At 46.6% G+C, this 57671-nt stretch carries 48 protein-coding genes (1 of these 48 running past the window's edge); 30 read left to right on the top strand and 18 right to left on the bottom strand.

Features of this window, described 5'->3' with window-relative positions; translation table 11 throughout:
• Positions 1-238: 238 nt before the first annotated feature.
• From H3H32_RS19110 to H3H32_RS19100, 3 genes are all read left to right on the top strand, one after another.
• Positions 239-1774 (top strand): sensor histidine kinase, encoded by a 1536-nt coding sequence (locus tag H3H32_RS19110; RefSeq protein ID WP_182457180.1) that lies wholly within the window; start codon positions 239-241, stop codon positions 1772-1774.
• 96 nt (positions 1775-1870) lie between these two features.
• The gene (locus tag H3H32_RS19105) at positions 1871-2740 is read left to right on the top strand and encodes a PE-PGRS family protein (RefSeq protein WP_182457178.1); all 870 of its coding nucleotides are present in this window, start codon (positions 1871-1873) and stop codon (positions 2738-2740) included.
• 101 nt (positions 2741-2841) lie between these two features.
• Positions 2842-4023 carry a sodium:proton exchanger gene (locus H3H32_RS19100; RefSeq protein WP_182457177.1) on the top strand — a complete coding sequence of 394 codons (1182 nt, stop codon included), beginning with the start codon at positions 2842-2844 and terminating at the stop codon, positions 4021-4023.
• A 113-nt stretch (positions 4024-4136) separates the two neighbouring features.
• Here H3H32_RS19100 and H3H32_RS19095 read toward each other — a convergent pair whose 3' ends face one another.
• Positions 4137-4469 carry a hypothetical protein gene (locus H3H32_RS19095; protein WP_182457176.1) on the bottom strand — a complete coding sequence of 111 codons (333 nt, stop codon included), beginning with the start codon at positions 4467-4469 and terminating at the stop codon, positions 4137-4139.
• A gap of 92 nt (positions 4470-4561) precedes the next feature.
• Between H3H32_RS19095 and nhaD the strand changes: the two genes are divergently transcribed.
• Positions 4562-5848, top strand: a complete 1287-nt coding sequence (nhaD, locus tag H3H32_RS19090; RefSeq protein WP_182457175.1) for a sodium:proton antiporter NhaD — start codon at positions 4562-4564, stop codon at positions 5846-5848.
• Between the two features lie 79 nt (positions 5849-5927).
• Positions 5928-6638, top strand: a complete 711-nt coding sequence (locus tag H3H32_RS19085; protein WP_182457174.1) for a hypothetical protein — start codon at positions 5928-5930, stop codon at positions 6636-6638.
• Positions 6639-6895: 257 nt separating this feature from the next.
• Here H3H32_RS19085 and xrtN read toward each other — a convergent pair whose 3' ends face one another.
• From xrtN to H3H32_RS19050, 7 genes are all read right to left on the bottom strand, one after another.
• The gene (xrtN, locus tag H3H32_RS19080) at positions 6896-8011 is read right to left on the bottom strand and encodes an exosortase N (RefSeq protein ID WP_182457173.1); all 1116 of its coding nucleotides are present in this window, start codon (positions 8009-8011) and stop codon (positions 6896-6898) included.
• On the bottom strand, positions 7998-10673 hold the full coding sequence (locus H3H32_RS19075) for an XrtN-dependent VIT domain-containing protein (protein WP_182457172.1): 2676 nt from the start codon (positions 10671-10673) through the stop codon (positions 7998-8000). Before H3H32_RS19075 ends, xrtN begins: the two co-directional genes overlap by 14 nt.
• Before the next feature lie 112 nt (positions 10674-10785).
• The gene (locus tag H3H32_RS19070; protein ID WP_182457170.1) at positions 10786-11085 is read right to left on the bottom strand and encodes a winged helix-turn-helix domain-containing protein; all 300 of its coding nucleotides are present in this window, start codon (positions 11083-11085) and stop codon (positions 10786-10788) included.
• Positions 11082-11732, bottom strand: coding sequence for a hypothetical protein (locus H3H32_RS19065; protein WP_182457168.1), 651 nt, complete (start codon positions 11730-11732; stop codon positions 11082-11084). The genes H3H32_RS19070 and H3H32_RS19065 overlap by 4 nt, the downstream gene beginning before the upstream one ends.
• A 57-nt stretch (positions 11733-11789) precedes the next feature.
• Positions 11790-12158, bottom strand: coding sequence for a diacylglycerol kinase family protein (locus tag H3H32_RS19060; RefSeq protein ID WP_182457166.1), 369 nt, complete (start codon positions 12156-12158; stop codon positions 11790-11792).
• A gap of 41 nt (positions 12159-12199) precedes the next feature.
• Entirely contained in the window at positions 12200-12919 is a 720-nt protein-coding gene (locus tag H3H32_RS19055; protein ID WP_182457165.1) for a DUF1361 domain-containing protein, read from the bottom strand.
• Positions 12920-12991: 72 nt separating this feature from the next.
• The gene (locus H3H32_RS19050) at positions 12992-14650 is read right to left on the bottom strand and encodes an AAA family ATPase (RefSeq protein ID WP_182457164.1); all 1659 of its coding nucleotides are present in this window, start codon (positions 14648-14650) and stop codon (positions 12992-12994) included.
• Between the two features lie 59 nt (positions 14651-14709).
• Here H3H32_RS19050 and mazG point away from each other — a divergent pair, with 59 nt between their 5' ends.
• The 4 genes from mazG (at position 14710) to H3H32_RS19035 (ending at position 19846) form a co-directional block, all read left to right on the top strand.
• On the top strand, positions 14710-15534 hold the full coding sequence (gene mazG, locus H3H32_RS19045; RefSeq protein WP_182457163.1) for a nucleoside triphosphate pyrophosphohydrolase: 825 nt from the start codon (positions 14710-14712) through the stop codon (positions 15532-15534).
• Between the two features lie 61 nt (positions 15535-15595).
• A complete protein-coding gene (locus H3H32_RS38040; RefSeq protein WP_309547095.1) occupies positions 15596-15745 on the top strand; it encodes a hypothetical protein in 150 nt (49 codons plus the stop codon).
• The gene (locus tag H3H32_RS19040; RefSeq protein ID WP_309547094.1) at positions 15738-16328 is read left to right on the top strand and encodes a metallophosphoesterase; all 591 of its coding nucleotides are present in this window, start codon (positions 15738-15740) and stop codon (positions 16326-16328) included. Before H3H32_RS38040 ends, H3H32_RS19040 begins: the two co-directional genes overlap by 8 nt.
• A 53-nt stretch (positions 16329-16381) precedes the next feature.
• On the top strand, positions 16382-19846 hold the full coding sequence (locus tag H3H32_RS19035; RefSeq protein WP_240543409.1) for a M36 family metallopeptidase: 3465 nt from the start codon (positions 16382-16384) through the stop codon (positions 19844-19846).
• A 37-nt stretch (positions 19847-19883) separates the two neighbouring features.
• On the opposite strand, the gene guaB is transcribed toward H3H32_RS19035, so the two are convergent.
• Both guaB and H3H32_RS19025 read right to left on the bottom strand, forming a co-directional pair.
• Positions 19884-21356, bottom strand: coding sequence for an IMP dehydrogenase (guaB, locus tag H3H32_RS19030; RefSeq protein ID WP_182457162.1), 1473 nt, complete (start codon positions 21354-21356; stop codon positions 19884-19886).
• 216 nt (positions 21357-21572) lie between these two features.
• Positions 21573-22001, bottom strand: coding sequence for a DUF2141 domain-containing protein (locus H3H32_RS19025; RefSeq protein ID WP_182457161.1), 429 nt, complete (start codon positions 21999-22001; stop codon positions 21573-21575).
• A gap of 40 nt (positions 22002-22041) precedes the next feature.
• On the opposite strand from H3H32_RS19025, the gene recJ reads away from it, so the two are divergent.
• Entirely contained in the window at positions 22042-23781 is a 1740-nt protein-coding gene (gene recJ / locus H3H32_RS19020) for a single-stranded-DNA-specific exonuclease RecJ (protein WP_182457160.1), read from the top strand.
• Between the two features lie 93 nt (positions 23782-23874).
• Entirely contained in the window at positions 23875-24606 is a 732-nt protein-coding gene (lptB, locus tag H3H32_RS19015; RefSeq protein ID WP_182457159.1) for an LPS export ABC transporter ATP-binding protein, read from the top strand.
• A gap of 69 nt (positions 24607-24675) precedes the next feature.
• On the opposite strand, the gene recO is transcribed toward lptB, so the two are convergent.
• A complete protein-coding gene (gene recO / locus H3H32_RS19010) occupies positions 24676-25368 on the bottom strand; it encodes a DNA repair protein RecO (protein WP_182457158.1) in 693 nt (230 codons plus the stop codon).
• Positions 25369-25458: 90 nt separating this feature from the next.
• Here recO and H3H32_RS19005 point away from each other — a divergent pair, with 90 nt between their 5' ends.
• The 12 genes from H3H32_RS19005 to H3H32_RS18950 all read left to right on the top strand — a co-directional run bounded on the left by H3H32_RS19005 (position 25459) and on the right by H3H32_RS18950 (position 43132).
• Complete coding sequence (locus tag H3H32_RS19005; RefSeq protein WP_182457157.1) at positions 25459-26295, top strand: fumarylacetoacetate hydrolase family protein; 837 nt, start codon at positions 25459-25461, stop codon at positions 26293-26295.
• A 317-nt stretch (positions 26296-26612) separates the two neighbouring features.
• The gene (locus H3H32_RS19000) at positions 26613-27653 is read left to right on the top strand and encodes a LacI family DNA-binding transcriptional regulator (RefSeq protein WP_182457156.1); all 1041 of its coding nucleotides are present in this window, start codon (positions 26613-26615) and stop codon (positions 27651-27653) included.
• Between the two features lie 66 nt (positions 27654-27719).
• On the top strand, positions 27720-28961 hold the full coding sequence (locus tag H3H32_RS18995) for a mandelate racemase/muconate lactonizing enzyme family protein (protein ID WP_182457155.1): 1242 nt from the start codon (positions 27720-27722) through the stop codon (positions 28959-28961).
• Between the two features lie 237 nt (positions 28962-29198).
• Positions 29199-30554, top strand: a complete 1356-nt coding sequence (locus H3H32_RS18990; RefSeq protein WP_182457154.1) for an enolase C-terminal domain-like protein — start codon at positions 29199-29201, stop codon at positions 30552-30554.
• A 145-nt stretch (positions 30555-30699) separates the two neighbouring features.
• Complete coding sequence (gene dgoD / locus H3H32_RS18985; RefSeq protein WP_182457153.1) at positions 30700-31935, top strand: galactonate dehydratase; 1236 nt, start codon at positions 30700-30702, stop codon at positions 31933-31935.
• Positions 31936-32061: 126 nt separating this feature from the next.
• On the top strand, positions 32062-35052 hold the full coding sequence (locus H3H32_RS18980) for a SusC/RagA family TonB-linked outer membrane protein (RefSeq protein WP_182457152.1): 2991 nt from the start codon (positions 32062-32064) through the stop codon (positions 35050-35052).
• Positions 35053-35151: 99 nt separating this feature from the next.
• Entirely contained in the window at positions 35152-36624 is a 1473-nt protein-coding gene (locus H3H32_RS18975) for a RagB/SusD family nutrient uptake outer membrane protein (RefSeq protein ID WP_182457151.1), read from the top strand.
• A gap of 114 nt (positions 36625-36738) precedes the next feature.
• Positions 36739-37716 carry a hypothetical protein gene (locus H3H32_RS18970; protein WP_220472545.1) on the top strand — a complete coding sequence of 326 codons (978 nt, stop codon included), beginning with the start codon at positions 36739-36741 and terminating at the stop codon, positions 37714-37716.
• 41 nt (positions 37717-37757) lie between these two features.
• Entirely contained in the window at positions 37758-39992 is a 2235-nt protein-coding gene (locus H3H32_RS18965) for an outer membrane protein assembly factor BamB family protein (protein ID WP_182457150.1), read from the top strand.
• Positions 39993-40017: 25 nt separating this feature from the next.
• Positions 40018-41025: a 2-dehydro-3-deoxygalactonokinase gene (locus tag H3H32_RS18960; protein ID WP_182457149.1), complete on the top strand. Its 1008-nt coding sequence runs from the start codon at positions 40018-40020 to the stop codon at positions 41023-41025.
• A 5-nt stretch (positions 41026-41030) separates the two neighbouring features.
• Complete coding sequence (locus tag H3H32_RS18955; RefSeq protein WP_182457148.1) at positions 41031-41666, top strand: bifunctional 4-hydroxy-2-oxoglutarate aldolase/2-dehydro-3-deoxy-phosphogluconate aldolase; 636 nt, start codon at positions 41031-41033, stop codon at positions 41664-41666.
• 161 nt (positions 41667-41827) lie between these two features.
• Entirely contained in the window at positions 41828-43132 is a 1305-nt protein-coding gene (locus tag H3H32_RS18950; RefSeq protein ID WP_182457147.1) for an MFS transporter, read from the top strand.
• A gap of 11 nt (positions 43133-43143) precedes the next feature.
• Here the strand turns inward: H3H32_RS18950 and H3H32_RS18945 are convergent, their stop codons facing one another.
• Together H3H32_RS18945 and H3H32_RS18940 are read right to left on the bottom strand one after the other, a co-directional pair.
• The gene (locus H3H32_RS18945) at positions 43144-44283 is read right to left on the bottom strand and encodes a 5-(carboxyamino)imidazole ribonucleotide synthase (protein ID WP_182464399.1); all 1140 of its coding nucleotides are present in this window, start codon (positions 44281-44283) and stop codon (positions 43144-43146) included.
• A gap of 87 nt (positions 44284-44370) precedes the next feature.
• Positions 44371-45075 carry a head GIN domain-containing protein gene (locus tag H3H32_RS18940; RefSeq protein WP_182457146.1) on the bottom strand — a complete coding sequence of 235 codons (705 nt, stop codon included), beginning with the start codon at positions 45073-45075 and terminating at the stop codon, positions 44371-44373.
• 340 nt (positions 45076-45415) lie between these two features.
• Between H3H32_RS18940 and H3H32_RS18935 the strand changes: the two genes are divergently transcribed.
• The gene (locus tag H3H32_RS18935; protein ID WP_182457145.1) at positions 45416-46114 is read left to right on the top strand and encodes an ABC transporter ATP-binding protein; all 699 of its coding nucleotides are present in this window, start codon (positions 45416-45418) and stop codon (positions 46112-46114) included.
• Here the strand turns inward: H3H32_RS18935 and H3H32_RS37895 are convergent.
• The gene (locus H3H32_RS37895) at positions 46079-46459 is read right to left on the bottom strand and encodes an aminotransferase class IV (protein WP_256432898.1); all 381 of its coding nucleotides are present in this window, start codon (positions 46457-46459) and stop codon (positions 46079-46081) included. The two genes, H3H32_RS18935 and H3H32_RS37895, sit on opposite strands and share 36 nt — an antisense overlap.
• Positions 46422-46922 (bottom strand): aminotransferase class IV, encoded by a 501-nt coding sequence (locus H3H32_RS37890; RefSeq protein WP_256432897.1) that lies wholly within the window; start codon positions 46920-46922, stop codon positions 46422-46424. Before H3H32_RS37890 ends, H3H32_RS37895 begins: the two co-directional genes overlap by 38 nt.
• Before the next feature lie 80 nt (positions 46923-47002).
• On the opposite strand from H3H32_RS37890, the gene H3H32_RS18925 reads away from it, so the two are divergent.
• Both H3H32_RS18925 and H3H32_RS18920 read left to right on the top strand, forming a co-directional pair.
• A complete protein-coding gene (locus H3H32_RS18925) occupies positions 47003-48511 on the top strand; it encodes a TolC family protein (RefSeq protein ID WP_240543408.1) in 1509 nt (502 codons plus the stop codon).
• A gap of 86 nt (positions 48512-48597) precedes the next feature.
• Positions 48598-50010, top strand: a complete 1413-nt coding sequence (locus H3H32_RS18920; RefSeq protein WP_182457143.1) for an efflux RND transporter periplasmic adaptor subunit — start codon at positions 48598-48600, stop codon at positions 50008-50010.
• Between the two features lie 138 nt (positions 50011-50148).
• Here the strand turns inward: H3H32_RS18920 and H3H32_RS18915 are convergent, their stop codons facing one another.
• Genes H3H32_RS18915 through H3H32_RS18905 form a run of 3 tightly spaced genes read right to left on the bottom strand, consistent with a single transcriptional unit; the run spans position 50149 to position 55098 of the window.
• The gene (locus H3H32_RS18915; RefSeq protein WP_182457142.1) at positions 50149-51321 is read right to left on the bottom strand and encodes an ATP-binding protein; all 1173 of its coding nucleotides are present in this window, start codon (positions 51319-51321) and stop codon (positions 50149-50151) included.
• Between the two features lie 58 nt (positions 51322-51379).
• Entirely contained in the window at positions 51380-52618 is a 1239-nt protein-coding gene (locus H3H32_RS18910; protein ID WP_182457141.1) for a hypothetical protein, read from the bottom strand.
• A complete protein-coding gene (locus H3H32_RS18905) occupies positions 52615-55098 on the bottom strand; it encodes a DUF2339 domain-containing protein (RefSeq protein WP_182457140.1) in 2484 nt (827 codons plus the stop codon). Before H3H32_RS18905 ends, H3H32_RS18910 begins: the two co-directional genes overlap by 4 nt.
• 234 nt (positions 55099-55332) lie before the next feature.
• Between H3H32_RS18905 and H3H32_RS18900 the strand changes: the two genes are divergently transcribed.
• From H3H32_RS18900 to H3H32_RS18885, 4 genes are all read left to right on the top strand, one after another.
• Positions 55333-56337: an NAD(P)H-dependent glycerol-3-phosphate dehydrogenase gene (locus H3H32_RS18900; protein ID WP_182457139.1), complete on the top strand. Its 1005-nt coding sequence runs from the start codon at positions 55333-55335 to the stop codon at positions 56335-56337.
• 107 nt (positions 56338-56444) lie between these two features.
• Positions 56445-56705 carry a hypothetical protein gene (locus tag H3H32_RS18895; RefSeq protein WP_240543407.1) on the top strand — a complete coding sequence of 87 codons (261 nt, stop codon included), beginning with the start codon at positions 56445-56447 and terminating at the stop codon, positions 56703-56705.
• A 114-nt stretch (positions 56706-56819) separates the two neighbouring features.
• On the top strand, positions 56820-57407 hold the full coding sequence (locus H3H32_RS18890) for an RNA polymerase sigma factor (protein WP_182457138.1): 588 nt from the start codon (positions 56820-56822) through the stop codon (positions 57405-57407).
• 98 nt (positions 57408-57505) lie between these two features.
• A protein-coding gene (locus H3H32_RS18885; protein ID WP_182457137.1) for a S1C family serine protease crosses the window boundary here: on the top strand, positions 57506-57671 show its beginning. The gene runs 848 nt beyond the window's last position; only the first 166 of its 1014 coding nucleotides appear in the window; the start codon lies at positions 57506-57508; its stop codon lies beyond the right edge, outside the window.

Here is a 57671-nt window from a genome sequence, read left to right as displayed (position 1 = left end):
CCATTACCCAAAGCAAAAATGGTTTAGAAACTAACCTATGTATACGGGGATTGTCTTGGATTTAAGTATTTGGGCCATAGGCAGGCGGTATTTACTCTAGAAGAATGACTTCAGTTATGGGTTGATCCAGGCAGATTGGCATCGGGAAAATTCGGATTCAAATGACTTATTTGTGGCTACATAAAACAGCGAGATTATTGTAACTTGCTTCCAGTATCGCCCCAACCTGTACCGATCAATGTTACTCGAACAGCCCACCGATGTCGAATTTGCCCAACTTCTGGATGCGTTGCCGGATGCCGTTGTCTGGATGCGGGCTATGCGTAATGAGGCTAAAGAGATTTTGAACTTTAGGATAGACTACGCCAATAAGAAGTCGCAGGAAATGGTGGAGGGTATCTATAAGGCATCCGTCGGAACCCTGTTGTTAGGTGATAATGAGCAACTCCGGCGATCCACCGAGAAAAGCTTTCAAGTAATGTGTGGCGTTATGAAAACCAATCAGCCACACGAATATGATTTCTTTAATTCGCACCTGAATGCCTGGTTTCTGATGAGTCGTTCCAAACTGGGCGACGGAATACTCTGTGTTACGCGCGATATTTCTTCCCTTAAACGCGCCGAGCAAGCCAATCGGCAGCAAACGAATTTGCTGAATAGCGTACTGGATAGCTCACCGAATGGTATTATGTCGTTGGCGTCGGTTCGGGATGACGCCGGGAAACTGATTGACTTTACCTTCTTGTCGGCCAACGAGGCATCCTGCCGAATGGTCGCTAAACCGGTTAATAACTTGGTTGGGCAACGTCTTTTGGCTGTCTTCCCCGAAAATGTCAAGTCAGGCTTGTTCGCTCATTATGTGCATACGGTTGAAACGGGGGAGTCGGTTCGAATCGAAATGCACTATAACTACGACGGGCTGAACTTCTGGGTTGATGTATCGACGAATAAACTTGGTGATGGGCTGGTTATTACCTTCACCGACATATCGGTTCAAAAGCAACTGCATCAACGATTAGAAAACTCGGTTGTTGATCTACAACGATCCAACAAAAACCTGGAGCAGTTTGCCTACGTCGCCAGTCACGATTTGCAGGAGCCTTTGCGGAAAATTCAGGCCTTTGGCGATATTATTCAATCGCAGTACGCGTCGGTTATCGACGATGGAGGGGCCGACATGATTCAGCGGATGCAATCGGCAGCGGCTCGTATGCAGGTCTTAATAAAAGATGTACTGGCCTATTCCAGGGTTACTACAATACGCGAAACATTAAGTGCCGTACAACTGGACCAACTCGTCAACGATGTGTTGGCCGATCTTGAAACGATCATTACAGATAAACGTGCACACATAACGGTAGAGCCTTTGCCTGTGGTACAGGGTGACTCTGCCCAATTGCGTCAACTTTTTCAAAATCTGATTAGTAATGCACTAAAGTTTTCGAAATCAGGCCCAACGTCTCCTGCACCCACTATTGCGATTACAACCCGGAGCCTGTACGGACGAGAAATGAGCGAAATGAATATTTCGGCCAGTGATACTGATCGCTTGTTTCATCTGATTACCGTGGCCGATAATGGGATTGGTTTCGAACCGCACCAGGCCGAACGAATATTTCAGGTATTCCAGCGCCTACACAATCGGACTGAGTACCAGGGGACGGGCATAGGGCTGGCCATTGTTCGTAAAGTGGTTGATAATCACCAGGGCTATATTCGTGCCGATTCGGTACTGAACCAGGGGGCTACTTTCAAAATACTATTACCAGCCTAATTCCCGAAACGAGCGCTTAAATAGCTTTATTAAGCCATGTTTATAACTTTTGCCTATCTGTTCGTTACTTTGACAGTTGAATCAACCGGAATTTTCATGCGTTATTTCATTTTGTTGGTTTTTTGGTTGGCGCTAGCCTCCTGCAAGCTTGCTATACCTGGAGTGTACGAAGCTCAATTTTCTTCAGAGCCAACAGTTACACCCGTAACGGCTGGTCAGATAGACGAAGCATCGGGTATGGCCGACAGTCGGAGCCAGCCTGGTAACCTTTGGATTGAGCAGGACAGCGGTAGCCCGGCCGAACTTGCCCTGTTAGGTTACGATGGGAAAGTAAAGGGCAAAATCAATATTCCGAACAGTACGAATCGTGATTGGGAAGAGATGACGATTGGACCAGGGCCAACAGATGGTACCAATTACCTCTACATTGGCGATATTGGCGATAACAATGCCCAATACTCGACTTGCCAAATCTATCGATTACCGGAGCCTACTTCCTTGCAGGCAACTATCGGGCAGGTTGAACGGATTAACTTCCGCTATCCCGATGGCCCCCGAGATGCCGAGGCCATGTTTGTCGATCCAGCTACGAAAGACATTTACATTATCTCGAAACGAGAAGAAAAGGTCCATTTATACAGTTTGCCTTATCCACAAAATGTTAATGAGATAACTGTAGCTAAAGCCTATGGTGAACTGCCAATAACGTTTGTAACAGGCGCGTCGATCTCGCCCGATGGTTCCGAAATCCTGGTACGGACCTACACCCAGCTTTACTACTGGAAGCGCGATTCTGGACAATCCATTGCCGATGCATTGCAGTATGGAAACACCCGTCAATTAGTAGTACGAGCAGAGCCGCAGGGTGAAGCGGTTTGTTTTGATAAGGACAATAAAGGGTTCTTTACCATCAGTGAACGCGCCAATGCGTCATCCATAAATCTATATTACTACGCCCGGAAATAGTCGCTAGTCAGGTGTCATTAGCCAATAGTAGATACTACAGAACAAGTAGATCGAATCGACTAATGACGCCTGACTAGCGACTTTCGACTATATTTTGACCTATGGATTCATCTATACTGATTATAGTTCTGAGTTTATCGGTATTGATTTCGTACGCCTTTGATTTGTTCAGCAGTCGGTTCAAAACGCCATCTGTTTTGCTGCTGTTGTTATTAGGCATGCTTACAAGGCAGGCAACCGAGTATTTCAAGGTTCAGGTACCTTATGTCAATACGATTTTGCCCACACTGGGTACGTTGGGCCTGATTCTGATTGTGCTGGAAGGCGGACTTGATCTGGAACTCCATACCGACCGTTTAAGCAGCATCCGCCGGACGCTACTGTCGTCACTGATGGCTATTATTGGCGGAACCCTCATTATGGCCGGTATGCTTTACCTGCTTCTCAACGATTCATTTTACCATTGTCTGATTGCCGCCCTGCCATTCTCTATTGTCAGTAGCTCGGTTACCGTTCAGTCCGTAACGAACCTAACAGGCGGGCAGCGTGAATTCGCCGTATATGAGTCAGCGTATGCCAGCATATTAGGCATTATGGCGTATAATTTTCTGCTATTAAGCCGAGGATCGGTGCTAGGAGCCATCTGGTCGTTCACGCGCGATACGCTCGCAATGGCCATTATATCTTTAGGCTGCTGCTTTTTGCTGCTCTATCTAATTGGACGGATCAATCATCGGATCAAATTCCTGCCCATTATTTCGGTACTGTTTCTGGTTTATGCGCTGGCCGAAATAAATCACATGTCGTCACTGCTGTTGATTTTGATTTTCGGCCTGTTTCTGAATAATACAGATTTGTTTATTCGTGGTCGGTTGAGTCAGATTCTGAAAAACGATTTGTTTGAAAAAGAATTGGATCAACTAAAAAACCTGACAGCCGAAGGAGCCTTCGTTGTTCGAACCTTTTTCTATTTAATTCTGGGGTATGCCGCTGTTCCGCACGATCTGGTAGAAATGGACGCCCTGATTGTTAGCGTGTTATTTGTTGTCGTGATTTTTTTCTGGCGCTGGGTAACACTCCGACTAACCTATTCGGGGCCGCTAATTCCACTACTCTGGATTGCACCCCGTGGCCTCATCACTATTTTGCTTTACCTGAATATCCCGGAAGACTTACGGTTAGTAGGCTTTCGCGAAGGCATCCCTACCCTGGTTGTGGTACTATCCTCGGTAGCTACAATGGTTGGGCTGCTCAGAAATCAATCAGTAAGAAATGTAGAGTGATATATTTATTGGTAGATTCTTTGGATTTTACGGATTCTGTGGATTCTATTTTATGGATAACTAGCAATAATAGAATCCACAGAATCCGTAAAATCCAAAGAATCTAAATTATCTCAATATTCCCCATTACTATTCGCGATATAGCGCCAAAATCCCCAGAACGACCGCGTTTTAAGATAGCTCAAATCCTGATCATTGGAAAAAGCTTCACGTTCGAAACTTATATTTCGGTAAGCACTATAATGATCGCGGTAGTGGAATCGCCGGACAAGATACTCCAGCCCGTACCAAATATAAAAAGGGAGAATCCCAAGCTCTGCTTGCTGTCGCAGGTGAATCCGTTCGTGATTGAGTAGGGCTGGCCCAGGGTTTGGTCGCTTTACTAAAATGAACGGAAATAAGGCCATTCCGTCTGGGCCTAACGAAGGCAAATGAATAACAAACATAGTTATACGCGTATAAGCAACAAACAACGACCAGCGCAAAAATATTCACTAATTAGGCCTTCCTAAAGGCGCTAAGTTGTTAGTTTGCATCTATGATTTTATTATTAATTACGGCCTTTGTTATTGGCTATATCCTCATTACACTCGAACACTCGATCAACATTAACAAAACGGCAACGGCACTCATTACGGGCGTCGTTTGCTGGGCTATTTACGCTTTAATGGCTACCCAGCCCGAAACGGTTGGACATCACCTGGCCGAAAGCTTGACCAACACAGCCGAAATACTATTTTTTCTGCTGGGAGCTATGACGGTAGTGGAGCTAATTGATGTTCATGACGGATTTACTCTAATTACGGATCGGATTGCCAGTCGTAATATCCGTACCCTGCTCTGGATCATTAGCCTACTCACATTTTTTTTATCCGCCCTGCTGGATAACCTGACTACGGCGATTGTGATGGTAGCCGTTACCCGGAAGTTGGTGCGAGACCCTGACCAGCGGCATATGATGGCTGGTATGATCATTATTGCTGCCAATGCGGGCGGAGCCTGGTCGCCTATTGGCGATGTGACTACAACAATGCTGTGGATTGGTGGACAAATCACTACGCTTCACATCATGCAATCGCTGCTTTTGCCTAGCCTGGTATCGATGCTGCTGCCACTGGCTATCCTCAGCCGTTCGCAACCGAATGTTCAGGTCAAAATAGCCTCACAAGGGGTTAGCCGACCTTACGTGACCCCAGCGGCACGACGCGACCGTCGGATGATGTTGGCTACCGGATTAGGGGGCATGCTTTTCGTGCCAATTTTCAAGACAGTTACCCACTTGCCTCCCTACATGGGTATGATGCTGGTGCTAGGCGTAATTTGGGTAGTCTCTGAATTGATTCACAGCGATAAAGATGAAGCCGAGCGACAAAAATTTACGGCGGCCTATGCCCTCAGTCGAATTGATGCGCCAAGTATCCTGTTTTTCCTGGGAATTCTTTTGGCCGTAGGCGTGCTGGAGGCAACGGGCATTTTACATAATCTGGCCGGATCGTTAAACCAGGCAATCGGTAATCTGGATGCAATTGTATTCCTGATTGGTATTGTATCCGCCATAGTCGATAATGTTCCTATTGTGGCGGCCACTATGGGAATGTACGACTTGCAAACTTATCCGGTCGATGACAAACTTTGGGCATTTCTGGCCTATTGTGCGGGTACGGGTGGTAGTTTACTGATTATAGGATCGGCAGCAGGGGTAGCCATTATGGGTATGGAGAAACTGACTTTCGGGTGGTATTTGCGAAAAATTAGCGGGCTTGCGTTGGTGGGTTATGTGGCTGGCGCACTAGTCTATCTAATCGAATTTGCCCTGATAAATTAATCCGAAAATCGCCTAAGTGAAGGGTATTGCCGTTTACTAAACGATGCTTTACCTTTGAAAAAGACATAACCTAAACATCATGAAAAAGATAAAAATACTGACCGGCACCCTGCTTGTTTTGGGGCAATTAGCTATAGCGCAGACGGCACCGACTGCTGATGAAGTGATCAACAAATATATTGCAGCTATTGGGGGTAAAGAGGCCTTGATGAACGTGACAGACATGACGACCAATATGTCGTCGGATATGAATGGTAATTCCATTATCATCACCCGCAAACAGAAATTGCCCAATAAATTTTCGATGGTGATTAATGCCAACGGAATGGAAATAATGCGACAGGTTGGCGATGGTGAGAAGGTTTTACGAGGGGGTATGCAGGGCACCAATACCATAGAAGGGACAGAAGCAAAACAGATGACGGCGATCAATACTCTTTTTCCTGAATTACACTATGCCGAAAATGGAGTGACAAGCACGCTCGTTGGTACTGAAAAAATAGAGGGCAAGGATACCTATAAACTGAGCCATGCACTGGCCGATGGGAGAGGCACCTGGACGGATAATTTTGATGTAACAACAGGCCTGAAGGTACAGTCGATTGCCACGAACAAGTCGCCTAGGGGCGAAATGACCACCACCAGTGTTTACTCCGATTATAAAGATACCAACGGCATTAAGTTTCCCATGACCATTACACAGACATCACCACGCGGCCCCATGACGATGTCGGTCGATAATGTGAAGATTAACAAGGGAATAAAAGACTCAGAATTTTCTACGAAGTAGTTTAACGTGAATAATGGATATAATCTGAAGTTATTAATTGATTGTCAGTTATTTATAATATTGTTTTTTGTCATCCCGACGTCAGGAGGGATCTTCGGCAACTGGTTATTTACCGAAGATCCCTCCTGACGTCGGGATGACAAAAAACTAGTATAATTCTATTCGTAAATCCTCCATAATTCACGTTAGTTTAGGAAAGAGCTATGCGTGTTGTCAAGTTCATGAACCTGACAACACGCATAGCTACTATACATGGCCTAAGATTGCCGGAATGGCTTCTCGACGGTCAGATTGACAAGCACAAACCCCGTTTCGCCCCGAAGCATCCGCCCGCGCATCGTCAGTTGGCTTATTGTGGTTAACGTTCCATTGCTGAACCACCAGGCGGTATATAGAGTCTGGCCTCTTTTTCGCAACTCCCCAACATAAGCCGGGTGCCCATCGACTACCGTTTCCCGAACCCGGCGAAGTTCATAACCGCTGCCCTGCCAACAAGCCATCGGGCTATGATCAGCACTGAACCAGTCGGACTGTGGTTTTAGATAGAGTAATAAGCCTGGTTTTGAAAGTTGAATAAATCCGTTGGCAAGGACTTTTCGCTGGCAGCCAGACTCATAACTAGAGCCAATGCCTAGCGTCGATTTAGAATTTGTACCGATTTTGATCGGCTTATTGTTTGGTAGAGCCGCTAAAGCTCTGATGCTAAGGCCAGCCACCACTAACCCGAAGCTCCAGCGTGCTGGTTTTAACAGGTTAGTGGCTAACTCCAGGGATGAGTTGTAGGACTCTACCTGGCCCATTCGCTGTACGAATAGACGCGCCAGCCACCAGGTCGGGAGCCATGTATAAACCAGCACACAGGCCAAGCCGATGCCTTCATGTTCCCAGGTGCCGGGCATTGCCCCTAAAGCGACCAATAGCACGATTCGAAACAAATTGCAGAAAATAGTTAGTCCAAAAACGACTGACTGATAAGGGATTATCCAACCCAGTGAGACCTTTTTTTGCTGTTCACGCTCTTGCCAAATTAGCGCGAACAGCCCAGCCAAAAGCGACACACCAGTGAGTTGTAGCCCCATACAGGCAGGGTCAACAGCCATTTCAACAGAACCAAATTCTCGGGTGGTTTTAATAAGTACATTGCCTTCTACCTGCACATTCAGGCCAACTAATCGAAGCAAACTACCCGCCCAGGTGCTGAGCTGCAAACGAATTGGGAACGAGAAGAGGGCAGAAAGATAACGGAGAACGGGTGAGAGTAGGCATAAGGTCACTAACCGGCCCGTCCAGCGGTTCCTGCCTGCGTTGCCTGGCCACCAGGCGTAAACGAGTAGTGAAATTGCCAGTAATGTGGTCAGATCAATTGAGAGCATATCTCTTTCGCCAAATCAGCCATCCAATTAAACTCGCCAGCATAATCAACAAGGCCCATTCGTGGGGTTCGGGTACAGCTCCTTCTTGTTTCAGAGTAGCGTTGTCAAGGCCTGAATTGTCTTTTTTAATGCCAAATCGATCGTAATCAGCAGCCGTTTCGAGAACAACTAAACTCGATATTGGCGATACAATATGAGCCTGTTGGGCTTCCTGAATGAGTGCCTCTGTCTGGTAGTTCTTGACAAAATACTGTCGCCCAATCTGGTGTAATAATCGATTGTACGTAAATAAGCGGGCAAGATGGTCTGGGGCTACCGACGCCTGGTCTGGTTGGCTGGATGTTTCGCGAATGGCAATCCCGGCTTCGGGCAACTCGATAAGTGCTGGTTCATTGGTTTGGCAAGGGAACTCGTGACTGTTGACATACTGAGTCAGATTGAAACTATAGCCTGTTGTCACGTTTAGCACGCTGAGTTCTGCCAACGTTTTTAGGTAAGGCGTGAGGTTGTTTGGCTGATCATCTGATCGATAACAAAATGTACGAATAGGTACTTGCTGTTTCGCTAATTGCCCCAGATTTTCGGCAAACGGGCTATTCTTTAAGTCGCTCAACGTGGGCGATATATCTGTGCTTTTCGTAATGAGCAGAGCCGTTGCCGGATTCTGAATCCGATAAATTGGGAAGAGGCTAAATTCTTGTTTATGGAGTCGTTTATAAGTTGGTTCCAGTTCTGTTTCGTCAAGCTCTTTTAATCCATCATCGAATACCCAAGCCCGGCAGTTTGGCTGGCGTTGAATCATCTGAAAGGCCTCTTTAAACTCACTTTGACTCCACGATTTGTTTACGTCCAGATACACATCAGTAGGCGTAAATGACTCATTTTCTGGTATTAGTGATTCTGTTTTATAAGCCTGATTGTTGAGTATAAAGGCATCGGTAGATAAATTCGGTGCGTCGAATACGAGTTGCCAATCAGGATTGTAACGGCCCTGATGCGTAAGCGTTTTACTGTTGAGCGCTTGCCATAACCAGGGCTTTGTGATATTGATCGGGGTTGAATCAAAATCGACATGAATAAGCTCTTTTGCCGAACTCGCATCCGGGCCTTCGACATACGGAACCTGATAAGTTAGCCGATTTGCCATTGGACTGCTCTTAAATGTCAAGGGAGAAGTAATGCCTAATTTTACGCGCCGATCTTCACCGGCCAGGCATGGAAATACGCGCACAGTTACCCGATTCCCCTCCTGCCAATACACGACTGATGGATCTCGAGCGATGATTTTTGACTCTACGTTTACAATTCTACGATAGGCTGAATCGGCTTTGGCAACGGTTGTCAGTCGAGCAGGCTCCTCGCGGCCGTTAACCCAGAGTGACATGGACGAAACGACCGAACCCGGTGGCATATGAAACGTAAGCAGGGCTTCTTCGGTGGTGTTACGTGCCTGATTCCGAATCCGAAATGTTTGCTCGGTATAACTCACCCGAAATTGCGGCCAGATACGCACCTGCGATACAATATCCTGTATTGCCAAGTGCCGACCCGTCCAGAACTTCTCTTCCGAGCCATGTCGGTTGCCCATAAGCACCTTTAACAAGGCTAGTTGGTCGGCATTGCTCAGTACATCGATAGGAAACAATTGCGAAGCAATAACGATCAGCGGATCATGTTCGCGCACATCGTCGGAAGCCGTTAGCCCACCAAAACCCCAACTACTGTCATCGAAAAAATGGCCCTGTGCATATACTCGATTACTCAACAAAAGCCGATTGGTAATCCAGCTAGATACAGCGCCGTTTTGTTTAAGTTGTTGAGCGATAAGAACCCAGTCGGGGAGATCGCTGGTTTTTCGGATGGTAGCTTCCAGCCGCGTTTGCTCCATAGAGTTAAGGTCGCGAATCCAGCCGCTTAGAAATAAACCGATGGCCAGAAGCGGTACAGATAGCCCAACGCTAATACCAAGTCGCAAATGTTCTTCGCGTTTTGCATCCTCCCACAGTCGTTTCCCAAGTGTGATCGCGAAAAGAAGTGGCACGAACGTATGAACGGATAAGCCTAACCCAAGTAGTAATGGTATGCTAATGATATACAGTTGACACACGTAAATAGCCATATAGGCAAACAACCACCAGCCAACCGCCAGCACAGCATAAAGTAACTGCTGCATCCGAACGGTTAGCGATTCTTTCCAACTGTACAGGACCATAGCTACTCCAACCAAGACGAGTGCCCAACACAGCCACGAAGTCGATTTTTGAAAGACAGACATATTGCGGTTCAAGGCGTAGGCACTGATGAGCCATAGCAACAAACCCAGCCATCTTGAGTGACGACCTTCAGGATACTGTTTCCAGTGGAAATGAAGAATATTGCCCGTTAATAACATCAACGAGAAGAATAAGGCCAGGGCGTAATGAAGCATAAAGAATACATTGTTCATCGCACTTTCCTTACGCGTCTCAGAGAAGTCATACACCAAATACGCTCCCCCCGAAATCAATAGCAGTACAAGTCCTAAACCAAATGTTGAATCTCGGAACGGTTCCAGTAGACGAGAACGGGGAGATGCAGACAGACCATATTCGATGTTATCTGTCTGTGCGATTGGTAGTTCAGAATCAGCTTTCAGTTGATTCTCTTTCGATTCTATCTTCATGAAAGTACTTTGTTTTACAAAGTTAAAAGGGTAAAAAATAGCGACATAGGGTCTTACAAACACTGGTTAAGGTTTGTGTTATAGGCAAGTAAGGATACTGTGCAGGATGGATTTACATATTCTTAATAAACGCTTCTAAGGCATTCAGGTGATCCGTAAATGCCTGTTGGCCAAGTGGTGTTGCCGAGTAAGTGGTATTCGGTTTTCGCCCAATAAACTGCTTCTGTACAGCTACATAGCCCGCTTCTTCCAGCGCACGAAGGTGCGTGGCCAGATTGCCGTCTGTGAGGCCAAGCAGTTCTTTCAGTGCATTAAAACTCAGGGAGTCATTAACCATCAGAACCGACATGATGCTTAGCCGCGCTTTGCTTTCAAAGGCTTTGTTAAACTGAGCGAGCAGGTCGTTATTCATGCAGTAGTACGTTCATATTTGTAGTACATGGCCAGGCCGTACACAATGTGCAGAACCCCAAAGCCAAGTGACCACGTCAACAGGTTATAGCCCGGCCAAAACACCGACAGCAGGCCCAATATAATTTCGCAATAGGCCAAAGATTCCACATCGCGAAAGGTGTATTTGCTGCCATTGTACAACGCCAGTCCATAAAAAATAAGCGTTGCCGGAAAGGCCAGCCAAATCAGATTATAGAAAAGGAGGGCAAGGCAAAATATTCCACCAGTTGCCAGCGGAACAGCCATTGCCCAAAGTAACCGCTGAGACGATTGATTCCAAACGCTCTGACCCTGTCGTCGCGCTTTTCGAAGGGTAAAATACGTACCCGCTAGCAGAGCTGCTACAAGCACACCAGCTGCTACACTGACTAAAAACTGCCGTTGATCGTGATAGTTTAGTTGAGTAGCTCCTGTCGAGTGGCCACTGTCAGTAAGCCGGGTTAAGAAGCTTGTCTGCAAACGCATGGAGACAAGAAAGGCTCCGATCAGGGCAATTACTCCCGCCGATACGCCCGATAAGCCACTCAATGACAGGAATTTAGAAGAGCGCTCCATCAGGCTACGGATTTCCGTCAGCGTTTGCAGGTGTTCGCGGGATTCGTGCATAGTCTAAAGAACGAAAGTGTAGAAAGAGTAAACGTAACTGAATAATGAATGACTAATTTATTGAAAGGATTCCAGGAGCCGCCCGCCAAGGATGATTAGACCTACAATCACGGCTACAATAGCTAAAATTAACACAGCCCCTGATGCCATATCTTTAATCGCTTTGATTTGTGGATGTAGTCCTGGCGATACAAAATCACATAATTTTTCAATGGCGGTATTGAAGGCTTCGGCAGTCCAAACCAATCCGATTTGCGTTAAAATAATAGCCCATTCAGTACGGTTTAGGTGCAAATATAAACCAGCCGCAACAACCAGACCGGCAATCAGTAGATGTACTTTCGCATTATTCTCGAAACGGAATAAATCCAGAATACCTTGCCCGGCAAATCGAAAACTGCGGATGACTTTACGAAAATCAATCATTGGGCAAACATAACATTAAAATAAGCGTACTGGGTGCCTGGTTATAGTTTGTGTGGCTTTTCCTCGTGCTCGGCATACCAGTAAAAGGCCACGTACAAAACAATCAGAACAAAGCCGTAAGCCAATGTAAGTTTTATGCTCAAATGGTCGTGATAGACATGGGCAATAGCCGAGGTGAGTGCGGATGGATTGGTCAATATATCCCAGCTATTCCAGCGACCAACGCGGCCCAGATAAATGCCAAATCCCGACAGAATCTGGCAAATCAGCATCAGCCCCCAGGTTAGCCATTGCCCCATTTGTGGCCGAAGCATTCGGTGAACCAGCAAAATGGAATACAAACCGATCAATAATCCAGTTAACGCAAAAAGGAATATCGTCATAGTATCGAACCAGAGAAGAGGATGGTCGATATTTTTGATGTGGAACAGATCGGTAATAATATAGGGGGCATTGGGTAAAAAGACCAGCCAGAGCAGTAGAGCACCCACAAAGAGCCACCGGCTTCTAAACCACGACGGGCCACCCGCTGCTCGTAAATCGCGAAGAACCAGCACGACGCCCAATGGAAACCACGCCAGAAACAGGTTCCAGGTTAACATGACGAAGAACCACCAATTACCCGTTAAAAGACCACGGGTTATCACTAAAGTTAGCCCCGCTATCGTTAAAAGTGTTAGGGCCCGAAGGCCTTTTCCCGTCTGTGTGTCGCGGATTGGTGACAAGGCCGGGCTATACGGTGAAGCGTAGTGTGTTTGCATATGTAAAGTACTTTGTATTGCAAAGTAAATAAATAAAAGGAGTGACAATCAAGAAAACCAGCGAAAATATTTCTACCGGTTCAGAATGGCTTGGATTTGTTGCCGAAACCAGTTGGTTTGAACGAGGCTTTTTTGAGGAATTTTTCCAAGAGCAGGATCTATCTTTTCATGCTGGTTTTTCATATTGAGATACTTGTAAAACCGCTCAAAATCGTCGCTTTTTAAATCGTGCACAATGGAATCTGTGGATTTGTCTTTAAGCTTATCATCCGTTTTAAACTCTTCATAAGTCTGACGAGAAGATATAAGCCCCGGCAAAATATAGTCGTAACGTTCCTGCTTATACTGATTTAGAGCTTTAATATACGTAGCACGGTCAAATCCAGTCGGATTTAGTTCAGTGAGGTTATCTGGATGATATAAATAGTTTTCGAAGTTGTAGTAGCGAAGTATATGATGATTTGGGTAGATCGATTCTATTTTTTCAATTTCAGTATCCGATATAAAATCTCGATCACGAAGAGAATGGTATCTTGGATCGTTTTTCACCTGTAGAAATACACTGCGTGCGTCCTTCATACCCACAAAGATTGTATTGGGAAGGGCTAGCAGATTATAGAATTCAGCATTTTGGTTCTCACAGGCTACTACTTTCTTGTCCTTCATAATCTCAAAAAGCATCTCCTTAGGCACAGCAATGTCGTACACATCTAAGCGCTCCTTGGGTTCAGGAAACAGGGTCTGAGGCTGGTCGAAATCCAGATCGTCGAAATCGATAATTACTCCTTTTTCATACTGTCGGGCATAGTCGATAAAGCCAAGCGAGTGCGAAGCTGTCCAGAGTTGACAGTTTTCTGGAATCCAGTTTTCAGTAATTTCTTTAAGCAGGTTGAATTGTAGCTTGGTATTCAGATGGAGATCTATTTCATCAAAAAAATAAACCGTATCCGTAAATTGATCTCGACGAACGAGCAGATTAAAAAGGATATTGAAAACTTCTTTCTCCCCTGCGCTTAAATAATCGTATGATATTTCGGATTCTCCCTTTCTAAAATTTACCTGAGTTGCCTGCCCTTCGCCAGGTGGTATAAACTCAATAAGCGATAGTCTGTTAATTAGCTGAGAGTCGAAAATGCGATCAAAAGCTTGATTTATAGGCTCTATATATTTGTCCTTTATCTGTTGAGCAGAAGCTCCATTCCTGAAAATCTCCTGGAAAATTTGCCTTGCTATACGGTCTATATCAGCTTCAAACCGATTATCGCGGTCAATAAAAGTACGGGGTCTATCTGAGTCGGCTTCGATTGTAGAGACACTGTTCTCTTCTGATTGACGCCGGGTTAACCTAGCAACTTGCCGAAAGCTTGTTCGGCCATAGAAGGCCTTATCTGATAATTTACTAATAGATATAGGTGATTTCGTCTCTTCAAATCGAGATGATTCTCCTTGATTGTCTTCTATAAAAATAGTGGTTTGTAAGTCTCTACGCTTTTTCAGAGAAGAAAGGCTGCTCAACAAACTTTGCATAGCGCCTTTATACTCTGAACCACTCTTTTGATGGATATGCGTTTTTGATCCTGTGTTTAAAAACTCAAACGCATCAAATACCGACGACTTGCCCGACCCATTGGAACCAATAAGTAAGACCAATTTCGCATTCGTAGGAATGCCATCAATGGTTAAGTCAGTAAAGCGTTTGAAGTTCTGTAGTTCTACCTTTGTGATGTACATAGTACAAAGTTGAACAATTTCAATAGTTTTTGAATAAGTGTTTTGTGTAAGTTTACACCATGACCCTTTCTGAATTACCCCCTCGTCGTCAGGAACAACTGATGGCATTCGACCGGCTGCTGACCATCATGGACGAACTGCGTGAACAGTGTCCGTGGGATCGAAAACAGACGATGGATACCTTACGACATCTGACCATCGAAGAAACCTACGAACTCTCCGACGCTATTCTGGAAAAAGATCTTCCAGAGATACGGAAAGAGTTGGGCGACATTCAATTACACCTGGTTTTCTACGCTAAAATTGCTTCTGAACTAGAAGCCGGATCGCCAGGCCGGTTCGATATGGCTGATGTGCTGAATGGCGTTTGTGACAAGCTCATTAGTCGGCACCCGCATATCTATGGGGACGTGGTCGCCGAAACAGAAGAGCAGGTAAAGGCCAACTGGGAGCAGCTTAAACTGAAGGAAGGCAACAAATCGGTGTTGGGGGGCGTACCTGGCTCGTTACCCGCTCTGGTAAAAGCCATGCGTATCCAGGAAAAGGCCCGTGGCGCTGGTTTCGACTGGGACGAGAAACAACAGGTCTGGGAAAAGGTAGAGGAAGAAATGCAGGAGTTCAAGGCTGAATTTAATGCCGAGAGCAACGAAGCAATTAACCACGAGCGGGCCGAAGGCGAGTTCGGGGATCTCTTGTTCTCGTTGGTCAATTATGCCCGTTTCATCGATATCAATCCCGAAACGGCTCTCGAACGTACCAATAAAAAATTCATCAAACGATTTCAGTACCTGGAGGAACAAGCTCGTGCTAATGGCAAAACGTTGAATGATATGACATTAGCTGAGATGGACGTGTACTGGAACGAAGCGAAGAAAGATATATGATGTAGGGTATATGATATATTCTGACCCTCATACTTACTATATCCTATATCATACATAAATTATGCGTATAGCCTTTATAACAGACATACATATTGGTGCTGAGGGCGAAAAGATGCAGGGTGTTGATGTCCGGCAGAATTTTCTGAAAGCCCTGGAATTCGTGAGAAGTTTGAAACCCAATTGTTTAGTCGTGGGGGGGAGATTTGTGTAATGCACACGGCGATCGGTCTATTTACGAATGGGTAAAAAAGCACCTTGACGAATTGCCCATCCCGCATTACGTGATTGCAGGTAATCATGATGATACGGCTATACTGGCCGATGTATTTCAAAAAAAACATGATCTGAATAGCAATGAATTATATTATGCATTGCCGCTCGAGGGTCGACCAGCTTTGTTTTTGGATTCATCAAAAGGCGAATTTTCGTCAGCTCAGTGGACCTGGCTACGTGATTATTTAGCCGCATTGCGCGATACGAATGTGCTGATTATGATGCATCATCCGCCCCTTCCGGCCGATGTAGAATTTATGGATACCAAGTATCCGTTCCGGCAAAGTGATGAATTCCTTGAGCTAGTCCACGAATTACCTTGTCATGTAACGGTTGTTTGTGGCCATTATCATGTCGATAAAATTGTGCAGCGCGGTAATCTGCTGGTGTTGCTTTCGCCGTCAACGTTCTACCAGATGAGACAGGATACTCCGGAATTTGCCGTTGATCATTATCGTATCGGTATCCGCGAAATTAACCTTTCTACGCATGGCACGACTAGTGCGGTGCATTATATCTGAACTGAACTCTGCTGAGAAAATTAGCTTATTGCCCCATCTTAACTGCAGAATATTTGAAGCTCTTCACACACATCGTTCTGCCAATGATGGAACAGGTTTACGCACAGGCTAGTAAATATCTGGGTATATGGCTCACTTTGCTTAGCTTATGGCTAATTAACCCGGTTCAGGTATATGCGCAGGTTGAAGTAGAAACTGCCCGGAAATACGTGCTTTCTACCATAGAGCAGCAAAAATTAACAGCTGCCGATGTGAATGGGCTGGTCGTGTCAAGCACCTATCGGTCGCCCACCACAGGTTGGTATCACGTTTATTTTAATCAGGGTTATCAGTCGGTAGAGGTGTATAATCGGGTCATGAGTATTGTCCTGATCGGTGGTCAGGTAGCCGCTCTGAATCACAATTTTATTCCTGGTATCAACCTTTTACCGAGAACGAGTGCGCTAAAAGGCACCATTACTCCGTTCGACGCTTTGCAGAAAGCTACTGCCAACGTAGGACTGGCCTCCGCTAATTTGGCACAAACGCAGGCACCAACGATTACAAAGCTAACCGATGGGACGCTTACAAAAAGTACCTATTTGATTCCCGATCTGTCTGACGAAAAAATTGATGTAAAACTGTACTGGCTTCCGGTCGAGGCTGATCAGAAAGGACAGAAACTCGTTGAAAAACTGGCGCTTACCTGGAATGTACGCTTCCTGACAAAAGATGCCAAAAACGGTTGGAATATCCATGTCGATGCGTTTTCGGGTGAGATACTCAAGAAAAAAGATGACGTTGTTCATTGTAACTTTGGCACACCTGATCACCTGACCACCCCTCATAATTGCCCCAGTTCATCGGCTTATTTTGGATTCAGAAAAGAGAGTTTGTCGCCCAATGGCTATACCGTTTTTGATTACCCGCTCGAAAGTCCCAATCACGGTTCGCGTACGGAGTCGGTCAATCCATACGCACGCTTTGTACCCACTGGCACGGGTCCCGGAGCAACGAATGGTTGGCATAACGATGGTAGTGTCGACTATATAACAACACGGGGAAATAACGTTTGGGCACAGGAAGATACCGATAACAACAATGAGGTAGGGGCTAGTCCTTCATCGGCTACGCTGGAATTTAATTACCCCTATACACAGGGTTTAAATACAGCTGCAGGTAATCAGAATGCAGCCATTACCAATCTATTTTATTGGAATAACCTGCTTCACGACGTACTGTGGAAATTTGGTTTCGATGAGCCAAGCGGCAACTTTCAGAACAATAATCAGGGACGTGGTGGGCTTGGCAACGACTATGTACTTGCCGATGCACAGGATGGGGGTGGTTTGGATAACGCCAATTTTTATGTGCCCGAAGATGGGGTAAATGGCCGTATGCAGATGTACCTCTGGAGTAATGCGAATACGTACCAGCCAGATGGTGATTTTGATAATGGCATTATTTCGCACGAATACGGGCATGGTTGGTCAGCCCGACTGACAGGAGGGCCAGCCAATTCAACTTGTCTGCAAAACGCTGAACAAGGAGGAGAGGGGTGGAGCGATTACCTGGCGTTGATGATGACAACCCCCTGGTCATCGTTGAGTGCCAATGTGGCCAGCGCTAATCTACCACGGGGAATAGGAACGTATGCCAGTGGGGAGCCGACCATCGGACTGGGTATCCGCCAATATCCCTATTCCTACGATATGGCCAATGTCAATAGTGCTGTTACGTATGCCAAAGTAGGCGATACGAATTTTTCGATACCGCACGGAATTGGCACCATCTGGGCTACCATGTTGTGGGATATGACCTGGGAAATTATCTTGCAGGATAACCAGATTACCGCTAACATCTACGATACACCCACCAGCGTAACGGCTATGCAGGGCAACATAGCGGCTCTAAAGTTGGTGACCGAAGGCTTACGTTTACAACCCTGTAGCCCCAGTTTTGTGCAATCTCGCGACGCCATTCTACAGGCCGACCAGCTCTTGTTTGGAGGACGATATCGTTGCGCTATCGGTCGAGCTTTTGCCCGACGGGGTTTAGGAGCTAATGCCTCGACGGGTGTTTCATCAGACGATCGGATTGTGACCGAGGACTATACCCTGATTGGGGGAAATACGCTCAGCTCACCGGCAACAGCAACCGCCTGTTCAGGATCTTCATTTACCTATACGGCCACCTCAAGCACAACGGGCGTTAGTTTTAGCTGGACTCGTGCTGTTGTGGCGGGCATTACTAATGCCAGTGCGGTGGGCAGTTCGGCGATAGTTAACGAAACACTGATCAATACAACTGATCAGCCGATCACGGTTCGGTATACCTTCTCAATAAGTCCAAGTGGTTGTGGAGCAGGTCCCTCACGTTTGCCAGTTGATGTTATAGTCAACCCTGTTGTAACTCCTATTGTCGGCTCGTATTCGGTTTGTCAGAATGCTACTGTGCCTAGTGATGGAGGCCTCAGTGTAGCAATTGTAGAAACCAATACGGTTACCCGAACGCTATCAACCAGTTCGCCAATATATACTCGTGCTTCAGGGGATGACGTAACGAGCTACACGGCCGGTCGTTCGGTTTATTATCAGGCGTTTACGTTTACAGCGCCTTCGAGTGGTACGCAAACGTTTGGGATTACATCAGCTACTTTGAGTGATGGCTATAATGATACATATCTATCATTGTATCAAACATCCTTTAATCCCGCAAGCCCAGCTACTAATTTTCTGCATGGCGATGACGATAGTGGCCCAGCCTATCTGTCTCAGTTAACTCATTCACTTACGCAGGGCGTAACTTACATTTTGGTTGTGGCTACCTATTCTAGCAATGTAACAGGTAGCTTTACTTTACAGGGAAGCGCCCCTGTCTTTTTCACGGGCACGCCAACCTGGTTTACTAGCCTTACGAGTACTACGCCAATAGCTGTAATCCCAACGTTCAATCCGGTAGGGGTAGCGGGCTCCGGCATTCCTAATACAGCCACGCCTGGCACCACCACGTTTTATGTGTCAACTCCCGAACGAAGTGTCTGCCGTGTTGCTACTACGTTTACCATTTTAAGTACCGCTCCGCCTGTTGTTACCAGTACGAGTACAACCATTACGGCTGGTGGGTCAATTACACTCAATGCCACCGGTTGTACAGATACGGGCTCTGTCCTAAAATGGTATCAGACTGCCGATGATGTAGCCATTAGTATGCCGGTTTCGCCAACCGGTACCACCCAATACTACGCCCGCTGTGAGCGAACGACGGGTACTAAGGTTTGTCTGAGCGATAAAAGTGAGAATGTAACTGTAACGGTAGTTGTCCCTACGGGAGTCTATTCGATTAGAAGTGGCAATTGGAATTCGCCAACTACCTGGAATTGCACTTGTATTCCTGATGGTACACTACCTGTTCAGATTATGGACGGGCATTCGGTTACAATTCCCAATGCCTATACAGGGCTGGCTAAGGGAATTCAATTTTGGGGGGCGGGGAAACTCATTCAGGAAGGAACTGGACGAGTTATTATTGGAAATTAAGGTCAGAGAAATCGTAACTTCCCTGACCTTAAGTCGCTTATCGAACGGAGTAGTTCGGTGCTTCTTTCTGAATTGAAATATCGTGCGGATGGCTTTCGCGTGCACCAGCCGTGGTAATTTTTACAAATTTGGCTTGTTGCAAAGTCGGAATATCGATGGCACCGCAGTAGCCCATACCAGCTTTCAAACCACCAACCATCTGATAAATAATCTCGGAAACTTTACCTTTGAAGGGCACCCGACCCACAATGCCTTCGGGAACAAGTTTCTTGATATCATCTTCGGCATCCTGGAAATAACGGTCTTTCGAACCATCTTCCATGGCTTCTACGGAGCCCATACCCCGGTAAGTTTTGAACCGACGACCTTCATAAAGAACCACTTCGCCGGGCGCTTCTTCGGTACCAGCCAGGAGAGAACCAATCATCACGGTGCTGGCTCCACCGGCAAGTGCCTTCGTAATGTCGCCCGAGAACCGAATGCCACCGTCGGCAATAACGGGAACACCAGTTCCCTGCAATGCTTTCGATGCTTCGTAAACGGCCGTTAATTGTGGCATACCAATACCCGCAATAATGCGTGTGGTACAGATACTGCCCGGTCCAACCCCAACTTTCACGGCATCGGCACCGGCATCAGCCAGGGCTTTGGCGCCCTCGCCTGTTGCCACATTACCGGCAATCACCTGTAGTTTAGGAAACTGTTCTTTGATGCCGCGAACAGCATCCAGAACGCCTTTCGAGTGGCCGTGCGCCGTATCGACACTGATCACATCGACGCCCGCTTTAACCAGGGCTTCAATGCGTTTGGTAAGATCATGGGTAACGCCAACAGCAGCGCCTACGCGTAACCGGCCCAGCTCGTCTTTGCAAGCGTTCGGGTGGCTCTTCTTCTTCAGGATATCTTTGTAGGTAATCAGGCCAACCAGGTGGTAGTCGTTGTTGACAATGGGTAGCTTTTCAATCCGATGTTGCTGGAGAATACTTTCGGCTTCTTCAAGCGTTAGGCCTTCTCGTGCCGTAATGAGGTTATTCTGCGTCATGACGTCGGTGACCGGTTTCGACATGTCGTGCTGGAAACGCAGGTCACGATTCGTCAAAATGCCAACGAGTTTGCCCGATTCATCAACAACTGGAATACCGCCAATCTTAAACTCGCGCATAATTTTGTGCGCATCACCCAATGAAGCAGTTTCGAGTAGGGTGATAGGGTCAATGATCATTCCACTCTCTGAACGTTTCACCTTGCGGACCTGTTCGGCCTGGGCTTCAACGCTCATATTTTTGTGGATAATGCCAATTCCGCCTTCCTGTGCCATGGCAATAGCCAAGGCCGATTCGGTAACGGTATCCATTGCCGCCGAAATAAGCGGAATGTTTAAACGAATGTTACGGGTAAGCTGGGTAACGGTTTGCGTATCGCGTGGAAGAACCTCTGAATAGGCGGGCAGCAGCAGTACGTCGTCGTAGGTGAGAGCCTCGTAAAGGAACTTACTGGTATCTAAGCTCATGAGCAAATAGCAGGTTGTGTTATTTGCCGGGTAAAATTACAAAAAAAATCTGAATTGCAGCGGCAACCCGGTAGGATTTTTTTGATGAAAATGATTTTTATGATTTTGTTAATTCTTATTAATTGAAACGCTTACGACTTGGCTATTAGCAGCAAAGAGTAAGTCATTTATGGCTAAATAAATCATAAAAATCAGTTCAATCAGACGAATCCAAATTCAGAAAGAATCCAGCTTTATACTGATAGTCTTGTCGTGGTTGCCAACCGTGAACTGACAATCTTTGAACTTTGGGGCTGACATTCGGGGACGAAAATTATTGCTAAATCCGTAGGGTTCTTTAGGAATACCAAACATCCGCTTATCCAGTACTCCATTGTCGTTTTCATCATGAAAAACCGCTACGGCATACTCGCCCGGTTCAATGGAAAAGGTTGTTTGTGCGCTCGTTCCTTTTATTTCAGTTTTTTTTCCATCAATTGGCTTACCGTCCGGAAATCCACTGTTCGGTTTATAGATCGCAATATAAACAGACCCTTTCTGAGAGCGGATATTATGAATATCAATGGTTAAGGTCGCTTTCGATGATGAAATTACAGGACTATAACCCGGAGACAAGAGCGTAAGAATTGAAAGCAAAAAGAACATAGACAGAGCGTTTTTCTAAAAACGGATTTATCTTGCAGTTATGATAGCCCAGCCGTCCCCACCACCTAAACGATGGATACCCAAACCGTTCCCTGACTCGAAGGAGCAGCAAACTGCTATTCAGTCGTTAACGCAGTCATTGGGCATCAGTCCATTTCTGGCGGCTTTGCTGGTTCAGCGAGGTGTCACAACCTACGATGATGCGCGCGTTTTTTTTCGGCCCGAAATTAGTCATTTGCATAATCCGTTCGAGATGAAGGATATGGATCGGGCTATTATGCGCCTTCAAATGGCCATGCTGCCCGAACGGGAGGAGAAAATCCTGATCTATGGCGACTACGATGTAGACGGCACGACTTCGGTAGCATTGGTATATGGCTTTCTGAAAAACTATCACACAAAGATAGATTATTATATTCCCGACCGATATAAGGAAGGTTACGGGATCTCACGACAGGGAATCGAGTGGGCCGCCGAGAATGGGTTTTCGTTGATTATTGCCCTCGACTGTGGCATTAAATCAATTGAGCGTGTGGCCGAAGCGAAAGCGCTTGGCGTCGATTTTATTATCTGCGATCACCACCGCCCTGGCGACGAACTACCCGATGCGGCTGCTGTGCTGGACCCTAAACGCGCTGATTGCTCGTATCCTTATAAAGAGTTGAGTGGATGTGGAGTTGGCTTTAAGCTGCTTCAGGCGTTTTGCATGCACAAGGGCATTGAACCTGAAAAACTCTATCCCTGCCTCGATTTAGTAGCCGTTAGTATTGCCTCAGACATTGTACCGCTTACGGGCGAGAATAGGGTGTTGGCGTACTATGGCTTAAAATATCTTAACGCAGAACCACGAACTGGGCTGAAAGCGTTAATCAAAATAGCGGGCTTTACGCGGGAGCTGGACATTACGAATGTGGTTTTTGGTTTAGGGCCGCGAATCAACGCAGCTGGCCGAATTCAGCATGCGAAAGCGGCTGTTCAACTACTGTTGGCCGAATCGGAGGAAGAAGCCGACGAGTTTGCGATGGCAATTAATAAGCATAACAATAGCCGACGCGAATTCGATAGTAGCATTACCGAACAGGCGTTGGCAATGATTCGGGAGAGTGATGTGCTAACTCATGCCAAGAGTACGGTTTTGTTTGATGCCAGCTGGCATAAAGGGGTAATTGGCATTGTGGCGTCGCGCTGTATCGAGCATTTTCATCGGCCAACGATTATCCTGACCCAGTCGAACGATAAGGCGGCTGGATCAGCACGGTCGGTGCCGGGGTTTGATGTGTACGAAGCTATTGAAGAATGTGCCGATTTGCTGGAACAGTTTGGCGGTCACACGTTTGCAGCAGGTATGACCATGTCGGTTAGCAATATTGATGCGTTTCGGCGGAAGTTTGAAGAGGTTGTTGCCCGGACGATTAAAGAAGAACACCTAACTCCGCTAATTGACATTGACCTCCCATTGGACTTCAGTGAAATTAGCGATAAGCTTGTCCGGATTGTGAAGCAGATGGGGCCTTTTGGTCCACATAACCTGCAACCGACCTTTATGACAAACGATGTGTATCTGGCTGCCGAACCCATTATTATGAAGGAAAAGCATCTGAAAATAAGTGTACGGCAGGGAAGATCGGGGCACACATTGACGGCCATCGGGTTTGGGTTTGCGCACATGGCAGATCAGCTCAGGGCCGGCAGACCTTTTTCAATCTGTTATCAGGTAGAGCAGAATTTTTTTAACGGAAATGTCTCTTTGCAGTTAATGCTTAAAGATTTAAAAGTGTAGTTACTGTACCCACGGGCTTCAGCCCGTGTTTTATTCCAATTAAGTAAAATACGGGCTGAAGCCCGTAGGTACAGTGACTAACAACAAAACTACATGCTTCTCAGAACAGAAAATTTAATTAAGAAATACGGGTCGCGGTTGGTCAACAACAATGTGTCTTACCAAGTTGAAACGGGAGAAATTGTTGGGCTGCTTGGACCCAATGGTGCAGGTAAAACAACGTCGTTCTATATGGCTGTTGGACTGGTAAAGCCCAACAGCGGTAAGGTTTTTATTGATGATTTAGACGTAACCGACTTGCCCATGTACAAGCGGGCACGGCTTGGTTTGGGATACCTGGCGCAGGAAGCGTCCGTTTTTCGTGATTTGAGCGTTGAGGAAAATGTGTTGGCAGTGCTTGAAATGACGTCGTTGCCGAAGAAGCAACAAAAAGAAAAAGTAGAGGAACTGCTGGAAGAGTTCAGTCTTACGCACGTTCGGAAGAGTAAAGGCAAGGTGCTTTCTGGTGGTGAACGTCGACGCACTGAAATTGCTCGCGCGCTAGCCGTTGATCCTAAATTTATTCTTCTAGATGAGCCTTTCGCGGGCGTTGACCCAATTGCGGTTGAAGATATTCAGAGCATTGTTGCCAAATTGAAGCACCGCAACATTGGTATCCTTATAACGGATCACAACGTAAACGAAACCCTCTCCATCACCGACCGGGCGTACTTGTTATTCGAAGGTAAAATTCTAAAACAGGGTACTGCCGAAGATCTAGCCAATGACGATCAGGTTCGGCGGGTTTATCTGGGACAGCATTTTGAATTGAAACGTAAGATTTAGCACTTGTACTCACGGGCTTCAGCCCATGAATTTACCTAAAACACGGGCTGAAGCCCGTGGGTACAATACTTACCCCAACACTTCTCTCAACACTGGCAGCGATTTTACTTCGCCTACTGAATCAATGTGAATTTGGTAGTACGCCACTAACGCATCCAGTAGCTCATTTCTTGACGATCGCTGGAGTTTAATGGGCGTTCCGAGTGGGTAGCGTAGCATGATATTCAGCGCCGTTTCCATTTCATTGTCTGGCAGGAATGGGTATGAATTTTCGCGAAGCTGATCGTCAAATTCGCGGGCCGATTCTGGGCCAAATCCTAAGAAAAACGACAACTTGAGTAAAAAAGCAAGGTGGAAATTTTCGTAGTTTGTTCGGGCTTCTTCCAGGAATAGAACCGAATCGACCAGAAATCGAAACAGCTGCGGACTGCTGGCTTCTTCCTTCAACACTTTGTTAAGCATTTCCGTCACGAACATCGCGATGGTTGACTTCGCAACTTCGAATGGTAAGCTTTGAAATGGGTAGCTGGTTTTAACCTCCGAAAGCCGGTGCAGGTCGCGATCATCCTTGTTGTAAACGACCATATCCAGCAACGTTAACGGTTGAAACAACGCTATTTTGTTATTCTTGCTTCGGGCCGTACGGACACTATTGACAATATAACTCTGTAAGCCGAATTCTTCGGTGTAGATGCGGGCGATGATCGACGTTTCGCGGTAACGAAGGTAGCTAAGGGCAAGACCCCGGGTTTTTTGCAGCATTTCCTGGAAAGCAGTAAACTATCTAATATAACACTTTTTACTGTAAAAAGTCGCCTAAGTGCGCTATAATTGCCGATAAATTAGCCTTTCATGAAACTCTACAAAACCCGCTCCGGTATCGTCGCAGAATTTGAAAATCAGTTTTATTCCATCCTCGCTGAGGATTGGGATGAATTGATCAATCGCGATAATTTGCATGACTTTTTAGTCACTTCGACTGCCATTTCTCAACCGTCAGAAGAATATCAAGCCTGGACCCAAACCAGCTTACTAGCCCCCATTGGACGGCAGGAAGTATGGGCATCGGGAGTTACCTATCTGCGTAGCCGTAACGCCCGGATGGAAGAATCCAAAAAATCGGGGGGCGACAATTTCTATGATCGCGTTTACGATGCCGACCGCCCCGAACTGTTCTTCAAAGCTACGCCCGAACGGGTTGTCGGGCCTGGTGCCGACGTTCGTATCCGCGCCGATTCGACCTGGAATGTGCCCGAACCTGAACTGACGTTGTTTATTACATCGTCGGGTAAAATTGTGGGGTATACTTGTGGCAATGACATGAGTTCGCGAAGCATTGAGGGCGAAAACCCGTTGTATTTACCTCAGGCAAAGAGTTATGATGGAAGTGCCGCTTTAGGTCCATGCTTGTATGTTCCGCAAACGCCAATCGCTCCCGAAACGCAAATTCGGCTGGAAATCATCCGGGATCAACAGGCTGTTTTTACAAATAGTATCGCCATTAACCAGATGAAACGGCAACACACAGAACTCGTGGAATTTCTCTATCGAGAATGTTCGTTCGCGCAGGGGTGTTTCCTGATGACAGGCACTGGTATTGTTCCACCCGATGATTTTACGCTACGTTCTGGCGACGAAATCAGCATTAGTATTGATGAAATCGGAACATTGACGAATATAGTTGCTTAAGAAGCCCAGTGCTTAGTGAGCTAGATTCGCCTAGATAATCTTCTCTTTATTTCTCATTCTCGCCGGGTTTTAACCCGGCGAGAATGGTATGGGAGCTTCGGGAAAATACTTTCTTGGGGCTCCCATTTATTTTTAATGAATGGGTTATCGACTGGGCGAAAACAGCATGGTCCCACTATATGTGGCCCCCATAAGTGGATAGATCATCACGTTTCTGTCACAAATAGTACTATTCGTTTAAAAATCATTAAAAAAATATTGGCAAATTCTTTTTTGTTTAAAGGTTTAAGCATAGATTTGAGCGCAATTGTTACTAGATGAGTGCTAAAAAAACTTCGTTAAAGGATATAGCGCAACGAGCGGGTGTTTCTATGGCACTTGTGTCTTATGTTCTGAATGGAAAAGAAAAAGAGAGTCGGGTAGGGCAGGAAATTGCTGCTAAGATCAGGCAAATAGCCAAAGAACTTAACTACCAGCCTAACCACTTAGCGAAAAGTTTGCGAAGCGGCAAAACACATACCATTGGGTTAATTATTGCAGATATATCGAACCCGTTTTTTGCGAATATCGCCCGGGTAGTTGAAGACGAAGCAAAGCGAAATGGCTATACCGTTATTATCGGCAGCTCAGACGAAAACGCCGAGAAATCACGGGATTTATTAGACGTATTGATTAATCGGCAGGTAGATGGATTTATTATCGTTTCCTCTGAAGACTCGGCTGAGCAAGTGCGGGACCTACAGGCGAAAAATATTCCATTTGTTTTGCTAGACCGGTATTTCCCGGATATACAAACTGATTTCGTATCCACCGATCACTATAAAGCGGCCTATACCGCTGGCGAACATTTAGTAAAAAGTGAGTACAAGCGTATTGGAATGATTGCCTATGATTCGCAACTTTTCCATATGCAGGAACGGATTAGAGGCTATAAGGAAGCATTAGCTGACAATAACGTATCCTTTCAACCGCAATGGTTAAAGCAGGTGCGTATCAGTGCCATTGAACAGGGCGTTAAAGCAGCTATCAATGAAATGCTGGCGGCTAAGGAGCCAATTGATTCAATTGTTTTTGCCACGTACAGCTTGGCCGTTACGGGACTAAAATATATTAATGAATTAGATCTGAATGTGCCCGCCGATTTGGGCATCGTCAGTTTTGGGCAGGCAGAAGCATTTGACCTATACTATTGTCCAATAACGTATGTAAAACAACCCATTGGACTTTTGGGCAAAACAGCAGTTGAATTTTTAATGAAGAAATTGAAGCACCCACAGGCAGAACCATCGCAGATATTAATGGAAGCAGAACTGATTATACGAGCGTCTTCAAAAACAAAGCAGCTTGTTCATACTTAAATTTACCCATTTGCTTAATCGTTTAAGCTAATCCTTGACTCGACTATTCCTTACTCTTAACAGTACATGCAACGTAGAAACTTTCTTAAATCCTCTGTTGTCGGGTCAGCGGCTATTGTCGCTGGCCTACCATTAAATCTTGCGCTGGCTGCACCTAAGTTAAAAATCACCAAAATCCGGTATTACGCAGCGCCTGGGTACAACAAACCTTTGTTTAATCAGGCTCGTGGAATTGTTGAAATCGAGACCGATGGGGGCATTATCGGCATTGGCGAAGGTGGCTCCAAAGACATGATTGAGCAGTGTGCCCAGATGATCATTGGCGAAGATCCGTTCCGCGTAGAGCACCTTTGGCAGAATGTATACCGGGGTATGTTTTATCCGCCGGGCCGCGAAAAACTCCACGCCTTAGGAGCGCTTGAAATGGCCCTGTGGGATATTAAAGGAAAGGCTCTGGGCGTACCCGTCTATGATTTGCTGGGCGGTGCTACCCGCGATTATGTTGAATGTTATGCGACTGGTTTCCGAGCGTCGAAAGCCAAAACGGAAGAAGAACGGGCCAGAGATTGCATAGAAGCTGGTTTACGCGCCTATCGGATTGGGCCAACGGGAGGCAATGGGGAGCAACCGTTTGATTTCTACGATAACGCCAAAAAGACAATTGAATTCTGTAAGCGTATCGACGCTGCCGTGGGCGGTGGTGGCAAATGGGCACTTGATCTGCATACTCGGTTTGACTTAACGGAGGGCATCAAAATCTGCAAGGCGCTTGAAAATCTGGAGCCTTATTTCGTAGAGGATATTGTTCGTTCTGAAAACCCAGGCGTCTACAAAACGGTGCGTCAGATGACCAACGTACCCATTGCGGTTGGTGAGCAATTTGGCGATCGCTGGGATATTAATGAATTAATTGAACAGCGCTTGATCGATTACACGCGCGTTACACTACCTAATACCGGCGGCATTGGCGAATTTAAAAAGATAGCTTCCCTCTGCGAGACGCATTACGCAGGTATGATTCCGCACTTTACAGGGCCTTTATCAACGGCTGCTTTGGTGCACGTTCTAGGATCTAGCAGTCCAAATCGCTGTCTGATGGAATTGGGTGGGGGCGAACCTGAACGTCCGGCTTACTTCAATGAGGATTTCATAAACTTCAAAAATGGTAAGTTATACCTGAATCCAAACCCAGGGTTGGGAGTGAAATTCGATCCTAAAAAAGCAACGTTCGTTATGGAAGTTACAACCAAAACACAGTTCCCGCACCCCGTTTTGAAAAGCCCGGACGGAGCGATTCATAACTGGTAAGGACACGGTTCTTTATTGCTCGCAGAGGATAGGCGATAAAGATATAAGCAGCAAAAGAAGTCCGGAAACCGATTCAAAACCTAAACTGGAAATAGACGCATGGAACTTTGTTCTGAATGGGTACCTATTTTTTTGCCTCTACAAAAATTAGATTTTGACTCTATTTATTAGTGATAAATCGACTTTTTTTAGTCTTCTCACTGCCCTATACTGTCTCTAAACCCTTTTCTTTTTCTTATGAATCACCTTGACCAAAGCCGCCGGGACACCTTAAAAATGCTGGGATTTGGCTCATCAGCCGGACTACTCGGTTTGTTTGGTGGCGTCTCTACTGCCGAAGCTCGTGAACAGCAAGGCAAGCCCCCGTATGCCGTTGGTGCGCCACCCGTTAAAATCAAAAGTGTCAAGGCTATTGCCACGGCGCCCCAGGGTTCTAACCTGATTGTCGTTAAGGTTGAAACAACGGAACCGGGACTCTATGGGCTTGGCTGTGCTACGTTTACCCAACGAGCCGCTGCGGTTATCGTGGCTATCAACACGTATCTGAATGAGTTTTGTGTCGGCAAAGACGTGGACAATATCGAGGATATGTGGCAGTCGACCTATGTCAGTTCGTACTGGCGTAACGGCCCCGTGCTCAACAACGCACTTTCGGGACTTGATCAGGCGCTTTGGGATATCAAAGGGAAACGGGCGAAAATGCCAGTGTATCAATTACTTGGCGGCAAAGTACGCTTTGCGATTCCCTGCTATACCCACGCGGGAGGCAATACCCCAGAAGCCGCAGCTGATAGTGTCAAGAAGTTCATGGCTGATGGTTTCAAATATATCCGTATTCAGCAAGGAGGTTATGGAGCGGTGGGAGCCACTGCCGACAAACCCGATTTCAAAGTGGCTGGCTTCGGAGGAGAAACCGACAACTACATGAACGAGCGGCTCTATCTGAAATCGGTGCCCAAAATGTTCGAAGTCGTTCGGAAGGAGTGCGGGGATGAAATTGAGTTGCTCCACGACATACATGAGCGGGTGCAACCTATCGATGCCATCAATATGATTAAGCGGGTTGAAGAATATCGGCCTTTCTTTATTGAAGACCCCTTCTCACCAGAGAATATGAAGTGGTTTGCGCAACTCCGACAGGCGACTTCTGTGCCGATTGCAATGGGCGAATTGTTCAATAATATCAATGAGTTCAAAGAGCCGATGGTCAACCAATGGTTCGATTTTATCCGAATTCACGTCTCGCAAATTGGTGGTATTTCGCCAGCTATGAAAGTAGCGAGGTTAGGGGAGTGGTTCAACATTCGCACCGCCTGGCACGGTCCGGGCGACGTCTCGCCGGTAGGTCACGCGGCTCATGCGCACATCGATCTGGCCGTGTGGAATTTCGGTATCCAGGAAGCCGTACAATTCTCCGAGAAAACGCAGGCCGTGTTTAGCGGTTGCCCGACTATGAATAAAGGCTACATGTCGGTTAACGAGGTGCCCGGTTTAGGGGTCGATGTTGACGAAAAGGAAGCGGCTAAATATCCCATCACAACTAAATCGAACTGGCAGGTCCGCAAAATGGACGGTACGATTATCCGGCCGTAATTAACAGCATAACTACACGGCGTCGGGTTTGTAACCTGACATCACGAACTTACATAGGTTGGTAAGACCACCGTAAACTTGTACTTAACCCTTCTTTTTCTAGAACTGCTTAATCGATTAAATAAACCTTTGCCGAATAAAACGTATGAAAAAAACAGGCGTGTCCCGACGTAGCGTCATACAATCCGTATTGGGTGTTGCTGGTATGAGTACGATGGTATTGCCAAAAACATCTTATTCTGCCAGTCCCGGTCATTTTGCCGATTACAGCAATGTGAAGATTACCAAACTCGAAACGTTTCTGGTTAAACCTCGGTGGGTGTTCCTTAAAATTCACACGAATGTGGGTGTTCACGGCCTTGGCGAACCACTGCTCGAAGGCAGGGCTCTCACTATCCAAACCGCCATTAAAGAGATAGAGCCTTACCTGATCGGGAAAGATCCGCGCCATATTGTTCATCACTGGCAGGCTATTTATCGACATGCTTTTTATCGCGGTGGCCCGATTCTAACGAGTGCCCTGAGCGGTATTGATCATGCGCTTTGGGATATCAAAGGCAAACTGCTGAACGTACCGGTTTATGAATTACTCGGCGGCCCAACCCGCGATCGGGTTCGAATTTACGGTCGGGCTAGTAACGCGGAGGACATTAAGAAACGAAAAGCGGAGGGATTCACAGTTATCAAAACGGGCGTTGCGCATAAGAACCCCGCCAATATTGTCGAGAACCCCCAATTCATCAAGTACGCAGTCGACAACTTCGCATCGTTACGGGAAGCCGGTGGACCCGAGATGGACATTGCTATTGACTTTCATGGGAACATCTCACCCCAAACGGCTAAAGTGCTGATCAAGCAGCTGGAGCCGTTTCAGCCCATGTTTGTAGAGGAACCCTGTCAGGCGCAGAACGTGGATGTTTTGGCTGACATCGCACGAGGAACGCACCTCCCTATAGCGGCCGGAGAACGCATTTTCACCAAATGGGGATTCCGGGAGCTGCTTGAAAAGAAGGCTGTCAGCATCGTTCAACCCGATCTCTGCCACGCTGGTGGCATTACGGAGGGGCGTCTTATTGCAGGCATGGCCGAAGCGTATTACGTACCCATTGCTCCTCATAACCCAATGGGGCCAATTTCATTAGCAGTAGGTCTTCATCTGGCAGCCAGCGTACCCAATTTTCTGGTACAGGAGCAGGTTTCGTTGGGGGATGGCTACATCAAAAATCCGTTCAAACTACAAAGCGACGGTACGGTCTTGATTCCTAAAGGACCGGGCCTGGGCGTTGAGCTGGACGATGCGCTCATGAAAGATAAAATCGGTCACGACTGGAAAAATCCTGAGGCTTATAATGCCCTCGATGGCTCCGTAGTAGACTGGTAATCGTGCTGGACTCTATTGATTCTTTGGATTCTGTTGACACGCAATAGCCAAAGAATCAATGAGAAACACAGGACCCAACGAATCTCAATAATCTAATTTTCTTTTTCCCTTAATAAATTAATACTTATGAAAAAAACTGTAAAACTATGGGTTTTACTACTGCTTCTGGGGTATAGCTATGCCTTCGCCCAGAATGCCAGAGTGACCGGTAAAGTAACCGGTCCCGACAGCCAGGGCTTGCCTGGGGTCAATATTCAGGTAAGTGGTACAACAATCGGTACATCTACCGATGCATCGGGTAATTTTTCGTTAAATGCTGCGAGTAATGCCTCGCTGGTATTTTCGACTATTGGCTATGTAGGTCAAACAATACCGGTTAATGGACGCTCGGTTATCAATGTGCAGTTAGCCGAGGATCAGAAAACGTTGAACGAAGTGGTTGTGGTTGGATACGGTACGCAGAAGAAAACCGATGTTACGGGTGCGCTGACGGCCATTTCAACCAAAGAATTTGCCCAACAACCCGTTACCCGTCTGGACCAGGTTCTGCAAGGACGTGCTGCGGGTGTGCAGGTGAGCCAGACGAACGGCGCGCCAGGTGGTGACGCCCGTATCCGGATTCGGGGAGCGAACTCGGTATTGGGCAGCAACAACCCCCTGTACATTGTCGACGGCTTCGTTGGGGCTGATTTTAACTTCGTAAACCCCAGCGATATTGAGACCATCCAAATCTTGAAAGATGCCGCATCGACGTCTATTTACGGTAGTCGTGGTGCCAATGGCGTTGTGATCATCACGACCAAGAAAGGCTCAAAAGGGCTGAAGGTCAACTACGAAGGGCAGTTTAGTACGTCGGAAATTATCAAAAAATACGACGTATTGCCTGCGGGTGAGTTCGCCGAAATTGTGAATGCCCGTGCTACGGCTGTTGGTTCGGGTTTGCCGTTTACTGCCGACCAAATCGCGCAGTATAAACAAAATGGCGGCACTGATTGGCAGAGCCTGGTATTCCGAAAAGGGTCAGGTCAACAGCACCAGATTACGCTTTCGGGTGGAAGCGACAAAACGACCTTTCTGATTTCGGGAAACTACCTGAATCAGAATGGTATCGTGAACAACAGCGGATTTAAGCGGTATAACCTGCGAACCAATATCAACACACAGATTAATGATAAGCTTTCTGTGCGCTTGAATCTGTGGGGTACACGGTCGCAAAACCATAACACAGTCGATGGTGGAGCCATTGTTCAGGCGCTGGCCTGGGCACCGACAACACCTGCCTATGGTGCCGATGGTCAGCCGACGTTTACCGATCCAATTGGTTCGGTTTATCGTAACCCGCTCGATTATTTGTATGATCAATCGATTGATGCGAACAAGAGTGGGCTCAACGCCAACGGCGGCTTAAACTATAAACTTCCAATCAAAGGGCTGTCTGTCGATTTGCAATATGCCGTCAACTATCTGAACGTGCAAAACCTGAATTTGACGGGCAAGCGTCTGTCGAACAACGTCCCGACGGCAAGCCGGTATTCGGCAGAGCAGGTAACCCTGCAAAACACGAATAATTTGAACTACGACGTCAAAATCGGGAATCACTCGATTAATGCCGTTGCCGTTCTGGAAACGCAGCAATTTACGAGCCGAGACTTTACTGCTTCGGCTTCGGGATTACGATTCCCCCAATTGGGCTACGACAACATTGGCCTCAATACAGCCGCAACAGTGGCTTCGAGCTATCAAAAATGGACGTTATTATCGTTGTTGGGACGCGTAAACTACGGATACAAAGACAAGTACCTGGTATCGGCAGCCGTTCGTCGCGACGGATCATCCAAGTTTGCTACTGCCAACCGATATAGCGTATTCCCATCCGTTGCTTTGGGCTGGCGCTTATCGGAAGAGGAGTTTATCAAAAAACTGAACATCTTTAATAACCTGAAACTGCGGGGTAGCTGGGGTATGACGGGTAGCCAGGCCATTAACCCTTACGCTACGATATCAACCTATAGCACAGGCGCTGTCGCCTACAACAACTCAGCCGCTACGTCTGGGGTAATTCTGGGTAACCCCGGCAACCCGGATCTCAAATGGGAAACAACCAAGCAGGTGGATGTAGGTCTAGAAATGGAATTCCTGAACGGTCGACTGCATATTGAAGCCGATTACTATAAGAAAAATACGACCGACCTGCTCCTGAACGTAGCGATCCCAAGCTATGCCGGTGGCGGAACACAGGCCCGGAACGTGGGTGAAGTTGAGAACAAAGGCTTCGAATTCTCGATCGGTGGCGCTCCTGTGGTAGCAGGTGGTTTCCGTTGGGAGACGAACTTTAATATCTCCACCTTACAAAACAAAGTAATCAGTTTGGGTGGTCTGCCACGACTGGGCCAGGGTACGGGTGTAGGCGGTGGAATGTCTACAACCAATGAGTTTATGCTGATACCCGGCGAGCCACTGGGTTCGTACTGGGGCCTGAAGTATCTGGGTACCTGGAAGCCCAACGAAGCTGATGCCGCAGCCAAACAAGGTCGCGTACCAGGTGACCCACATTATCAGGACCTGAACGGCGACAACGCAATCACAACAGATGACTTCCAGATCATAGGTCGGGCGTTCCCCAAAGTAACAGGTGGCTGGAACAACACCTTTACCTACAAAGGATTTACGCTGAACGTATTCTTTAACGGGGTGTTTGGGGTCGATAAACTCAACTACACTCGGGCAGCAGCTATGTCGGGCGCGGGCGATGCACGGCAATTCATTCTGTCTGAAATCCGGGATTACTACCGGCCAGGTAATGAAACGTCGAATGTGCCAGCCTTTACCACAACGTATCAGCCCTTCACACAGTCGAGCCGGTTCATCGAAAACGGTAGCTTCGTTCGTCTGAAAAACGTGAGCCTTTCGTACAATGTGCCAAACGGTTTCATTCATAACAAAGCGGCCGTTAAGGTATTTGTCAGCGCTACAAACCTGCTCACATTCACGAAATACACCGGTCCAGATCCAGAGTCAGCTCGGGTTGGTTCAGCCACCGATACCGCCATTGGTATTGATTACGGTTCCTATCCAAACGCCAAACAGTATACGCTCGGTATCAACCTGGGCTTCTAAAAAATAGGTTTTCAGTTTTTTGTTTTCGGTAGCTGACGCATGATCGTATCCGCCCAACCGTAAACCATAAACCGAGAACCGAAAACCTCTAAACGAATCATGAAAAAATTAGTGATACTTGGAATGGCAGCCATGCTCACAGTTGGCTGTAAGGGTTATCTCGAAGAAGATACAACGGGCCTGCTTTATGGCGGGAACGTTCTCTCAACCCAGGACGGACTGGAGTCGGCTCTGACCGGCGCTTATCGTGGTCTGGGTAACCAATGGACGTATGGGTTTCTGCACCCATCGGCCAATGCCGCGACAATTGGTAGCGATGACGTAACGACGCACCCAGCCAGTAACAAAGCCGACTGGCGTGAATTTGATCAATTTAACGTATCGACCACGAATCAGCGTTCAGGTGCCGTTTACACGGGTTGTTATAAAGCCATTCAGGGGGCAAACAACGTAATCAATAACTACTCGAAAACAGTTGGGACAAAGGCCACGATCGACATTATTGCGGGCGAAGCCTTCTTCATTCGTGGATTCTCGTATTATTGGTTAACCCGTTTTTACGGCAATATTCCACTGGTTACAGCAGGTGAATATTCGGCTGATCTGCTCACCATCAAAAAATCGACACCAGCTGAGGTGTACGATCTGATCGTTGCGGATTTGAAAAAAGCGGAAACAATGTTGCCTAACACTCGGCGCGATCCGGGTCGGCCAAACGCAGGTTCGGCAAAGGCTTTCCTGGCCGATGTGTATCTGACGATGGCAGGCTGGCCGCTGAAGCAAACCGACAAATACGATTTGGCAGCTGCTAAAGCCAAAGAGGTGATTGACAACCGTGCTACCTATGGCTTTGCGCTGATGCCAACTTTTGCCGAGGTTTTTGCCAATGATCCGGCCGTTGCCATTATTCCAGAATCAGTGTTTCAGATCAACGGCTTTACAGGCGGCAGCGGTACCGCCAATGCGACCTATGGCAGCACAACGATGCCCGGTGAAGAAGGTGGTTGGGACGATATGTTTGCTGAACTGAATTTCTTCAAAAACTTCCCGGCTGGTCCCCGAAAAGATGCTACATTCCGTACGCAGTTTACTTCAGGTAGCACAACTATTCCGTGGCAGAGCAGTTTGACGAAACACCCGTATTACCAAAAATGGTATATCAAAGGCAACATTAATACCTCTAGTATTTCATTGCCATCCGTCATGATGCGTTATCCACACGTGTTGACCATTTATGCTGAAGCGAAAGCCCGTGGAACAGGTGGCCCAGATCAGGCTGCGTATGATGCATTAAATGCCGTTCGCTTGCGTGGTTTACCAGCTGGAACCAAATCTCTTACGACGGGGGATGGCCTGACAGCCGCTCAATTTGCGGATGCGGTAGTTCAGGAGCGTGCCTGGGAATTTGCCTGTGAACGTACCCGCTGGTTTGATTTGATTCGTCTCGAACAGGTAGAAGCAGCCAACGCAGCCAAAAGTCCAGATGATTTACAGCCGATCAAACCAATCACCAAGGCTAATTACTGGTTCACACTTCCGTATACGGATACGTCGATAAATCCGAATTTATAGTAGGAAACGATAGAACGCAGATTTTTAAGATCAGTATGATTAATCGCTGATTATCATAATCTTAAATTATCTTAAGAATCTGCGTTCTATTTCTTATCCCTAACTGACTTTACGTTGAAAAAGGCACTCATTTCTACTTTTGCTGTTTTGGGCCTGTGTAGCAACATAATGCCTTTAGCCGAATGGCCACAGGCTGAACTGTCCAACGGCCTTATTCAGACAAGCTTATACCTTCCCGATGCCAGTCAGGGTTATTACCAGGGAACTCGTTTCGACTGGTCGGGGGCGTTTAAAGACCTGACTTACAAAGGTCACAGCTTCATTGAGCCCTGGTTCGAAAACTACGACCCCAAACTGCACGACGCCATCAGTGGACCTGTAGAAGAATTTACGCCACTGGGTTACACGGAAGCAAAACCCGGTGATACGTTTGTGAAGATAGGGGTAGGCGTACTCCGCAAACCCGATGATAAAGCTTATGTCTTCGCGAAATATTACGACATCGTAGAACAAGGAAACTGGAACGTAAAAAAGCACAAAGATTATCTGGAGTTTACCCACGAACTCACTAGTCCAACTGGTTACGGGTACGTGTATCGCAAAATGGTAAAACTCACCAAGGGCAAACCTGAGCTCGTACTGGAACACAGTTTGAAAAATACGGGCAAGCTGCCCATCGAAACGAGCACCTATGATCACAACTTCTTCATCATTGACAAACAGCCCACTGGCCCAACCGTCGCAATCGAATTTCCGTTTGAGGTGAAAGGCGAAGGAAAAGGCTTCGGCAGTACCATTCTGCCACAAGGAAAACAGCTACTTTATTCGCGGGCACTGGACAAAAAAGAACAGGTGTATAGCGCTGGCCTGCAAGGCTTTGGAACTTCATCAGCCGATTATGACATACGCGTCGAAAATCAGAAAACAGGAGCAGGAGTGCACATTACTGGCGATCGGCCCCTACAAAAATTAGTGTACTGGGCCTGCGCAACTACCTCTTGCCCAGAACCATATATACAATTGAAAGCAGCACCTGGTGAGGAAATAAAGTGGAAAATAGCCTACGAGTTTTACGAAAAACAGAAGCAGTAAAGCAACCTGTCACCTTACCCTAGACCCAACTCAACTTTTTAATGAATTTCTTCCTGAAATCCTGCTTCGGAACCCTGATTCTGGGAGGCTTCCTGTCGGCTAACTGGAATAGCAACGTGGTTAAACCGCAGTTGCCAGCCGACGACTGGCCTACTTATGGCGGCAATAATGCTGGTAACCGATACTCAAAGCTAACGCAGATCAATACCCAGAATGTCAAGAATCTGACACTGGCCTGGACTTATGACACTGGCGATAATAACACGCCCGGCCAACGCGGTATGGACATTCAGTGTCAGCCGATTGTCATAAAAGGCGTGCTTTATGGCACATCCCCCCGAATGAAACTCTTTGCTGTGAATGCCGCTACTGGAAAGCAGCTCTGGCAATTCGACCCGTTCGCAAATCCCGAGAAAAAGCCTCGATTCCATCCTGTTCGTGGGGTGGTTTATTGGGAAGATGGGGCCGACTCTCGGGATAAACGTATACTCTATTCAGTTGGGTCGTCACTGTACGCTGTAAATGCCGAAACGGGTAAACCGATTGAGAGCTTTGGCAAGAACGGCGAAGTGGATTTGCACGAAGGACTTGGCGATAAAGAAACACTAGGTTACGACGTCAATAACTTTTCAATCCGCGTGACAACGCCCGGCGTCATCTACAAAGATTTATTGATTACCGGTTCTGCCGTTAATGAAGGGGGCGATGCTCCCCCGGGCTACATCCGGGCGTTTAATGTTCGTACGGGTAAGCTGGCCTGGGTATTCCACACCATCCCGCTGCCGGGTGAGTATGGGTATGAAACGTGGGCAAAAGATTCGTACAAAAAACTGGGTGGAGCGAACTGTTGGGCCGGTATGGTTATCGACGAAAAGCGGGGTATGGTTTATGCGGGTACTGGCTCCCCTTCTGTTGATTTTTATGGGGGTGCCCGGCCGGGTCAGAATCTATTTGCCAACTGTGTAATTGCGCTGAATGCAGAAACCGGCAAGCGCGTATGGCATTTTCAGACCATTCACCACGATTTGTGGGACCGTGATTTGCCTTGTCCACCAAACCTGATCACGGTTAAGCACAATGGAAAAATGGTTGATGCGGTAGCGCAGGCGACGAAAGATGGTTATGTGTTTGTATTTGACCGGGATACCGGAAAACCGTTGTTTCCTGTCAATGAAGTGAAGGTGCCAACATCGCCCGCTTTGCCCGGCGAAAAACCCTGGCCAACGCAACCCGTTCCGACTAAACCCGCACCGTTTGTTCGGCAGGAGTTGACGGAAAACGAAATCACAACCCGCACGCCCGAAGCCCACAAATATGTATTGGAACGGTTCCAGGATAGTCGCAAAGGCAGTAAATACATGCCTCCAAGCGAAGAAGGAACGTTGTATTATGGATTTGGTGGCGGAGCCGAATGGGGTGGGAATGCGGCTGATCCTGAGGGTATTTTATACCAGAATGCCAACACCATGCTTTGGTGGCTCAAGATGCGGGATAGCCGTATGCAGGAAAAAAATGTAGCCATGACGCGCGGTTCATCTTTGTTTAATACGAACTGTTCCGTTTGTCACGCCATGAACGGGAAAGGAAGCGCTGACACCAAAGCGAGCGCGTCGGCAACGCAAGCCTACCCTGATTTGACCGATGTGGGCAAGCGCCTTGACCGCGAGCAAATCAGCACGCTTTTAGCAACCGGCCGCGGTCGAATGCCATCCTTCGGGCATCTCTCCAAAGAGGACCGTGACGCGATCATCAACTTTTTGCTGAAGACAGAAGCCAAGCCCGCTGCGCCAGATATTCATAGCTCGGTTGTTACATCCCCCGTGGCCAAAGGCGCTGACTTCCCATACATGCCTCCTTATTTAAATAATGGGAACACGCAGTTTCGGGATCAGGATAATTACCCAGCCATCAAACCACCCTGGGGAACGCTGAATGCGATTAACCTGAACACTGGCGAATATTTGTGGCAAGTACCCCTGGGCGAATTTCCCGAACTTACCAAACAAGGCTTAGCGCCCACGGGGACAGAGAATCACGGTGGTCCAATTGTAACGGCGGGAGGCCTACTTTTTATCGCGGCTACGTACGATGAAAAGCTTCGCGCTTTTGACAAAAAGACGGGTAAAGTCGTCTGGGAATATAAACTGCCCGCCGGAGGATTTGCCACACCAATTACCTATATGGCCAATGGAAAGCAATACATAGTAATTGCTGCTGGCGGTACCCGATATGGCTTAAAACCAGGCGGGTCTTATGTTGCCTTTGCATTGCCGTAAGTAGTACAAGAAAACGATAGCCATAATGAAATCCTATCTATTAGGTTGTGACTGGGGCACGTCCTCTTTCCGCCTACGACTCATAACTAGTAGCGATCTGCAACTCGTCGGAGAAATTACGTCTCAGGAGGGTGTCGCGAATACATTCACACGCTGGAAGGCAAATAGTGAAGCCAAAGGAATCTCCCGAGAACAGTTTTTTCGGGTACAGTTACAACGACAAATTAATTTACTGGCGAAGAAACTGGCCATTAATCTGGACAATATTCCGGTTGTCATTTCGGGTATGGCGTCATCCTCTATTGGTATGGACGAAGTACCGTATGCTACTCTGCCATTTCCAATCGATGGAAGTCGGGCCAGCATTAAGAGACTTAATACCCAGGCTGATTTTGCCCACGATATTATCCTTATATCGGGCGTTAGAACAGAGCACGACGTGATGCGTGGGGAGGAGACCCAATTAATTGGTTTGCTCACGTTATTGGAGAACCTGCAGTTTACGAGCGAAGAATCGATTTTAATCTTTCCGGGTACGCATTCGAAACACATCTATATTAAGAATCAGCAGGTTACGGATCTGCAAACGTTTATGACAGGAGAAGTATTCAATCTCATGTCGCACTACAGTATCTTAAAAGATTCGGTCGAGCCAACAAGTCTGGTTGCCTTTGATGAAAGTGGATTAGAGGCCTTCAAAAGAGGCATTCACGAAGCTCATCAATCATCTATTCTAAATAGCCTATTTAGGGTAAGGACAAATCAACTATTCGGCCAGTTAACCAAGCGCCAGAATGCCCTTTATTTAAGTGGTTTATTAATTGGCAACGAGCTTAAATCACTACTAAAGCAGCCTGATTCTCAATTGATTTTATGTAGTGGAAACAATCTATACGAATTGTACAAGCAGGCAATTGTAGAGCTTCATTTAGTGAACCGAACTATCACAATTTCAGCCGATTTAATTGATAAAGCAACGATTGCCGGACAAGTAAAAATAGCGAAGAACCAGCTAGTATCTCTAAGTAAATAAATAGTATGGCACAAAATGCATTCTCCTGGGAGCTATTCCAAAAGGCTCCTATTGTTGGAATTATTAGAGGTCTATCAGCCGAGGTAGTTGCCCAGATTCTCCCTGTTTATCGTGAAGCTGGTCTGACTACCATTGAGATAACGATGAATACACCGGGAGCCGAAGCCATGATTAAACAGGCCCTGGAAACGAGCAGTGAAGGACTAAATATTGGCGCGGGGACGGTTTGTACAAAAGACGATCTTGACAGGGCACTGGATGCGGGGGCGCAGTTTATTGTCACACCCGTTGTCAATAAGAAGGTGATCAAGGCCTGCGTAAAGCGTAACGTGCCCATTTTCCCTGGCGCTTTTACTCCCTCCGAAATTTATAATGCCTGGTCATTTGGGGCATCAATGGTCAAGGTTTATCCCGCTACGTCATTAGGCCCAGATTATATAAAAGACGTTAAAGCTCCTCTGAATCAATTGAAATTAATTCCAACGGGGGGTATAAGCCTCGATAATATAGCTACCTACTTTAAGGCCGGTGCCGATGGCGTGGGCATTGGTAGTCACCTGTTTGATAAAACGCTTATTCAGCAGAAAAACTGGTCTGGTTTGAAAGACCATTTTGCGCAGTTTGTCAAGCAAATTCATTAAACACAGAGGCACAGAGAAATCAATCATTTAACTGGCTTAACGTTTACCGATGTGGTGTCGGTTTCTCAAAACCGACACCACGACAAAGATCCCTCCTGCGTCGGGATGACAAAAAAACCTTATGAAAATATTAGTTAGCCCCCGTTTAACCTTGTGCTATAATGCTCAACTTGAAAATTAAAAACTATCGCTGGTTTATCGTTTTTCTGCTATTTGTTGCAACGACAATCAACTACCTCGACCGGCAAATAATTGGTTTACTGAAGCCAATTCTGGAGAAGGAATTCAACTGGAGCGAAACCGATTTTGCGCATATCGTTATGGCCTTCACGGCCGCCTATGCCGTCGGGCTTTTACTGTTCGGGTGGATTATTGACAAAATCGGTACAAAAGCGGGTTACGCCATCACCATTATTATCTGGAGCATTGCCGGTATGTTGCATGCGGTTGCCCGGAGCGTTACGGGATTTAGTCTGGCCCGAATTGGCCTGGGTATTGGCGAAGCCGGTAACTATCCGGCTGCGGTAAAAACGGTGGCGGAGTGGTTTCCGAAAAAAGAGCGCGGTTTAGCCACCGGACTCTTTAACGCGGGTACAAGTATTGGTGTGGTGGTAGCGGTGCTTATTGTGCCCTGGATATTAAATCAATACGGCTGGCACGAAGTATTCTGGATTACAGGAGCCCTGGGCTTTATCTGGCTTATTTTCTGGCTGTTATTCTACGATATTCCTACAAAACAAAGCCGTCTAACTGCCGAAGAACTAGACTACATTCAGAGTGGTCAGGAGTTAGCAGAAAGTGCAACGTCAGCTAAACAGTCCGTCAATTGGTTTAAGCTATTTACCTATCCGCAAACTTGGGCTTACATTACGGGCAAAGGCTTGATCGACCCTATTTACTGGTTCTTCCTGTTCTGGCTTCCCTCGTATTTTTCGTCCACCTTTAACCTGGATCTAAAGAAACCAAGTCTGGAGTTAATGCTGATTTATACCGCTACTACGCTAGGTAGTATCGGAGGAGGTTATTTGTCTTCCTCATTAATTAAAAAAGGGTGGCCTACCATAAAAGCCCGCAAAACGGTGCTGCTGGTATTAGCCACCCTGGAACTTTCAATTATTCTGGCTCAATTCGCTACAGGCGTCTGGGTTGCTGTAGGGCTTATCAGTCTGGCTGTTGCGCTGCATCAGGCCTGGGCCACCAATATCTTTACCTTAGCCTCCGATATGTTTCCGAAACAGGCGGTTAGTTCTGTTGTAGGCATAGGCGGAACAGCTGGTGCTTTGGGGGGTATCCTGTTTCCCATGCTGGTGGGTAACCTACTGGATAAGTACAAAGCCAGCGGAAATCTGGCAGAAGGGTACAATATCCTGTTTACCATTTGCGGCTTTACGTACCTGACAGCCTGGCTGATTATTCACCTGCTAACCCGAAAAACTAAAGCGATTGAGGTAACGGAACTAGTCTAATTCTTGACGGATTAAGCACTTACCACACGAATGCCCGACTTAACCTCGGCTACTTTCTCCCGTAACGCATCCAGAGAATCGTCCATGACTGTTACGTGGCCCATTTTGCGAAAAGGCTTCGTAATGGCTTTGCCGTAGAAAAAGGGGAAGACGCCAGGCATAGCCAATAAGTTTTCTAAGCCTTCGTAAACGGCTGGGCCCGTATGTCCATCTTCGCCTAAAAGATTGATCATTGCAGCAGGCTGGTAAGCGGATGTGTCGCCGAGGGGATAATTCAGGATGGCGCGCCAGTGCTGCTCAAACTGAGATGTTACGTTGGCTCTGATCGACTGGTGGCCGCTGTTGTGTGGGCGGGGTGCCACTTCGTTAATCAGCACATTACCAGACTTATCCAGGAATAACTCGACGGCCAGTAAGCCTACAATACCGAAGGCGTCGGCAGTTCGGCGGGCAATGTCCTGCGCTTGTTGATTGATTTCGTCCGAGATTTCGGCGGGGGCAAACAGGTATTCGACCAGATTTAACTCGGGATGGAAGACCATCTCAACGGTTGGAAAGGTGTGCACGTCACCCCGCTCGTTTCGGGCCACAATGACGGCCAGTTCTTTCGCGAAATCGACGGCTTTTTCCAATACGCCAGGCGCATCGAAGGCTTTGCCAACATCTTCCACAGTTGCAATTCGTTGAACACCCCGACCATCGTAGCCATCGCGACCAAGTTTATGAAAGGCTGGGAAAAAATCAGGCTGATAGATTTCGACCAGGGCTACATCGGCCCGATTTTCAGTCAGAATAAAATCGGCAGTGGGCAGATTGTGGTCGCGGTAAAACTGTTTCTGAAGCCGTTTGTCCTGAATTGTTCGGATAACGGATGGTTGCGGAAACACGCGTTTGCCTTCACGTTCAAGGGCTTCCAATGCCTCAACGTTAACGCGCTCAATTTCAATGGTTAGCACATCGACCGACTGCCCGAATTGATAAACTGTATCGTAATCGGTGAGCGAGCCTTGTGTAAACTGGGTACAGAGATGGCGACAGGGAGCCTCAGCGTCGGGATCGAGAATATGAACACGAAGATTCCAGTCGATGGCGGCTTGCAGAAGCATCAGGCCAAGCTGGCCACCGCCGAGAATGCCAATAGTAGGTGTCAATTTTGTTTCAGGTTTCAAGTTCAAAGTCCAAAGTTAACGCATGTAGCCAACTCTGAACCTTGAACCTGAAACTTTGAACCTGAAACATCAATCCTTTCGCTTAATATCTGCCCCGCCAGATTCGCTTTTGGACAGTACTTTGGCCGAGCCGTAATAATAAATATCAGCCCCGCCGGATGCTTTCATGGTCAACTCTCTACTGGCGTTGACATACACATCAGAACCGCCCGACGAATTGGCATTACAGATATCGACAGTTAGTTTGCGGGCATCGAGATCGGCACCGCCTGAACCATTCGCATTCAGGGTCCGGGCTGATCCTTGCAGAACGGCATCGGCCCCACCAGATGCGGATACGTTTAATTTGTCGGCTTTAAGGTCCAGTTTAACATCCGAGCCGCCCGATGCGTCCAGATTCAGGTCGTCGAACGATAGTTTACCCTGGCCAAATACATCGGCTCCACCCGATGCTTGCAAGTTATTTAACTGTTTGAACGTCAGGTACGCTTTTACATAGCTGTTGCGGCCAAAATTCCAGCCACTAAAGCCTTTGCGCTCAATATACAATTTCAAAGTCCCGTTTTTAACTTCCGAAATGACCCGATCTTCATCGACGCCTTTGGCTTCGAGAGTTAGTTTTTCGGAGTTACCCTGAGTCAAATAAACATCGATGCCGCTGCTGACACTCAGGCCCGAAAAGCCTGAAACGCTACGATCTTTCTTCCAATCGTCGGTGCTGGCTGAGTTAAAGCTGGCTGTAAATATGAAAATTCCTGCTACTAGTGCTTTCATTGGTGAAGGTGTTTGATTCGATTTATTAGTAGATGCAAAAAAGAGAACCAGTGTTGCATGGTAACCCGAAAAAAGATGTCCGGTTTTAAGGATATCTTTGTCCGGTAACGGACGCTGTGACTAGTGTTGCTTACTGTAAAATTCTATTAATCAGTAATCTATGAGTTTGGCATGACGCTTGAGCCGCCTATAGCAAATCGAATAGATTGGTATAAACAGAATACGCTATGAATGCTCAATTGCTTTGCGATATTTGCTTATACGAATTGGTTTCTGAACAGTAAACACCCTGACGACAATCAGCTTAACTTAACTAAAACCGTTACTAAAGTAATTAAATATGATTCAACTCCGCAACGTCTCGAAATTCTACCCCGCTGGTTTTGGTCGGGTGTATGTGTTGCGTAACATCAACCTCGAAATCAATCAGGGCGAGTTCGTATCGATTATGGGACCTTCTGGATCGGGCAAATCTACGTTGCTACATATCTTAGGATTACTGGAAGAACCTTCCGAAGGTGAATATCTATTTGACGACCAGCCAGTTCAAAAGTTATCTGAAAAAAGACGTACCGAACTTCACCGAACACGGATTGGCTTTGTTTTTCAGGCCTATCACCTGATTGATGAACTGACAGTGTATGAAAACATTGAAACGCCACTTCTGTACAAAGGATTGAGTAGTTCTGAACGGAAGAGCCGGGTTGCCGAATTGCTTGACCGATTCAATATGGTGGCTAAAAAAGACTTGTTTCCAGCGCAACTATCAGGTGGCCAACAGCAGTTGGTGGGTATTGCACGAGCGTTGGCGGCCGAACCAAGCGTTATTTTCGCCGATGAACCAACGGGCAACCTACACTCCGATCAGGCTCGCGATATTATGGAGTTATTCCGCGAACTTAATCAAAAAGACGGCGTGACCATTGTACAGGTAACTCACTCCGAACTCAACGCCGAATACGGCTCACGGGTGATTCGGCTGAAAGATGGCTGGCTGGAAGACTCAGCGGTGAAGTTGAGCGAACAGGGCGTTAAGTAAAGGGTCGGTAAAAAAGACTGATTCCTGATGGAGATTGACTAAACTGCTTATCTGACGCAAGGACTGAATGCCCATTACGTTCGCGCAAAACACAGCTTCAGCTTGCGTCAGTACGGCTGGTTTATAAGTTACTTCAGAAACGGTAATACCGACGGAAGGGGCTAATCGGAGCAATTGTCGACGGATGATGCCATTGATACAACCCGTTTGAAGTGAAGGAGTAAACAGGGTTTGATTTCCATACCAGAACAGGTTTGAGGCAAGGCATTCGGCAAGGTTGCCATTTGTATCAAGCAGAATAACGTCATCAAATGTATACTGCTGTTTGTAAAGGCCAGCCAGCACATAGGGGGAGGGCGTTCAGCGTTTTGAAGGCCGAAATCGGTGAAGGCGTCAATCGAAACAAGTCATAAATGCCCGTTGGCGCTTTTTCTGTTAACGAAAAACCTTGACCGGCCCGAGCTGTAATCAAGACATTGATGTCATTGGTCGTAGGGGTATAAAGTCCACCAGCCTGTCGCCAAACCTGAATTTTGATGCGGGCAGTCTGATTGGTTAACTCGTTGGCTGAAAGTAAGTAGTGAATGCGCTGCTCAACGGCTTCGCTATTGAACCCATCCGGTCGATTGAGCTGCATGGTTGCCATCCCAGCTGTCAGGCGAGCAAAGTGATCAGGCCAGAACCAAACCTGTCCATTCTCGTATCGAATCGTTTCAAAAAGACCGTCGCCATACTGGAACGCACGGTCGTTTGCCAGTAGGCAAAAATCATTTTCAGAAAGTATATCCGAATTATAAACCAGAAACATGCTTAGTTTGCGCCGTTTATCCTAAAACGATAGCTGCGCCGAAGGTAAGTTTGTAACATTGAACCATCAAAATTATGTGTATGCAGCGCAAGCTTTTTTTAGGAATCGGAATCGTGGGTTGTTTGCTGTCGGTAAGCGTAACAGGCTTACAGGCGCAGAGCGTACCGGGAGCCGTATCGCCAGGCGCGACTACCGGCAAAGCGGATACGTTACCCGTGCTGAGTTTACCGCAGTGTATCGACATTGCCCTAAAAAATAACATCACCGTTCGTCAGGGACAATTGCAGGTACAAAGCAGCCAACTGCAATTAAAACAATCCAAATTTAACCAACTGCCTTCGGTCAATGGCTTTGCTTCGCAGGGCTTTAGCTCGGGTCGTAACATTAACCCCAGTACGAACCAGTTCGTCGATGTAGGGGTTCGGTCGAATAACTTTCAGCTTTCGGGTTCGATGCCTGTTTTTCAGGGATACCAATTACGAAACCTGATTCGCCAAAATCAGACCATCGTTAAGGCGAGTGAAAAAGAACTGGACGCAACTGAAAACACCGTTATTCTCAACGTCATTCAGCAATATTTAGCTGTGCTGACAGGGGCTGAGCAATTGACAGTTGCGAAACGGCAGGCCGAAACATCACAACTACAGGTAGAACGTACCCAGAAATTAGTGAATGCTGGTTCGGCACCCGAAGCGAACCTGTTTGAAATCAAGGCTACCCTGGCCAATGATGAACTCGCTGTAGTAAACGCACAGAATACAGTTGATCTGGCAAAATTAGCGTTGCTTCAGGCAATGAATTTGCCCGGTGGCCAGGCTTTTGAAATCGAGTATATCAAATTGCCTGATCCTCGTATAGAAGGGTATACCGCCACCGCGTTGCAGGTTTATGAAGCCGCACTGGCAACACAACCTCAGATTATTGCTGCCGACCTTCGTACCGAAAGTGCACGTATTGGTATTGATGTAGCCAAAGCGGGCCTTTATCCACGGCTAAGCCTTAGTGGTAATTTATCGTCGATTTATTCAACAGTAGGTCTTTCCCGGTTTGTTGCTGATGGAACAACGACACAGAATAGAACAGATGCAAATGTTGAGATTGCTGGTACAACACAACCCGTTACCATCATCACCACGTCGCCAGGAGGGACTTATCAGACTTATGGATTTTTTGAGCAATTGACGAATACGCTCAACCGGGGGGTGTCGCTTAACCTGAACATTCCTATTTTTACGAATCGCCAGTACCGCACAAACGTAACCACGGCTATTATCCAACAGCAGAATGCACAACTCACTGCGGATAATACGCGTCTGCAGCTACGTCAGCAAATCGAAACGGCTTACACCAACTTGCTAGCTGCGTCGAACCGTTATCGGGCTACGGATGCATCGGTTTCGTCGCTGGAGCGGGCGTTTAAAGCGGCTGAAAGTCGTTTCAATGCCGGAGCGATCAATGCCGTTGATTATAGCCTCGCCAAGCTTCGATACGATAATGCCCGTGCGCAATTAGTGCAGGCTAAATACGATTATGTGTTTCGAACCAAAATTTTAGATTTTTACCAAAATAAACCGCTTAGTTTTAATTAATAATGAGAAATGTATAATGAATAATGCTGCTCTAGCTTGGGCAAACCATTTTACATTTTGCATTATTCATTATACATTTCCCTACTATGAAGAAGAAGTCAAATCGTATTTGGTGGATATTAGGAGGACTGGTTGTCCTGATTGTAGGTGGTCTGTTTGCTGCTAAGCAGACTGGATTAATCGGGAAACCACAAGCAACAGAAGTTGATTTTGCATCGGTTAAACGGCTCGATATTACGGAGCGAGTCAGTGCTTCGGGTCGTGTTCAGCCGCAAGTTGAGGTAAAAATAAGTCCCGATGTATCGGGTGAAATTATTGGCCTTTATGTCAATGAAGGCGATCCGGTTAAAGCCGGTCAGTTGTTATGCCGTATTCGACCCGATAACTACGAGTCGCTACTGGCACGGGCCAAGGCCACCGTCAATCAAAGCCGGGCGCAGCTCGAACAATCGAAGGCATCGGTGGCTCAGTCTGCTGCACGACTTATCCGAGCTAAAGCCGATTATGACCGTAATCGTAAACTATTCGCCGATAAGGTAATTTCTTCCTCCGATCTGGAGACCAGTGAAGCCAATTATAATGTAGCCAAGCAGGAAGTTGAAGCGTCCAATGCCAACGTTCGGGCATCGCAGTTTAACATTCAGAGTGCGGAAGCCAGCCTGCGCGATGCAACAGAGAACCTACGTAAAACGACAATCTATTCACCTGTAAACGGAACCGTATCGAAACTGAATGTCGAGCTGGGCGAACGGGTAGTAGGTACCTCGCAAATGGCCGGTACCGAAATCATGCGAATCGCCAATCTTCAGAATATGGAGGTTCGGGTGAATGTCAATGAAAATGATATTGTTCGTGTGAACCTGGGCGATACAGCTGATATTGAGGTGGATTCGTATACAACAGCCGGGCGCAAATTCAAAGGCGTCGTCTACGAAATTGGCAATACCGCCAATGGGCTGACCAGTGCCTCTGGGGCTGCCTCATCAATATCGACCGATGCAGTAACTGAGTTTGAGGTGAAAGTGAAAATCCTGAATAATTCGTACGCTGATTTGCTCGCTGAAAAAGATAAAAAAGGCTATCCCTTTAAGCCAGGAATGACGGCTTCGGTGGAAATCCTGACAGATCGGAAATCAAATGTGTTATCAGTGCCAATTGCTGCCGTCACAACCCGAGGGGCCGATTCAACGGCCATCGATACGGAGAAGATGAAGGACAATAGTAATGGCACGGTTGAAGAAAAACCCGTTGCTCAGGCTGAAAAGAAAGACAAGCCTAAAGAAATTGTCTTCGTGAATATAGGCGGTAAGGCTACCCTGCGTGAGGTAAAAACGGGTATCAGCGATTTTGAGAACATCGAAGTTCTATCGGGCCTGAAAGAGGGCGAACAGATTGTTTCAGGCCCGTTCATCGCCGTATCAAAGAAACTTAAAAACGGTGAACTCGTCGTTAAGCGAGACCCTAAGAAGAATAAGAAGAAGGAAGAGGAGAAAGAGTAATTTCACTCCCATAAGCAGAGTTATCTGGCTTATGAGTGTAAGAGCTAATTGTAAGGAGGCTGCTCGTAGAACTGTGCTTTATGTCTATAAGATATGGCGTATAAAGCATAGTTCTGCAAGCAGCCTCAATTATATCAATCAGTTACTATAAATAGTTGGTAACCGTACTATTAAAAACTCCGTTAGATTACAAACCCAAAGACCATCAGCTTTAGGGTAACTATCTCCATCAGGAATAACGATGAATGAATAATCAGGATTAATGTCAGCGATGCTCTGATAAAAGCCTTTGGAGACAGTGGGCGCATTAGATAACTTGATTTCAATGGCTATTTTTTTTCCATTAGGAGCTATCAATAATAAGTCGATTTCAGCACCAGCGGCCGTGCGGTAGTAGTAGAATGACCATTCTGTTCCAACAACTCTGCGTGTTTGCTCGATAACGTACCCTTCCCAGGATGCTCCAACAACCGGATGCCCTAAAAGCACGTCGTAGCTAATAACCTGCGCGAGTTGATGGAGGAGACCTGAGTCGCGAAGGTATAATTTGGGGGATTTTACCAAACGTTTACTCACATTCGCGAAATAGGGAGGTAAGCGATGAATAACAAAACTACCTTCCAGTAGATCAAGATAACGGTTAACGGTTGGTTGAGATACACCTAAAGAGCGGGCTAGGTCACTCACATTGAGAATGCTACTATTAATGTGGGCAATCATTGATAGTAGTTTGTTGAGTATAGGCCCAGACAATTCATAACCTAAAGCCCTAATGTCGCGTTCAATATAAGTTTGAACAAAGCTTGATAACCAACGAAATGTTAATATTAGGCGAGGGGCTAAAAATGCTTCAGGAAACCCTCCTTTAAGCCAATGCATAGCCATTGTGCCAGAAAACATCACTTCCGGCCAGGAAAATGGCATTAATTCTATATAACTAATACGCCCAGCCAGACTCTCTGAACTCTCGCGGATTAAATCGGGCGAAGAGGAGCCAAGTAAAACGAAACGAGCAGGTTCGCGTTGCTGGTCGACTAAGGCGCGAAGCAGAGGAAACAAATGGGGCATACGCTGAATCTCGTCCAGAATCACACATTTGCTGGTGTTTTGCTGTAAATACGTTTGGGCATCTTCCAGTTTTTGAGCGTCTGTTGCGAGTTCAAGATCAAGATAAAGCGTTGGTTTGCTTAGTTGACCACTTAATTGTTTTGCAAGCGTTGTTTTGCCAACCTGTCGTGGGCCAATAATACTCACAATAGGGAAAAAAGTTAAATTCTCCTTAACTCTGGTGATTATTGCTCTATCTATCATCCTTGCAAATTGCTAACTAAACTTATAATTTGCAAGGATAAATTGTTTAAGAATTATTCTATGAATTTGACTGATGAGCGCCCATCTCCCGGAGCATCCGATACGACATTACGCCCAATAGCAGCAAGACCAAACCGAGAGCAGGCCAGATAATTCGACTATCGGTGAAAAATGAACCCGGTTGTTGATGATTGGAATCAATTGGCCTCAAAGGGCCAACGTTAATAACAGGCTGACTAGCAGGGGTAATCGGCTTAAACGGGGTCAGATCATAAATTGGATCAGCCATGTTGTCTGCTGAGAGATAAAGCTGATAGGATTGCCCAGCCGTTAGATTCGCCAGCAGATAGGTCGTTAACTGATATGCCCGAACGTCCTGAATAACGAGTGGAGGGTTATCATCGTTGGCTATGACGAGAAACAAATCGTTAGCTTTTATACCAGGAATATCTACCTCGTTACTATCGACTGAACTCAAGTCAAACGTTCGAATGACCTCGAACCAATGGTCAATACGACCACGCTTTATCTTGCGGGAGCGAAACTGCCCAATACTGGCCTGACGACGGAAAGGAGCAGTGGCTTTAACGAAAATTGTAAGCTTATCAAATCGGGCACTCTTTGCAGGCGTCAGACGAATATATGAGTGTCGGTCGCTACTGTCGCGTTGGGCAAACGACAAGTTTGGAATAGCTGTGTAAGCGCCCGAAGAAACTACTGACTGATAGTAGCCGATTCGCAGAATATTTAACGGAGTACTGAGAGAATCGTTGATTATCAGCTTGTAATACGTGTAATCGCTCAACGGGAAGCTAATTTGCTTCATCTGTATTGTTGTCGTCGAATTCTGACTTGGGCTTATCCAAATATCGTCGTCGATGCCATACCAGCTTTTCGCATCCGAACTGCCACTTAGCTGGACCTTTTTACGCACATTCGTATTCTTGATGGCAAGCTCCAGTACATTAATAGGTCGTTTTGTTTGGTTTCGAATTACTAGTATCGTCGACACATTTGGGCGTGATTGTTTACTGACCAGCTCATAGTCGGTAAAAGGTACTTTTGAGGTGGGCTGTTCCCGGATCAGTTGGTAAGGGGTTTCCTGATGTTGATCGTCATAAAGCCGGATATCGGTCAGGTTGGCATTTAAATGGCCAACTACATCAGGCGGCAACAGAATTCGCTGAAAACCTGACTGCTGAACAGGATTGACCAAAGCCTGAAACCGGAATGATTGCGCTTGCCCAGCTATTGATATCAGCAAGCCTGATAGTAAGAGGCAGATTCGTTTAGTCATAGTTCTTCAGGAGTGGATTGTGTGGAATCGACGTCAAGAATCAATCGTTTGATACGTTGATACATAAACGAAATAAGGAGCAGCAGCACTCCCAGAGAAATAAAGGCTGCGATTCGTCCACCTTCTGAAATACCATTAAGGTCATGAAGGAACAGCTTCAGGAGCGTTAAGGCGAATAGGCTCAGTGAGATGATACGAAACTGACGATTCTTGAGCCTGAACCCCAGATACATAAAGACAAACGCGCAAATGCCCCACAAAATCGGTAAGCCTACTTTGTTGATTTGTTCCAACAGCGCATAATATTCGGTATAGACATCAATTTTTTGCGTGTTCGACGTCGGTATAATCGTTCCTGAAAAATGGAAATACACCACATGCGCATACAATTCCGAACTGGCCGTATAGACCAACACGAATCCCATAAACCAGGGCCAGATATGCCTAACAAACGAGGGAAGTGGTTCTAACTGGGGCCGAAGTGTATTTAACAGAACTAGCAGGCCAATGACACAAAGTAGGCTTAGGTAATGGACTGGGAAACCAATAAGGCTGGCGTCATCTCCCTGAAAATAAGCGGCTAACGAATCATGTAGGGCTGGATCAAAATAAATTACGAATAAGATTAGAAGACTAACCCCGAATCCAGAAGCCTGCAGTAAACTGCTCCGTAACGTGTCTCGACGGGCAATTAGTAACAAACCTACAGCAAAGAGTAAATTATACGTTCCCAATAGAACCTTGCGGTTGGCATCGAACCCAAACGCATGAGTGGCCTGATAATCAAGCTCACATACACCTGAAAAATAAACGAGAATAATCGTCAGGTAGCTGATGACGTATTGGTACGTGGTTACACTCAATTGACCTAACCAGAATTGAAATGGCGAACGCTGGCTTTGGAGTAATCGATGGGTTGTTACCAGACTACTAATAGCAATCAGGCTGGTGACAAATGCTTTGTTGAATACGATCCGAAGTAGGGGAGTTGTTTCATCCAGATAAAGCGTCGTCCAGTCCATTAGCAAACTAATAAGCATCAGGCCCATAACAAGTATAGACGCAGTTGCCAGCATCGCTAAGCCAGATCGCTGGGCTAACCATAGTAACAGGACAGCCTCCAGCGCCCAGAACATGGTGATGAAATTGCCATCTAGTTGGACCGGAATTGTCAGGCTGGCAAATGTAACGACCAGGCCGATTAACAAATAAATCAGTGTGCGATCAATTGCCTCGCGTCGATAGAGGAAAGTGGCGAGACCAAAATTGACAACGGCTAGTCCGGCCGTAAACAGCCCCTGATAAGCACCCTGATTCACATGCGCCAGAAGATACATACCGGCTGCGTAATAAAAAGCCGTATTGCTCAAGAGCAGGCTAATCTCCACCGCCGAAAATTTAGCTTGTTGTTTTAGGTTATAAATCAGGTTCATCGCCATAAAAACAGCGTAGAATAGCGTGGCGAAGATCAATCCACCAGCATAAGGTGCATTCGCTTGTCCCTGAATTTCTCCGCCCAGAAATAGACTATAGAGTAATACGGTGAACCCGTAAGCCACAAAATGAACAATCGTCCACTTCTTGAAATAGGCCAGCACCAGCATTCCGCAGTCTAAAATGAGGATATAGGTAAGGAGCACAACATAGTTTCCGTCGCCAGAGCTTACCATAAAAGGCGTGGCAAACCCACCAATGAGCGACATTACAGCCAATTCTGAACGGTTATAGCTAATGGACAACAGAACAGCAAAGCCTGTTATCACGATCATGATCAGAAAAGCGGCTGTTTGACTAAAAATCTTGTAGTCAGAAAAAGCAATGGCAATCGTGAAATAAAGTACAGACAGGCCACCCGCCACCAACACCGAACTAAAGGCTGTAAATGTGTTCCGAATTCGATGGGCGATTCCCAACAATAATCCGCCCGCCAGAACACCAATGAATACTCGACCAATTTCATTGATCCAATGCTGATCGATGGCAAATTTTACGAAGTACCCAATACCAGCCACCAGAATCGCGATCCCAATTTTGTTGATGAGATTTTCGCCAATAAATTTTTCGAGATCTGGGTTTTCGGCGAGGAAACGCTGGAAAAATGAAGGTTTCGGAGTTGGTTGAACAGCGGGTTCGGAGGCAGCTGTCTGAACGGGAACGGGCTCAGATTGAGGTGATATTTCGTGTATGGCTACCGGTTCCGTCGCGAGAATAGGCTGTGGTTCGGGTTCTGTAGTTGGCTCTATTATCGGTGGCGTGAGTGGTACGACAACCGCTACTGGGGCCTGTTCAACGATAGGCTCAATTGGTTGTTCAGCTACTGAAGCAGGTCGACTACGTAGCTCTTTCTGAAACGCCAGTAATTCAGCACGTAACTGGCTTATTACCGTATTCTGGAGATTAACAGCGTCTTTAACGGCGCTAAACTGTTTATTTCCAACAACAACCAATATCAATAACAGTACAAGCAGAAATAGCTCCATGATCGTGTAAGTGGCAGGTTTAGAAGACTATCGACGATAGTACGTGAGTAAATATGCAAAAAATAGCCACCAGCCTGATGAACTACCGTCTCATAAGCCACACAACTTAGTCTTCGGTAAGCAGATGCCATTTAATAGGTTTCATTCAGCTATTCCTTTTAAGACCAGCACCAACCGAACCGACAACCAATAGAGACTGTACCGACTCTCCGCCTTTCTTCCTTACTTTGCCTTATGAAAGTAACTCAACCCATTCGGCTGACAATGGTAGGAGGAGGAAGCTGGGCCACTGCACTCGTCAAAATTCTCTCCGAAAATAACGTCAGCGTTAAATGGTGGCTTCGCAAATCGTCTGACGCGGAACACATCAAGAAATTCGGGCACAACCCCAGTTACCTGAGTGATGTGCAGATCAACACCCGTAAAGTAAAGGTTTGTACGAAAATTCGGGAGGCTTTTCGGGATAGTGAGTATATTATTCTGGCGGTACCGGCGGCTTTTATAGGGGATGCGCTTACAGGTCTGAAACCAGAACATTTTGCCGAAAAGTCGGTCGTATCGGCCATTAAAGGCATGATTCCGGGTGCCAATCAATTAGTAACCGATTGGGTTAGTGAACAATATAACGTGCCAACCGGCCAGATGGCGGTCATTGCTGGCCCCTGCCACGCAGAAGAGGTCGCTCTTGAAAAGCAGTCTTATTTAACCATTGCTTCGCAAGATCCCACCTGTGCAGAACGCGTTGCCAACTTACTACGATGCCGCTTTGTGCAAACAACGCCTGTGGATGATATTTATGGAATTGAGTACAGCGCTGTTATGAAAAATATCATTGCGCTGGCTTGTGGTATCACGCGCGGGCTAGGCTATGGCGATAATTTTCAGGCCGTGTTAGTATCTAATGCCATGCAGGAAATCAAACGGTTTGTCGATGCCATTTATCCCAAACATCGTGACCTAAGTGGCTCGGCCTATCTCGGCGACTTACTCGTAACGGCCTACTCACCTTTTAGCCGAAATCGTACATTTGGTACCTTAATTGGGCGGGGGTATACCATTCAATCAGCTCAGGCAGAAATGAATATGATTGCCGAGGGATACTATGCTGTTAAGAGCATTTATGAAATCAATCGGAAATTTGGAGTCGATATGCCCATTACAAATGCCGTTTACAACATTTTGTACGAACGGGCAGCTCCAACTGGCGAAATGAATGTGTTGAAGGGATTGTTGATGTGAAAATATTGTTTCAGGTTCCAAGTTTGCAGGAAGGAGCTTGAAGCATTGAACCTGAAACAATAAAAAAGCCTCCTGACGAATCAAGAGGCTCTTATATCGTTATAGCGGTGTCGGCAAAATTTACCGGCAGTTGTGCCTTAGCAAAAAATTACTTCGCGCTATCAGCAGACATCGTCGAAGCAGAATCCGTAGCCATCGTCGAATCCGTAGCCATCGTCGAAGAAGAATCTGTCGTCGCGGTGGTGGTCGTTTCGGTGGTTTCGGTCTTTTTCGAGCTGCAAGACGTAGCCAGGGCGATCATAGCCATGAAAAAGAAGGCGGATTTCGTGATTGCTTTCATAGTTTTGGAAATGTTTTCGTTTAAGTGATTACTGATTAATGTCAGTGTTAATACTCCATAGAGAAAAAGGTAACCCAATATTTTTTAAATTTTTTTTGGGTTACGTTTCAGCCACTTTTGTATTAAGTAATGACTCGACTCAATGAAGGAAGGTAGGCAGCCCATATTAACGGATGAGGAGTTGCTTACGGGTTTAGCCAGTGGCTCCGACAGCGCCTTGACGCAGTTATACCGCCGGTACTTTCCGATGGTACTTCACTTTGTAACCAGTAACAATGGGAGCGAAGATGATGCCAAGGATATTTACCAGGAGTCGTTAATTGTGCTGTATGAGAAGGTGAGAAGTGGTTCGTTGGAGTTGCATTGCCAATTGAAAACCTACTTGTATTCGATAGGCAGACGGTTGTGGCTCAAACAGCTGGCTCAGCGAAATCGATTTGTCGTGCGTGATGTGGAAACTCCGGTTTCGAATGAACTGGCAGTCGACAACCTGAACGATGATCTGGCTGATCATGAAGAGCGTGATCGGCAATTTGACCTGATGGCTGACTCACTCGACCGGCTTGGTGAGCCTTGTCGGACGTTATTAGATGATTTTTACATCCAGCATCTGAGTATGCAGGAGATTACCGAAAAGTTTGGCTATACCAATGCCGATAACGCCAAGACGCAGAAGTATAAATGCCTGATGCGCCTGAAGCGACTCTTCTTTTCGGAGTACAAACAGTGAAAGTTATATAGTTATGAAGTCATGTAGTTGTAGAGTGTGGCTCCAATGGAAAAACTATATACCTTTTCAACATTATAACTCTACAACTCTTTACAGAGATGAACGAGGAAAAAGACATTGAGAACGCGCTCCGGGCTTATGGCGAACGAATTCGGTTCAAGCAACGGTTAGCGAAAATTCAGGCCGGAGTTGATATGAACGCGATGCGCCGTGAAGCTGATGCTTATCAGTCTGAAGCGGAGCAGCCTGGAAAAGTTCGTAATA

The sequence above is a fragment of the Spirosoma foliorum genome, assembly GCF_014117325.1.
In the GTDB taxonomy this organism is placed as follows: Bacteria; Bacteroidota; Bacteroidia; order Cytophagales; family Spirosomataceae; genus Spirosoma; species Spirosoma foliorum.
This window is presented reverse-complemented; position numbering and strand designations above follow the sequence as displayed.

Coding starts and splice junctions, on each gene's coding strand:
- H3H32_RS19050 (WP_182457164.1), bottom strand. CDS start 14,650: ATGTACATCACAAAGGTAGAACTACAGAACTTCAAACGCTTTACTGAC.
- H3H32_RS19005 (WP_182457157.1), top strand. CDS start 25,459: ATGAAACTCTACAAAACCCGCTCCGGTATCGTCGCAGAATTTGAAAAT.
- H3H32_RS18960 (WP_182457149.1), top strand. CDS start 40,018: ATGAAATCCTATCTATTAGGTTGTGACTGGGGCACGTCCTCTTTCCGC.
- H3H32_RS18995 (WP_182457155.1), top strand. CDS start 27,720: ATGCAACGTAGAAACTTTCTTAAATCCTCTGTTGTCGGGTCAGCGGCT.
- H3H32_RS19110 (WP_182457180.1), top strand. CDS start 239: ATGTTACTCGAACAGCCCACCGATGTCGAATTTGCCCAACTTCTGGAT.
- dgoD (WP_182457153.1), top strand. CDS start 30,700: ATGAAAAAAACAGGCGTGTCCCGACGTAGCGTCATACAATCCGTATTG.
- H3H32_RS18900 (WP_182457139.1), top strand. CDS start 55,333: ATGAAAGTAACTCAACCCATTCGGCTGACAATGGTAGGAGGAGGAAGC.
- H3H32_RS18965 (WP_182457150.1), top strand. CDS start 37,758: ATGAATTTCTTCCTGAAATCCTGCTTCGGAACCCTGATTCTGGGAGGC.
- H3H32_RS18925 (WP_240543408.1), top strand. CDS start 47,003: ATGCAGCGCAAGCTTTTTTTAGGAATCGGAATCGTGGGTTGTTTGCTG.
- H3H32_RS19025 (WP_182457161.1), bottom strand. CDS start 22,001: ATGTTCTTTTTGCTTTCAATTCTTACGCTCTTGTCTCCGGGTTATAGT.
- H3H32_RS19100 (WP_182457177.1), top strand. CDS start 2,842: ATGGATTCATCTATACTGATTATAGTTCTGAGTTTATCGGTATTGATT.
- nhaD (WP_182457175.1), top strand. CDS start 4,562: ATGATTTTATTATTAATTACGGCCTTTGTTATTGGCTATATCCTCATT.
- H3H32_RS19060 (WP_182457166.1), bottom strand. CDS start 12,158: ATGATTGATTTTCGTAAAGTCATCCGCAGTTTTCGATTTGCCGGGCAA.
- H3H32_RS18890 (WP_182457138.1), top strand. CDS start 56,820: ATGAAGGAAGGTAGGCAGCCCATATTAACGGATGAGGAGTTGCTTACG.
- H3H32_RS18975 (WP_182457151.1), top strand. CDS start 35,152: ATGAAAAAATTAGTGATACTTGGAATGGCAGCCATGCTCACAGTTGGC.
- H3H32_RS18920 (WP_182457143.1), top strand. CDS start 48,598: ATGAAGAAGAAGTCAAATCGTATTTGGTGGATATTAGGAGGACTGGTT.
- H3H32_RS19075 (WP_182457172.1), bottom strand. CDS start 10,673: ATGAAGATAGAATCGAAAGAGAATCAACTGAAAGCTGATTCTGAACTA.
- H3H32_RS38040 (WP_309547095.1), top strand. CDS start 15,596: ATGCGTATAGCCTTTATAACAGACATACATATTGGTGCTGAGGGCGAA.
- H3H32_RS18915 (WP_182457142.1), bottom strand. CDS start 51,321: ATGATAGATAGAGCAATAATCACCAGAGTTAAGGAGAATTTAACTTTT.
- mazG (WP_182457163.1), top strand. CDS start 14,710: ATGACCCTTTCTGAATTACCCCCTCGTCGTCAGGAACAACTGATGGCA.
- H3H32_RS37890 (WP_256432897.1), bottom strand. CDS start 46,922: ATGTTTCTGGTTTATAATTCGGATATACTTTCTGAAAATGATTTTTGC.
- guaB (WP_182457162.1), bottom strand. CDS start 21,356: ATGAGCTTAGATACCAGTAAGTTCCTTTACGAGGCTCTCACCTACGAC.
- H3H32_RS18940 (WP_182457146.1), bottom strand. CDS start 45,075: ATGAAAGCACTAGTAGCAGGAATTTTCATATTTACAGCCAGCTTTAAC.
- H3H32_RS18905 (WP_182457140.1), bottom strand. CDS start 55,098: ATGGAGCTATTTCTGCTTGTACTGTTATTGATATTGGTTGTTGTTGGA.
- H3H32_RS19065 (WP_182457168.1), bottom strand. CDS start 11,732: ATGCACGAATCCCGCGAACACCTGCAAACGCTGACGGAAATCCGTAGC.
- H3H32_RS18980 (WP_182457152.1), top strand. CDS start 32,062: ATGAAAAAAACTGTAAAACTATGGGTTTTACTACTGCTTCTGGGGTAT.
- lptB (WP_182457159.1), top strand. CDS start 23,875: ATGCTTCTCAGAACAGAAAATTTAATTAAGAAATACGGGTCGCGGTTG.
- H3H32_RS19105 (WP_182457178.1), top strand. CDS start 1,871: ATGCGTTATTTCATTTTGTTGGTTTTTTGGTTGGCGCTAGCCTCCTGC.
- H3H32_RS19095 (WP_182457176.1), bottom strand. CDS start 4,469: ATGTTTGTTATTCATTTGCCTTCGTTAGGCCCAGACGGAATGGCCTTA.
- H3H32_RS18955 (WP_182457148.1), top strand. CDS start 41,031: ATGGCACAAAATGCATTCTCCTGGGAGCTATTCCAAAAGGCTCCTATT.
- H3H32_RS19055 (WP_182457165.1), bottom strand. CDS start 12,919: ATGCAAACACACTACGCTTCACCGTATAGCCCGGCCTTGTCACCAATC.
- xrtN (WP_182457173.1), bottom strand. CDS start 8,011: ATGCTCTCAATTGATCTGACCACATTACTGGCAATTTCACTACTCGTT.
- H3H32_RS18950 (WP_182457147.1), top strand. CDS start 41,828: ATGCTCAACTTGAAAATTAAAAACTATCGCTGGTTTATCGTTTTTCTG.
- H3H32_RS18990 (WP_182457154.1), top strand. CDS start 29,199: ATGAATCACCTTGACCAAAGCCGCCGGGACACCTTAAAAATGCTGGGA.
- H3H32_RS19085 (WP_182457174.1), top strand. CDS start 5,928: ATGAAAAAGATAAAAATACTGACCGGCACCCTGCTTGTTTTGGGGCAA.
- recO (WP_182457158.1), bottom strand. CDS start 25,368: ATGCTGCAAAAAACCCGGGGTCTTGCCCTTAGCTACCTTCGTTACCGC.
- H3H32_RS19070 (WP_182457170.1), bottom strand. CDS start 11,085: ATGAATAACGACCTGCTCGCTCAGTTTAACAAAGCCTTTGAAAGCAAA.
- H3H32_RS18910 (WP_182457141.1), bottom strand. CDS start 52,618: ATGACTAAACGAATCTGCCTCTTACTATCAGGCTTGCTGATATCAATA.
- recJ (WP_182457160.1), top strand. CDS start 22,042: ATGATAGCCCAGCCGTCCCCACCACCTAAACGATGGATACCCAAACCG.
- H3H32_RS19000 (WP_182457156.1), top strand. CDS start 26,613: ATGAGTGCTAAAAAAACTTCGTTAAAGGATATAGCGCAACGAGCGGGT.
- H3H32_RS18935 (WP_182457145.1), top strand. CDS start 45,416: ATGATTCAACTCCGCAACGTCTCGAAATTCTACCCCGCTGGTTTTGGT.